Source organism: Archangium sp. (assembly GCF_036277355.1).
Taxonomy (GTDB): domain Bacteria; phylum Myxococcota; class Myxococcia; order Myxococcales; family Myxococcaceae; genus Archangium.
Map to the genome: position 1 here is coordinate 55,158 of NZ_DASUNC010000131.1, position 57,671 is coordinate 112,828.

General features: G+C 68.8%; 45 protein-coding genes (2 of these 45 cut by a window edge). 24 read left to right on the forward strand and 21 right to left on the reverse strand.

The window, feature by feature from the left end:
• Positions 1-1,034, reverse strand: the 5' portion of a protein-coding gene (locus tag VFZ09_RS32055) for a hypothetical protein (protein WP_329731521.1). The gene continues 259 nt to the left of window position 1, outside the view; only the first 1,034 of its 1,293 coding nucleotides appear in the window; the start codon lies at positions 1,032-1,034; its stop codon lies beyond the left edge, outside the window.
• Positions 1,035-1,253: 219 nt separating this feature from the next.
• On the opposite strand from VFZ09_RS32055, the gene VFZ09_RS32060 reads away from it, so the two are divergent.
• Positions 1,254-4,571, forward strand: a complete 3,318-nt coding sequence (locus VFZ09_RS32060) for an amidohydrolase family protein (protein WP_329731522.1) — start codon at positions 1,254-1,256, stop codon at positions 4,569-4,571.
• A 199-nt stretch (positions 4,572-4,770) separates the two neighbouring features.
• On the opposite strand, the gene VFZ09_RS32065 is transcribed toward VFZ09_RS32060, so the two are convergent.
• Complete coding sequence (locus tag VFZ09_RS32065; RefSeq protein ID WP_329731523.1) at positions 4,771-6,090, reverse strand: hypothetical protein; 1,320 nt, start codon at positions 6,088-6,090, stop codon at positions 4,771-4,773.
• Positions 6,091-6,281: 191 nt separating this feature from the next.
• Here VFZ09_RS32065 and VFZ09_RS32070 point away from each other — a divergent pair, with 191 nt between their 5' ends.
• On the forward strand, positions 6,282-6,422 hold the full coding sequence (locus VFZ09_RS32070; protein WP_329731524.1) for a hypothetical protein: 141 nt from the start codon (positions 6,282-6,284) through the stop codon (positions 6,420-6,422).
• Positions 6,423-6,512: 90 nt separating this feature from the next.
• Here VFZ09_RS32070 and VFZ09_RS32075 read toward each other — a convergent pair whose 3' ends face one another.
• The gene (locus VFZ09_RS32075; RefSeq protein ID WP_329731525.1) at positions 6,513-7,649 is read right to left on the reverse strand and encodes an SGNH/GDSL hydrolase family protein; all 1,137 of its coding nucleotides are present in this window, start codon (positions 7,647-7,649) and stop codon (positions 6,513-6,515) included.
• A 205-nt stretch (positions 7,650-7,854) separates the two neighbouring features.
• Between VFZ09_RS32075 and VFZ09_RS32080 the strand changes: the two genes are divergently transcribed.
• The 4 genes from VFZ09_RS32080 (at position 7,855) to VFZ09_RS32095 (ending at position 11,165) form a co-directional block, all read left to right on the forward strand.
• Positions 7,855-8,307 carry a universal stress protein gene (locus tag VFZ09_RS32080; RefSeq protein WP_329731526.1) on the forward strand — a complete coding sequence of 151 codons (453 nt, stop codon included), beginning with the start codon at positions 7,855-7,857 and terminating at the stop codon, positions 8,305-8,307.
• A 45-nt stretch (positions 8,308-8,352) separates the two neighbouring features.
• The gene (locus tag VFZ09_RS32085; RefSeq protein ID WP_329731527.1) at positions 8,353-9,138 is read left to right on the forward strand and encodes a hypothetical protein; all 786 of its coding nucleotides are present in this window, start codon (positions 8,353-8,355) and stop codon (positions 9,136-9,138) included.
• 78 nt (positions 9,139-9,216) lie between these two features.
• Positions 9,217-10,671, forward strand: coding sequence for a M20/M25/M40 family metallo-hydrolase (locus VFZ09_RS32090; protein ID WP_329731528.1), 1,455 nt, complete (start codon positions 9,217-9,219; stop codon positions 10,669-10,671).
• A 119-nt stretch (positions 10,672-10,790) separates the two neighbouring features.
• Positions 10,791-11,165 carry a hypothetical protein gene (locus VFZ09_RS32095; RefSeq protein ID WP_329731529.1) on the forward strand — a complete coding sequence of 125 codons (375 nt, stop codon included), beginning with the start codon at positions 10,791-10,793 and terminating at the stop codon, positions 11,163-11,165.
• Positions 11,166-11,170: 5 nt separating this feature from the next.
• Here VFZ09_RS32095 and VFZ09_RS32100 read toward each other — a convergent pair whose 3' ends face one another.
• Positions 11,171-12,622, reverse strand: a complete 1,452-nt coding sequence (locus VFZ09_RS32100; protein WP_329731530.1) for an amidase — start codon at positions 12,620-12,622, stop codon at positions 11,171-11,173.
• Between the two features lie 267 nt (positions 12,623-12,889).
• Between VFZ09_RS32100 and VFZ09_RS32105 the strand changes: the two genes are divergently transcribed.
• From VFZ09_RS32105 to VFZ09_RS32115, 3 genes are all read left to right on the forward strand, one after another.
• Positions 12,890-13,678, forward strand: coding sequence for a WecB/TagA/CpsF family glycosyltransferase (locus VFZ09_RS32105; protein ID WP_329731531.1), 789 nt, complete (start codon positions 12,890-12,892; stop codon positions 13,676-13,678).
• Between the two features lie 70 nt (positions 13,679-13,748).
• Positions 13,749-14,870: an acyltransferase gene (locus VFZ09_RS32110; RefSeq protein ID WP_329731532.1), complete on the forward strand. Its 1,122-nt coding sequence runs from the start codon at positions 13,749-13,751 to the stop codon at positions 14,868-14,870.
• 22 nt (positions 14,871-14,892) lie between these two features.
• Positions 14,893-16,173: a carbamoyl-phosphate synthase gene (locus VFZ09_RS32115; RefSeq protein ID WP_329731533.1), complete on the forward strand. Its 1,281-nt coding sequence runs from the start codon at positions 14,893-14,895 to the stop codon at positions 16,171-16,173.
• Between the two features lie 9 nt (positions 16,174-16,182).
• Here VFZ09_RS32115 and VFZ09_RS32120 read toward each other — a convergent pair whose 3' ends face one another.
• The gene (locus VFZ09_RS32120; RefSeq protein WP_329731534.1) at positions 16,183-16,911 is read right to left on the reverse strand and encodes a hypothetical protein; all 729 of its coding nucleotides are present in this window, start codon (positions 16,909-16,911) and stop codon (positions 16,183-16,185) included.
• Positions 16,908-18,131, reverse strand: coding sequence for an AAA family ATPase (locus VFZ09_RS32125; protein WP_329731535.1), 1,224 nt, complete (start codon positions 18,129-18,131; stop codon positions 16,908-16,910). The genes VFZ09_RS32120 and VFZ09_RS32125 overlap by 4 nt, the downstream gene beginning before the upstream one ends.
• Positions 18,132-18,251: 120 nt before the next feature.
• Here VFZ09_RS32125 and VFZ09_RS32130 point away from each other — a divergent pair, with 120 nt between their 5' ends.
• The 4 genes from VFZ09_RS32130 (at position 18,252) to VFZ09_RS32145 (ending at position 22,308) form a co-directional block, all read left to right on the forward strand.
• A complete protein-coding gene (locus VFZ09_RS32130; protein WP_329731536.1) occupies positions 18,252-19,823 on the forward strand; it encodes a hypothetical protein in 1,572 nt (523 codons plus the stop codon).
• A 69-nt stretch (positions 19,824-19,892) separates the two neighbouring features.
• A complete protein-coding gene (locus tag VFZ09_RS32135; RefSeq protein ID WP_329731537.1) occupies positions 19,893-20,759 on the forward strand; it encodes a fatty acid desaturase in 867 nt (288 codons plus the stop codon).
• A 31-nt stretch (positions 20,760-20,790) separates the two neighbouring features.
• A complete protein-coding gene (locus VFZ09_RS32140) occupies positions 20,791-22,008 on the forward strand; it encodes a hypothetical protein (protein WP_329731538.1) in 1,218 nt (405 codons plus the stop codon).
• Between the two features lie 150 nt (positions 22,009-22,158).
• Entirely contained in the window at positions 22,159-22,308 is a 150-nt protein-coding gene (locus tag VFZ09_RS32145; RefSeq protein WP_329731539.1) for a hypothetical protein, read from the forward strand.
• A 15-nt stretch (positions 22,309-22,323) separates the two neighbouring features.
• Here VFZ09_RS32145 and VFZ09_RS32150 read toward each other — a convergent pair whose 3' ends face one another.
• A complete protein-coding gene (locus VFZ09_RS32150) occupies positions 22,324-23,373 on the reverse strand; it encodes a hypothetical protein (RefSeq protein WP_329731540.1) in 1,050 nt (349 codons plus the stop codon).
• Positions 23,374-23,558: 185 nt separating this feature from the next.
• Between VFZ09_RS32150 and VFZ09_RS32155 the strand changes: the two genes are divergently transcribed.
• Together VFZ09_RS32155 and VFZ09_RS32160 are read left to right on the forward strand one after the other, a co-directional pair.
• On the forward strand, positions 23,559-28,886 hold the full coding sequence (locus VFZ09_RS32155) for a trifunctional serine/threonine-protein kinase/ATP-binding protein/sensor histidine kinase (RefSeq protein ID WP_329731541.1): 5,328 nt from the start codon (positions 23,559-23,561) through the stop codon (positions 28,884-28,886).
• A 108-nt stretch (positions 28,887-28,994) separates the two neighbouring features.
• Entirely contained in the window at positions 28,995-29,849 is an 855-nt protein-coding gene (locus VFZ09_RS32160) for a fatty acid desaturase (protein WP_329731542.1), read from the forward strand.
• Between the two features lie 4 nt (positions 29,850-29,853).
• On the opposite strand, the gene VFZ09_RS32165 is transcribed toward VFZ09_RS32160, so the two are convergent.
• The 11 genes from VFZ09_RS32165 to VFZ09_RS32215 form a co-directional block, all read right to left on the reverse strand.
• The gene (locus VFZ09_RS32165) at positions 29,854-32,622 is read right to left on the reverse strand and encodes a glycoside hydrolase family 44 protein (protein ID WP_329731575.1); all 2,769 of its coding nucleotides are present in this window, start codon (positions 32,620-32,622) and stop codon (positions 29,854-29,856) included.
• A complete protein-coding gene (gene epsD / locus VFZ09_RS32170; protein ID WP_329731543.1) occupies positions 32,622-34,223 on the reverse strand; it encodes an exopolysaccharide biosynthesis glycosyltransferase EpsD in 1,602 nt (533 codons plus the stop codon). The genes VFZ09_RS32165 and epsD overlap by 1 nt, the downstream gene beginning before the upstream one ends.
• Positions 34,220-34,882, reverse strand: a complete 663-nt coding sequence (locus tag VFZ09_RS32175; RefSeq protein WP_329731544.1) for a hypothetical protein — start codon at positions 34,880-34,882, stop codon at positions 34,220-34,222. The genes epsD and VFZ09_RS32175 overlap by 4 nt, the downstream gene beginning before the upstream one ends.
• A gap of 107 nt (positions 34,883-34,989) precedes the next feature.
• Positions 34,990-36,522 (reverse strand): exopolysaccharide repeat unit polymerase, encoded by a 1,533-nt coding sequence (gene wzy, locus VFZ09_RS32180; protein ID WP_329731545.1) that lies wholly within the window; start codon positions 36,520-36,522, stop codon positions 34,990-34,992.
• A gap of 32 nt (positions 36,523-36,554) precedes the next feature.
• On the reverse strand, positions 36,555-37,745 hold the full coding sequence (gene epsU, locus VFZ09_RS32185; RefSeq protein ID WP_329731546.1) for an exopolysaccharide biosynthesis GT2 family glycosyltransferase EpsU: 1,191 nt from the start codon (positions 37,743-37,745) through the stop codon (positions 36,555-36,557).
• Between the two features lie 24 nt (positions 37,746-37,769).
• Positions 37,770-39,281 (reverse strand): chain-length determining protein, encoded by a 1,512-nt coding sequence (locus VFZ09_RS32190; protein WP_329731547.1) that lies wholly within the window; start codon positions 39,279-39,281, stop codon positions 37,770-37,772.
• Between the two features lie 7 nt (positions 39,282-39,288).
• Positions 39,289-39,687, reverse strand: a complete 399-nt coding sequence (locus VFZ09_RS32195; RefSeq protein WP_329731548.1) for a response regulator — start codon at positions 39,685-39,687, stop codon at positions 39,289-39,291.
• 21 nt (positions 39,688-39,708) lie between these two features.
• The gene (locus VFZ09_RS32200) at positions 39,709-39,882 is read right to left on the reverse strand and encodes a hypothetical protein (RefSeq protein WP_329731549.1); all 174 of its coding nucleotides are present in this window, start codon (positions 39,880-39,882) and stop codon (positions 39,709-39,711) included.
• 12 nt (positions 39,883-39,894) lie between these two features.
• Positions 39,895-41,115 carry a hypothetical protein gene (locus VFZ09_RS32205; protein WP_329731550.1) on the reverse strand — a complete coding sequence of 407 codons (1,221 nt, stop codon included), beginning with the start codon at positions 41,113-41,115 and terminating at the stop codon, positions 39,895-39,897.
• 4 nt (positions 41,116-41,119) lie between these two features.
• Positions 41,120-41,755 (reverse strand): exopolysaccharide export protein EpsY, encoded by a 636-nt coding sequence (epsY, locus tag VFZ09_RS32210; RefSeq protein WP_329731551.1) that lies wholly within the window; start codon positions 41,753-41,755, stop codon positions 41,120-41,122.
• Positions 41,752-43,395 carry an oligosaccharide flippase family protein gene (locus VFZ09_RS32215; protein ID WP_329731552.1) on the reverse strand — a complete coding sequence of 548 codons (1,644 nt, stop codon included), beginning with the start codon at positions 43,393-43,395 and terminating at the stop codon, positions 41,752-41,754. The genes epsY and VFZ09_RS32215 overlap by 4 nt, the downstream gene beginning before the upstream one ends.
• 126 nt (positions 43,396-43,521) lie before the next feature.
• On the opposite strand from VFZ09_RS32215, the gene mgtE reads away from it, so the two are divergent.
• From mgtE to VFZ09_RS32230, 3 genes are read left to right on the forward strand one after another with little or no spacing between them, the layout of a single operon-like run.
• Positions 43,522-44,844, forward strand: a complete 1,323-nt coding sequence (gene mgtE / locus VFZ09_RS32220) for a magnesium transporter (protein ID WP_329731553.1) — start codon at positions 43,522-43,524, stop codon at positions 44,842-44,844.
• 15 nt (positions 44,845-44,859) lie between these two features.
• Positions 44,860-45,579 (forward strand): TIGR02269 family lipoprotein, encoded by a 720-nt coding sequence (locus tag VFZ09_RS32225; protein ID WP_329731554.1) that lies wholly within the window; start codon positions 44,860-44,862, stop codon positions 45,577-45,579.
• Positions 45,580-45,586: 7 nt separating this feature from the next.
• Positions 45,587-46,306 carry a double-CXXCG motif protein gene (locus VFZ09_RS32230; RefSeq protein ID WP_329731555.1) on the forward strand — a complete coding sequence of 240 codons (720 nt, stop codon included), beginning with the start codon at positions 45,587-45,589 and terminating at the stop codon, positions 46,304-46,306.
• Between the two features lie 40 nt (positions 46,307-46,346).
• On the opposite strand, the gene epsZ is transcribed toward VFZ09_RS32230, so the two are convergent.
• The gene (gene epsZ / locus VFZ09_RS32235; protein ID WP_329731556.1) at positions 46,347-47,939 is read right to left on the reverse strand and encodes an exopolysaccharide biosynthesis polyisoprenyl-phosphate hexose-1-phosphate transferase EpsZ; all 1,593 of its coding nucleotides are present in this window, start codon (positions 47,937-47,939) and stop codon (positions 46,347-46,349) included.
• 295 nt (positions 47,940-48,234) lie between these two features.
• Between epsZ and VFZ09_RS32240 the strand changes: the two genes are divergently transcribed.
• From VFZ09_RS32240 to VFZ09_RS32255, 4 genes are all read left to right on the forward strand, one after another.
• Positions 48,235-49,011 carry a beta-phosphoglucomutase family hydrolase gene (locus VFZ09_RS32240; protein ID WP_329731557.1) on the forward strand — a complete coding sequence of 259 codons (777 nt, stop codon included), beginning with the start codon at positions 48,235-48,237 and terminating at the stop codon, positions 49,009-49,011.
• 3 nt (positions 49,012-49,014) lie between these two features.
• Positions 49,015-49,827, forward strand: a complete 813-nt coding sequence (gene otsB / locus VFZ09_RS32245; protein WP_329731576.1) for a trehalose-phosphatase — start codon at positions 49,015-49,017, stop codon at positions 49,825-49,827.
• A complete protein-coding gene (locus VFZ09_RS32250) occupies positions 49,824-52,277 on the forward strand; it encodes a glycoside hydrolase family 65 protein (RefSeq protein ID WP_329731558.1) in 2,454 nt (817 codons plus the stop codon). The genes otsB and VFZ09_RS32250 overlap by 4 nt, the downstream gene beginning before the upstream one ends.
• Before the next feature lie 256 nt (positions 52,278-52,533).
• The gene (locus VFZ09_RS32255) at positions 52,534-53,112 is read left to right on the forward strand and encodes a restriction endonuclease (protein WP_329731559.1); all 579 of its coding nucleotides are present in this window, start codon (positions 52,534-52,536) and stop codon (positions 53,110-53,112) included.
• A 28-nt stretch (positions 53,113-53,140) separates the two neighbouring features.
• On the opposite strand, the gene VFZ09_RS32260 is transcribed toward VFZ09_RS32255, so the two are convergent.
• A complete protein-coding gene (locus VFZ09_RS32260; RefSeq protein WP_329731560.1) occupies positions 53,141-53,713 on the reverse strand; it encodes a flavin reductase family protein in 573 nt (190 codons plus the stop codon).
• A gap of 13 nt (positions 53,714-53,726) precedes the next feature.
• Positions 53,727-54,971 (reverse strand): cytochrome P450, encoded by a 1,245-nt coding sequence (locus tag VFZ09_RS32265; RefSeq protein ID WP_329731561.1) that lies wholly within the window; start codon positions 54,969-54,971, stop codon positions 53,727-53,729.
• 345 nt (positions 54,972-55,316) lie between these two features.
• Between VFZ09_RS32265 and VFZ09_RS32270 the strand changes: the two genes are divergently transcribed.
• Together VFZ09_RS32270 and VFZ09_RS32275 are read left to right on the forward strand one after the other, a co-directional pair.
• Positions 55,317-55,841 (forward strand): GNAT family N-acetyltransferase, encoded by a 525-nt coding sequence (locus tag VFZ09_RS32270; RefSeq protein WP_329731577.1) that lies wholly within the window; start codon positions 55,317-55,319, stop codon positions 55,839-55,841.
• Positions 55,842-55,927: 86 nt separating this feature from the next.
• Positions 55,928-57,671 carry the 5' portion of a glycoside hydrolase family 15 protein gene (locus tag VFZ09_RS32275; RefSeq protein WP_329731562.1) on the forward strand. 119 nt of this gene lie beyond the right edge of the window, so only the first 1,744 of its 1,863 coding nucleotides appear in the window; it begins with the start codon at positions 55,928-55,930; its stop codon lies off the right edge, out of view.

The following is a 57,671-nucleotide window of genomic DNA, read 5'->3' on the forward strand; positions in this document are numbered from 1 at the left end:
CCGCGCAAGCCAGGATGCGCTTCGAAGAACGTCTCTCGATAGTTCGTTGATGCGACGGTCGTGTCCGTACGGCCAGCGTCCCCCGGAGCATCACCACTTCCGGCCATCATCGCGACCGCCGTGGATGCCAGGGTGATGACGAGGTTGCCCTCTACGACGGCCACCTCGCTGATCTGGCCTGCCCTCGCCAGCCGGATGCCCACCTGGGAGGCCCCGAGTGCCGCCACCTCCGGGAAGTGAGGCAGCATCGACAGCCGCGAGGCCAGCCACGCGGCCCCTCCGGTCATGCCATGGCTCACCGCCACCGTGACCGAGAGGATCAGGACGCGCGCGATTCCCGGTCCCACCGCGCGTCCGAAGCGCTGGCTCGCATCCTCCAACTCCTCGACGGTGGTGGCCCGGTCGGTGGCTCGTTTCAGCTCCCTGCTCGCTTTCATCACGTCCAGGAAGGTTTCCACTCCCAGGTACACCAGCATCATCGCCGACACGAGCGCCGCCGCCTTGGTGAAGACCGGCTCGGGATTCGCCGCCAGGGCCACCCAGGTCACCAGCCCCGTGGCGATGACCGTGTAGAAGAGGTGGGGGGCCAGGGTGTCCTCCACCGCCCTGGCGATGCTCTGGCGCATGGGCTCCAGCGACAGCCCCAGGGCGACTCCCAGCTTGTCCCACTCACCCAGGCTCTTCACATCATGGAGCCGCGACAGGCACTGTTCCCCGCGCTGGCCCGCCTTGCACACGCCTCCGAAGCTCTTGCGCAGCAGGTGCTCCGAACGCTCGTCCGCGTTGTTACCTGGATAGGAGGCGCGCACCAGCCTTCCTGGCTGGGAGGGAAGGAGGGTCAGAGGGGTCTCCAGCACCAGCCGCGTCAGCGCCTCCTCGAAATCAATCTCGTCCACTCGCATGGACGCATTGACGGTGCGCGGCTTGTACTCCAGTGGAGCCCCCTCACCCGTCTCGAGGCGTACCACGCGCGGCGTGGCGCACGCGATGCACAGCGCCAGCAACAGGTGAGTCACGGCCAGACGTGGTGTCACAGGACCCCCTCCAGAGCGCGGAGGTTTCCAGCCTACGGGAGAACATCATCGCGGAGACGATGATGTGTGCTCCGGGCCAAGGGGAACGCGGATTCCCCGCACCGGCCCACCCGCACCGGGCGTGGAAACGTGCCCGCCCGCCCGCTTCCACGAACTCCACACGCGTCCTCGCCGGGGTAGGCTGCGCGCCCCATCACGCCAGACCGACGAGGAACCGCGGTGAACCGATTGAGCCTCCGTTGTCTCGCGCTCCTGCTGACGAGCGCGTTGCCCCTCTCCGCCCGCGCGCAGGCGCCGGCCCCCACGCCCGCCCTGGCCGCGCAGCCCGCGAAGGACGCGGCCAGGCCCGAGGAGAAGAAGCCCGAGGAGAAGTGGGACGTGAACGCGCCCGGCTTCCCCGCCACCCAGGTGGAGCTCGACGTCACCGAGGGCACGTGGATGAGCCTGGACGTCAGCCCCAAGGGCGACGAGCTCGTCTTCGATCTCCTGGGCGATCTCTACACGCTGCCCATCGGCGGCGGCGAGGCGAAGGTGCTCACCAGCGGCGTCGCCTGGGACATGCAGCCGCGCTACAGCCCGGATGGGAAGTCCATCGCCTTCACGAGCGACCGTGGCGGCGGGGACAACATCTGGGTGGTGAAGCGCGACGGCTCGGAGCCCACGGCGGTGACGCAGGAGAAGTTCCGCCTGCTCAACAGCCCCGCGTGGTCTCCGGACGGGCAGTACCTCATCGCGCGCAAGCACTTCACCTCGCGGCGCTCGCTGGGCGCGGGGGAAATCTGGATGTACCACCGCTCGGGCGGTGACGGCGTGCAGCTCACCGAGCGTCCGAATGATCAGAAGGACGTGGGCGAGCCGGTGTTCTCTCCGGACGGCCGGTATGTCTATTACAGCCAGGACATCACGCCCGGGAAGGTGTTCGAGTACAACAAGGACCCGAACGGCGAAATCTACGTCATCCAGCGGCTGGACCTGGACACGCGGGAGACGGAGCGCTTCATCACGGGCCCGGGCGGCTCCATCCGTCCCACGCCGTCGCCGGACGGCAAGTCGCTGGCCTTCGTCCGCCGGGTGCGCGGGAAGACGACGCTCTACGTGGCGGACCTGGTGACCGGTGCCGAGCGGCCCCTCTTCGACGGGCTCGAGCGGGACATGCAGGAGACGTGGGCCATCCACGGCGTGTACCCGGTGATGGCGTGGACGCCGGACAACAAGTCGGTGGTGTTCTGGGCGGGCGGCAAGCTGCATCGGATTGACGTGGCGACGAAGAAGGTGACGCCGATTCCCTTCCGCGTGCGCGGCACCCGGGCGATCCACGAGGCGTTGCGCTTCCCGCAGTCGGTGGCGCCCGAGAAGTTCAACGTGAAGATGCTGCGCTGGGTGCAGGTGTCTCCGAAGGGGGACAAGGTGGTGTACCAGGCGCTGGGGCACCTGTACGTGCGCGAGCTGCCGAACGGCACGCCGAAGCGGCTGACGAAGCAGACGGAGCACACGGAGATGTACCCGTCGTTCTCGCGGGACGGGAAGAGCATCGTCTACACGACGTGGGACGACGAGAAGCTGGGCACGGTGCGGGTGGTGCCGGTGACGGGCGGCGAGGGCAGGGTGGTGAGCACGAAGCCGGGGCACTACGTGGAGCCGGCGCTGTCTCCGGACGGGCGCTTCCTCGTGTACCGGGCGGTGGGGGGAGGCCATCTGCGCTCGGCGCTGTACGGCCGGGAGCAGGGGCTGTTCGTGATGCCGGCGGCGGGAGGCACGGCGAAGCGGCTGGTGAAGGACGGAGTGCAGCCGCACTTCGGGGCGGGCTCGGAGCGGGTGTTCTTCCTGACGGTGGAGCAGCGGGAGAAGGACGACGAGCGGGCGCTGAAGAGCATCCGGCTGGACGGGACGGAGCCGCGCACGCACCTGACGAGCGACGAGGCGACGGAGTACCGGGTGTCGCCGGACGAGCAGTGGCTGGCGTTCCGGGAGAACTTCAACGCGTTCATCATGCCGCTGCCGCGCGGGGCGAAGGGCGCGGTGGCGAGCCCCGAGGGCAAGGCGTTGCCGGTGGCGAAGGTGTCGCGGGATGCGGGCGAGTGGCTGCACTGGTCGGGGGATGGGAAGCGGCTGCACTGGGCGCTGGGGCCGGAGCTGTACACGCGCGAGCTGAAGGACAGCTTCCGCTTCCAGGAGGGAGCGCCGGAGAAGCTGCCGGAGACGCCGGAGACGGGGTTGGACATCGGCTTCCAGGTGAAGACGGACGTGCCGGAGGGGACGGTGGCGCTGGTGGGCGGCCGCGTCATCACGATGAAGGGTGACGAGGTGCTGGAGGACGGCGTGGTGGTGGTGAAGGGCAGCCGCATCGTGGCGGTGGGCCCGAGGGGCCGGGTGGCGGTGCCGGCGGGGGCGAAGGTGGTGGACGTGCGTGGGAAGACGGTGATGCCGGGCCTCGTGGACGTGCACTGGCACGGGGTGATGTCGGACGAGGGCATGCTGCCGGAGCAGAACTGGAAGCTGCTGTCCTCGCTGGCGTTCGGCGTGACGACGGTGCACGACCCGTCGAACGACGCGGGCGCCATCTTCGCGACGAGCGAGCGGGTGAAGTCCGGCGCCATGGTGGGGCCGCGGGTGTTCTCGACGGGCAACATCCTGTACGGCGCGGCGGGTGTGTCCCGGGTGCCCATCGAGACGGTGGAGGACGCGCGCTCGCACCTGAAGCGGCTGAAGGCGGTGGGGGCGTTCAGCGTGAAGAGCTACAACCAGCCGCGGAGGGATCAGCGGCAGAAGGTGCTCCAGGCGGCGCGCGAGCTGGAGATGATGGTGGTGCCGGAGGGCGGCTCGCTCTTCCAGCACAACATGACGATGGTGGTGGATGGGCACACGGGCATCGAGCACTCGATTCCGGTGGAGAAGGCGTACGCGGACGTGCAGCAGCTGTGGAGCCGGAGCGGGACGGGCTACACGCCGACGCTGATCGTCGCGTACGGAGGCGTGTGGGGTGAGAACTACTGGTACCAGAAGACGAACGTCTGGGACGACAAGCGGCTGCTGGCGTTCGTGCCGAGGCGGGTGGTGGACGAACGGAGCCGCCGGCCGGTGATGGCGCCGGAGGACGAGTTCAACCACTTCCAGATCGCCCGGGTGACGAAGGAGCTGAACGACAAGGGCGTGAGCGTGCAGCTGGGAGCGCACGGGCAGCGCGAGGGCCTGGGGGCGCACTGGGAGCTGTGGATGTTCGGGCAGGGCGGGATGAAGCCGATGCAGGCGCTGAGGGCGGCGACGCTGTCGGGAGCGCACTACCTGGGGCTGGACGGGGACATCGGCTCGCTGGAGGAGGGGAAGCTGGCGGACCTGCTGGTGCTGGAGAAGAACCCGCTGGAGGACCTGCGCCACAGCACGAGCATCCAGTACACGATGGTGGGCGGACGCCTGTACGACTCGCTGACGTTGAACGAGGTGGGGGGGAGCGCGCGGAAGCGCGAGCCGCTCTTCTTCGAGCGGGAGGGCCAGGAGGCGTGGGGCCCGGCGACGACGGTGAGCACGCACGAGGACTGAGGAAGCCCACCGCGAGAACCACCGCGGCACAGAAGCACGAAGGAGAGGGGGGACCGCGTCAATCTCCCCTCGCCCTCCGGGAGAGGGACGGGGTGAGGGTGCCACGCATCCCAGGTTGCCCCCGTGCCACGCCCCCTCTCCCTCTGGGAGAGGGTTGGGGTGAGGGTCATCGATCAATGTGACCCCACCCCGCCCCCATTCACCGCTCCCCAGGAACCACGGCCGTCCCCTCCACGGAAGGCGCGTGGGAGATCCGGATGGGAGGCACATCCACGAGCGCCCCGTTCTTCTTCACGCGGGAGCCGAGGATGACCTGGAAGGGAGGCTCGTCGATGACGGGAGCGGCGCCGTAGACGACGAAGTGCGTGTCCCCGTTGAACACGACGTCGGACTGTCCCTCGCGGACGAACTCCCCGGCCGAGAGCGGGAATCCGCCCGGAGAAGCGAGGGAACCATCGGCGCGCACGAAGTTGCCGCGAACGGAGATGTGGTTCGGGCTCGATTGAGTCCACGAGGCGAGGACGCGCGAGCCATCGTAGGAGAGGGCGGCAAGGAAGTCGGTGTCCGCGCTGGTGGCGATGGGGAACCCATCGGAATCGGGCACGGAGCCATTTGCCTTCACGAGCGTGCCGAAGATGTCCGGGTTGTCGCGGCGCGTGTCGGTCCAGGCGACGACGAAGCCCTGCTTCGTGGCGACGACATCCGGCCGGGTCTGCTCACCGGGAGCGTCGGAGAGCAGGAGGCCCTCCGGGTCGAGCACGGTGCCATCGGTCTTCACGCGGGCGGCGATGATCTTCTGGGAGCCGGCGCGCGCGGCGCTCCAGGCGACGAGGAAGCGGTCATGTCCCCAGGCGGCGGAGATGCCGAAGGGGGCGATGGACGGTGCGGGAGACGCGATGAGGATTTCCCGAGTCCCGAGGCCATGGTCATCGGTCTCGAGGAGGACGCCGCGGATGGTGCGGGGGTCGGCGAAGTCGGGCCAGGCGACGAGACACTTGCGCCAGCCGCAGGCGATGGCCGGAGCGGGAGCGGGGCTGCCGAAGATATCGGCGAGGGGCAGGACGGGAGGCTCCACGGTGCCGTCGCGATTCACCCGGACGAGGTACAGGGTGCGCTGGCCCTGCCAGACGACGAGGAATTGCCTGCCGTCGTAGGCGACGGCGGGGTTGCCGGTCTCGACGGTGGGCTCGAGGTCGAGGCGGATGGCCTCGGGGTCGAGCAGCTCGCCGTGCGGGGAGACGCGAGCGGCGAAGAGCTGGCCAGGCCGGCCGGAGTCACGCCAGACGGTGAGGAATTGCCGTCCATCCGTGGCGAGCACCGGGGTGGAGGCGAAGGTGGGCGTGGACCAGGTGGGAAAGACGCGCTGCCCGCCATGGGAGTCGCGCAGGGCGGAGACGGAGCCCTCCTCGCGCGAGTCCTCTCCTCGCGGCTCGGGCGCGACGCCGCACGCGGCGAGCACGAGCGCTCCCAACACGAACCACTTCCAGCCCCGGCGTGGGGCCTGCATCTCGGACGACATGGGAAACCCCCCTCGAGAGAACGACGGGGGCAAGGTTCGTCTCGGGCGCGAGGGGAACAACATCCCCGAGGTGAGGCGCGAGCGCCGGTTGGAAGACGGTGCCAGGGACGCGGGGTGCTCGCCTGCCTGGAGGGGGCGCCAGCACCCGGTGGGCGTGGACACCCCGTCAGACGATGGCGGCTGCGGGGCGCATGCACAAGCTCGCGGGGCCCGTGGGGACGCGGGAGGGAGAGGCGGTGCTGTTGCCGAGGGCGGAGGGAGCGGCGGACGTGGGCCGCGGACCGGTCCCCGTGCCTCCCAACTCCGCCCTGCTGCTCCGGTTCGTCCGCTGACCCCAGGAGCCCGATTTCCCCTCTCCCGCCGGGAGAGGGACGGGGTGAGGGTATCCGGCCCCGGGTTCCCACTCGGGCCGTGTCCCTGTCTCAGAACCCGAGGCTCTCGATGAAGGGAGCGATCTCCTCGGCCATCTTGGCGTGGGACTCGTTGGTGGGGTGCCAGTCCTCGCCGTAGGGGTCGCCGACGATGGGGGTATAGGCGAAGTAGAAGACGTTGGGGTCTCCGAGGGACTCGACCATCTGGGAGACGTAGGCCTTCATCTTGGTCCAGTGCTGTCGGCCGGCGGGGTAGTTGTCGTTCATCATGGGGCCCACGGAGCAGATGATCTTCGCGTCCGGGTAGTACTCGCGCAGCTGCTGGACGAAGGAGGCGTAGGCGGCCTTGAACTCCTCGGCGGGCGGGGCGGTCGGGAGCTTGTCCTCGCCGAGCACGTTGAAGTCGTTGTTGCCCAGGTTGATGACGATGACGTCGGGGACGTAGTACGCCGGGTTCCAGAGGGGCTTCTCCTCGTCCGGGTACATGCGCGTGTAGAGGTAGGGGAAGGCCCTGCCCACGGTGGAGCCATCGAGGTTGCGGTAGACGCCGGTGCCGGAGATGCAGGTGGTGACGGTCTCGGCCTTGAACCGGCGGCCGAGGATGGAGCCGTAGGCCTGGGAGATGTCCTCGTTCTTCGAGTGGTAGCCGGTGTTGGGCTCGGTATAGGTGGGGGCGTAGATGTCCACCTCGTTGCCGTAGCCGCAGGTGATGGAGTCGCCGATGAACTCGAACTTCTTCTCGGGCCAGGGGGGCGGATCCAACAGGACGCCCTGGAGGCTGACGCCGAGGAAGGTCACCTTGCCGGCATAGGGCTCGGTGCGCTTGACGATTTCGACGAGGTGCTCGCCGCGGGGGAGGTTGCGGGCGCCGCGCAGCAGGTTGCGACCGGGCTTGAGCTGGACCTTGGCCGCTGTTTTCCCGTCGACGATGACGTTGACCCAGTTGGTGTGCTCGTCGCCGCCGGTGCCATGGTCCTGGAAGGCCACGTCCACGCCGGTGCAGTTGCACCGGAAGCGGACGGTGACACCCGAATGGGCATACGTGGGGCCATTCTCGGTGGACCAGTCCATGCGGCCGATGTGCTGCAACTGCTTGTCATCGGGGGCGAAGTCGAACCAGGGGTCGAAGGGCTCGCAGCCGGCCATGAAGAGGACGGGCAGCAGCCAGGACAGGTGGAATCGGCTCATGTGTAGCTCCTCCGGGGCGGCGAGTATGGCCCGGTGCGAGCACGGCGTCACTCGCGCGCGCCTGACCCTCCAGCGGGCAGGTGCAGGAATTGCGTGGGGGTGGAGCGGACGCAGCATTTGCGCTGTGCGTACGGGGCCTTCCGAGGGAGCGGGGGTGGGAACGGCCATTGCACCAGGGAGGGGAGACCCGACCTGGAGTGGAACCATGAACAAGATTCAGCGAATCCTCGTGCCGGTGGACTTCTCGGAGACGTCGAAGCGTGCGCTCGAGTACGCGCACCAGTTCATCAGCCGATTCGACGCGAAGCTGGACGTGCTGCACGTGTGGAGGCCGTCGGAGTACGCGGGGGACGAGATGGTGGTGCTGACGCGCAGCGAGCCGGAGCTGACGCTGTCCACGTACCTGCGCAACCACGCGGACCAGCAGTTGACGGCGTTCCTGAAGGACGTGCCGCACTCGAAGCAGATGTTGGAGGCGGGCGAGCCGGCGCACGTCATCACCCGGGTGGCGGAGGAGGGCGGGTATGACCTCATCATCATGGGCACGCACGGGCGCACGGGCCTGTCGCACCTGATGATGGGGAGCGTGGCGGAGAAGGTGGTGCGGCTGGCGCCCTGCCCGGTGCTGACGTACCGGGTGCCGGCGGAGAAGAAGTAGGCCGGTTTGGAGGATGGTGCCCGCCTGGGGTAGCAAGGACCGGGCATGGATGAAGAAAGCATCGTCCTGGCGGTGGTGTTCCTGCTCGGGCTGGGCCTTTTGGCGGCCGGAGTGGGGAACCTGTGGTGGAGCAGGGCCCGGCTCGCGAGGCTGCGAGGCACGCCGAGGAGCCGGGTGATGGAGGCGCGGCCGGGCACCACGGTGAAGGTGGTGGGCCGGCTGGGCGCGAGGAAGCCGGTGCGTGCGCCGCTCGCGGACGTGGACTGTGCGTACTACCAGTTGCGCGTGGACGAGCGGGATGGCGAGAACTCGAGCACGCTCTTCCACGAGACGGAATACGCGGAGGGCTGGGAGTTGGAGGACGAGTTCGGCCGCATCGGGCTCGAGCCTGGCGGGGCGTCGCTGGTGGGGATGAAGGTGCGCGAGTACACGCCCGGGAGTCTCTTCAACGGCTACGAGGTGCCGTCGCACGTGCTGTCACGCTACGTGTACACGGAGACGGGGCGTGGGGACGTGGGGGCGGGCACGCGCCTGCGCGAGGAGCGGTTGGAGGTGGGGGCGAGCGTGGTGGTGATGGGGCAGGTGGCGTTGGGAGAGCGGGGGCCGGTGCTGGTGGGCGGGGAGCGGCTGGAGGTGTTCCAGGGCACGGAGCGGGAGGTGCTGGGGCAGAAGGACTTCCAGCTCATCGCGTGGCTGATGGTGGTGGGAGGGGTGCTGCTGTGCCTGGCGGGGGGCGCGGCGATGTTCGAGGAGCCGGAACCCGTACCGGTGGTGAAGGACGAGCCGCTGAGACCCGTCGCCCCGGTGCGAGCCGGGGAGAGGCGCGAGTAGCGCGGGAATACCGAGGCGCTTGCGAGGAAGCGCTGGCGGAACGAGAGTGCAGGCCCCCTCTCCTCCCGGAGTCACGACGTGCCCTCGTTCCTCCCGCTGTCCGCCGCGTTGTTGTCCCTGCTCACCGCCGCGCCGAAGACGCCGGCCCCGGCTCCCGCGGCCGTGACGGGCCCCTCGCCGCAGGTGGCGGAGCGGCTCATTGGCGCGGCGCTCACCGAGGGCCACGCGTACGCGCGGCTGGCGGAGCTGACGGATGGGATTGGACCGCGGCTGTCGGGGACGGAGGGGGAGAAGGCGGCGGTGCAGTGGGCGAAGCGGAGCTTCGAGGCGGACGGGGTGAAGGTGTGGCTGGAGCCGGTGAAGGTGCCGCGCTGGGTGCGAGGGGAGGAGAGCGGGCGGGTACTGGGGACGGAGCGTTACCGGGAGCACCCGTTGGCGCTGATGGCGCTGGGCGGGAGCGTGGGGACGGCGCCGGAGGGGGTGACGGCCGAGGTTGTCGAGGTGCGCTCGCTGGAGGAGGTGGCGGCGCTGGGGGAGAAGGTGAAGGGGAAGGTGGTGCTGTTCAACCACTCGATGGCGGTGGCGGCGGACTACGGGAAGGCGGCGGCGCTGCGGACGCGGGGAGCGTCGGTGGCGGGGAAGGCGGGGGCGGTGGGGATGCTGGTGCGCTCGCTGGCGACGGCGACGCTGCGCTCGCCGCACACGGGGGCGATGCGTTACGACGAGGACGGGCCGAGGATTCCGGCGGCGGCGGTGTCGGTGGAGGACGCGGAGCTGCTGCACCGGCTGCTGGCGAGCGGGCCGGTGAAGGTGGAGCTGAAGCTGGGGTGCCAGACGCTGCCGGACGTGGACTCCTTCAACGTGGTGGCGGAGGTGCCGGGGCGGGAGAAGCCGAAGGAGGTGGTGCTGTTGGGGGCGCACCTGGACTCGTGGGACGTGGGGACGGGGGCGCACGATGACGGCGCGGGGGTGGTGATGGTGATGGAGGCGGCGAGGCTGATTGGGAAGCTGAAGCCGGCGCCGAGGAGGACGGTGCGGGTGGTGCTGTTCGCGAACGAGGAGAACGGGCTGAAGGGAGGGAGGGCGTACGCGGAGGCGCATGCGGGGGAGCTGGCCAACCACGTGGCGGCGATGGAGATGGACGCGGGGGGCTTCAAGCCGGTGGGGGTGGCGCTGCGAGCGGGCCCGGGAGGAGCGGAGCTGGTGAGCCCGTGGCTGAAGCCGCTGGAGGCGCTGGGGGCGGCGAACATGCTGCAGGGGGATGCGGGGGGAGCGGACATCTCACCGTTGATGCCGGCGCGGGTGCCGTTCGTGGGGGTGAGGGTGGACAGCAGCCGGTACTTCGACGTGCACCACTCGGAGGCGGACACGCTGGACAAGGTGGATCCGAAGGAACTGGCGCAGGCGACGGCGGCGGTGGCGTGGGTGAGCTACGTGCTGGCGGAGGTGCCGGGGGTGCTGCCGCGTCCGGAGGCCCCGCCGGCCGAGGCGCCGAAGCCGGCTGTGGCCCCCGTGAGCCCCAAGTCCAACTGAGCCCAATCTCCCCTCGCCCTCCGGGAGAGGAGCCCCCCGTCGTTCAAAGGGGGGGCAAGCCCCCCGGGGTGAGGGTATCGAGCCCCGAGGGTTCGCATCCAAGTCGCCGAGAGAAGACCATGAGCAACGAAGCGGACCCGGAGGATCGCCGGACGCCGAGAGAGAGCCGGCTGAAGCAGGAGCACCGCGACTCCATCCTGAGCGCACTGAAACAGGTGCACGAGCGTGTGCACGAGGCGCAACCCGAGGGCTCGAGCCCCAAGTTGTCACAGGGCTGGGTGGACCGGAGAAGACTGCTGCTGGTGGACCTGGCGTTGCACCTGTGTGAGGAGGCGGTGAAGGGGGAGACGGTGGGGACGAGGGAGTTGGCGGAGAAGGTGCACTCGGTGCTGTACGTGGCGAAGGACCTGGCGCCGGGGCACGCATTGGAGAAGGCAGCGGAGCTGGTGCTCGAGGCGCTCGGGGAAGGGGACCCGGACGCGCACGTGGATTGAAGAGCTCAGAACCCCGGAGGCTTGCGAAACGCTCCGGTGACATGGGCGAGGGACTCGGAGAGGGCGAGCAACTCCTCATCGAGCCACCTTCGCCCCACCACCTGGATGCCCAGCGGAAGCGGTGAGTCCACCAACTGCGTGAGCGGCAGGACGACCACGGGGTGGCCGGTGAGGTTGAACACGGAAGTGAACCCGGCGGTACCCGCCATATAGGGGACACGCTGGTCATCGACTTCAATCCACTCGCCGCTGGGCCTGTGGGTGAACGCTTGCCCGACGGAGACGGGACACAGCCACGCATCCCAATCGGACAGGAAGGATTCGACCTGTCCGGTGAATCGGTCGCGGATGGCGAGGGCCTCGATGTACTCGGGCATTTCAATCTGCATTCCGCGGATGACGCCGCGGTTGAGGGTGGCCTCGCCGCGCATGGCGTTGAAGCGGACGCTGATGGCGAAGCGGAACAGGAAGGGCATCTCGGAGCCGATCTCCGCGCCGAGCACGCGGCCCCAGACTTCCCACAGCTCGTCGTAGTTGATGTCCTTGGGAGCGGCGCGCTCCACGCGGCAGCCGAGCCCCTCCAGGGTGCGCGCGAGCTTCTCCATCGCGGTGCGCGTCTCCCGGGTGACGGGCAATCCACCGAAATCATCCGTCCAGGCGATGCGGTAATGCCGGGGCTCGCGCGGGGGCACGTCGCGCACGGGCAGGGGAGGCACATCGAAGTCCTCATCATCCGGCCCGGCGAGCAGCTTGAGCCCGAGCCTCAAGTCCTCCACACAGCGAGCGAGCGGCCCGGCGGCGCCCTCATACCGCACCCCGCGAGGCCGGCCAGGCAAGGGCGGAATGTGCCCGGAGATGGGGACGCGGTGCTCGGTGGGCTTGAAGCCGAACACGCCGCAGTAGTGCGAGGGCACACGGATGGAGCCACCGAGGTCACTGCCCACCTCGAAGGGAGACATGCCGGCGGCCACGGCTGCCGCGCCACCGCCGGTACTGCCCCCGGGAGTGCGAGACTCGTCCCACGGATTGCTGGCGCGGCCGAACAGGTGCCCACTGGTCTGCAAATCCAACGTGAGGGTGGGCAGGTTCGACTTGCCCAGGAGGATGCCGCCGGCGGCCTTGAGGCGGGCCACCACGGTGGCGTCATGAGAGGGGATGTGGTGGCGCAGCCGCTTGTAGCTGCTGGTGGTGCGCACCCCGGCGGTCATGAACGAGTCCTTGATGGTGATGGGGACGCCATGGAGGGGGCCCCAGGACTCGCCGCGGGCGGTGGCCTCATCGGCCTGGAGGGCGCGCGCGCGGGCGCGCTCCTCGTCGAGCGTGATGAGGGCGTTGAGCCGGGCGTTGTGCCGGGCCACCTGGGCGAGGTGGACCTCCAGCAGTTCCCGGGCCGACACCTCGCGAGCGCGCACCAGGGCCGCGAGGCGGTGGGCCGGAAGGAAGTTGAGCTCCTGCATAAGGCGCCGTCCTCCGCGCACTGTGCGCTGCGTCGTGGACTTCAAAAGCTAGACACGGGCCACGGCGGCACCGTCATCCACTGCCCGGAAGTGTGGCCCGGCCGTTCACCACATGGCGGAGGGCGGAGGGGCCCCCGTTGGCCGAGGACACTCGGGGCAGGCGGGCGAGGTCACCCGGCACCCGGCGCGGGTCCGAACCGCACCCCCCGTCAAGCCGTTCCGGTACCCGGCCGGGTCCACTATCCTCGCGGCCCCTCAGGAGGACGCATGGCGAGCCAGGAGCCCACGAAGTCCGAGCGCGCGCGCAACTTCATGGCGCTGATGAACCGACTGCGCATCATCGACGACGAGGCGGCCGAGCAGGCGTTGCTCGACGAGCTCTCCCGCCCCTCGCGCCCCTTCATCCTCTCCTTCCTCAACGCGCACGCGGTGAACCTGGGGTGGAATCAGCCAGGGATGTTGGAAGGGCTGTTGCGCTCGGACCTGGTGTTGCGCGACGGCATCGGGGTGAAGCTGGGCCTCAAGGCCTTCCAGCGGCCATTTGGGCTCAACATGAATGGCACGGACTTCATCCCCAAGGTGGCGCGCCGGTACGCGGGCCGGAAGGTGGCGCTCTTCGGAACGCGCTCGCCGTGGCTGGACAACGCGCGGCGCACGCTCGAGGAGTGGGGGCTGAACGTGGTGGCGAGCCAGGAGGGCTTTGATCCACCGGAGACGTACCTGCGGCTGGCGGCGGAGACGAAGCCGGACCTCATCATCATGGCGATGGGGATGCCCAAGCAGGAGGAGGTGTCGGTGAAGCTGCGCGAGGCGCTCACGCACCCGGTGCTCATCGTGAATGGGGGCGCCATCCTGGACTACATCGGCGGCAAGGTGCCGAGGGCGCCGGTGGTGATGCGCAAGGTGGGGATGGAGTGGCTGTTCCGTCTGGCGGTGGAGCCGAGGCGGCTCTTCAGCCGGTACGTGTTGGGCATCCCCATCTACTTCGCGCACGTGGCGGAGGTGCGGCGCTCGGGCGAGACGGGAGAGCCGCCGGGCGGGCAGGCGGTGGGCTAGCGGCAGGGCCCGGGTGCGTCCCGGGCTCCTCTTGTCGCGGGCGGGGAATTCTGCGTTGCTGAAGGCGCGCATGGAATCCGCCCAGACCGCCCATCAAGCCTTTCTTCGCACCAAGACCTTCGGAGCCCTGGACGGGCTGCGAGCCCTCGCCATCTTCGCGGTGGTGCTCTACCACGTGCTGGAGGCCCGCGAGGGACTGGTGGGCCGCTTCTACCTGAGCGTCTCGCTCTTCTTCGCCATCAGCGGCTTCCTCATCACGACGCTGCTGTTGCGCGAGCGGGCGCAGACGGGGACCATCTCGCTCAAGGGCTTCTACGCGCGGCGCTCGCTGCGCATCTTCCCGCTCTACTACGCGGTGACGGCGCTCTACATCGTGCTCGTCTCGGTGTTCGAGACGGACCAGGAGGTGCGCGGGGCCTTCTTCGACAACGTGAAGTACTACCTCACGTACACGTCGAACTGGTTCATCAAGCTGGAAGAGGGGCGCATCATCTTCTACTTCGCGTGGTCCATGGCCACCGAGGAGCAGTTCTACCTGCTGTGGCCCTTCGTGGTGCGCTACTTCAAGAGCACGTGGGGCCCGGTGGTGTTCATGTCGGGGATGCTGGCGGTGGGCATCTTCATGGGCTGGGCGACGAAGACGGGCTTCCTGGACACGCGGCACCTGTGGGTGCGCATTCTCGCGAGCATCTCCATCTCGGTGTGCATGGGCTGCCTGTCGGCGTACCTGGTGCACTTCCCCAAGCCGTTCGAGCTGACGTGGAAGGTGCTGGGGCAGGTGTGGAGCGTGCCGGTCATCGTGGTGGCGGTGTTCTTCGCCATCTACAACCACGACACGCCGCTGTGGCTGTCCTCGCTGCTGCTGACGATGATGGTCATCGCGATGTGCATCCGGCCCCAGCACGTGCTGGCGCCGCTGATCGACCACAAGTGGCTGCGCTACGTGGGCTCCATCACGTACGGCATCTACCTGATGCACATGATTTCGCTGAACATCGTGCGGCGGGTGGTGCCGCACAACCTGGCGCTGTACTACGTGCTGACGCTGGCGCTGAGCATCTTCTTCGCGACGCTGAGCTACCGCTACTTCGAGAAGCCGTTCCTGAAGCTGAAGGACCGGTTCGACTGGCGCGGGAAGAAGCCGGCGGCGGAGGCGCAGCCGGTGGTGAGCACGACGATCAATCCGGGCTGAGAGCCCCGAGGAATCCGACATCATGACGACGCAGTCCCGTTCCCCCATCCTGCTGACGATGGCCGACTACTACGGCACGCTGGCCGCGGTGCGCAGCCTGGGCCGTCTGGGAATCCCGGTCACCGTGGCCGAGTCCAAGCTGCTGGCGCCGGCGCGCTGGAGCCGCTACGTGACGAGGCGGGTGGAGTGCCCGGAGGTGGGGGACTCGGACGCCTTCCTGGAGTGGCTGATGCGCTTCGGGGAGGCGGAGCCGGGGCACGTGCTCTACCCGACGAGCGATGACATGGCGTGGCTGTTCGCGCTGCACCGCGAGGAGCTGGGCCAGCACTTCCGGATGTACCAGCCGGGGGTGGACGTCATCTACGGGCTGCTGAACAAGCAGCGGCTCCACGACTTGTGCAAGGACGTGGGGCTGGACGTGCCGGACACGTGGTTCCCGGAGGGCGAGGGGGACCTGGAGAAGGTGGCGGCCGAGGCGCGCTTCCCGGTGTTGCTCAAGCCGCAGACGCAGATTCTCTTCGAGAGCCACGTGAAGGGCTCGCAGGTGGAGCGCGCGAGCGAGCTGTTGCCGCGCTACCGGGAGTTCCTGGAGCGCAACCGGTACGGGCGGAAGCTGCTGGACTACGACGCGAAGGCGAACCGGCCGATGGTGCAGGCCTTCTACACGGAGGCGGCGCAGAACATCTTCAGCCTGAGCGGCTTCGTGGACCGGACGGGCGAGCTGTTCGTGGCGCGAGGGGCGCTGAAGGTGCTGCAGCGGCCGCGCAAGCTGGGAATCGGGCTGTGCTTCGAGGAAGTGCCGGTGGAGCCGGAGCTCGCGGAGAAGGTGCGGGCGCTGTGCAAGAAGCTGGGGTACCACGGCACGTTCGAGGTGGAGTTCATCCGGGCGGGAGGGAAGCAGCTCCTCATCGACTTCAACCCGCGCTTCTACAGCCAGATGGGGTTCGACATCGCCCGGGGGAGCCCGCTGCCGCTGTTCGTGTACGAGGCGGCGTGTGGGCACGAGGAGACGCTGGGCGAGGTGGCGCGGGAGGCGTTGGGATGGAAGGGTGGGGGCCAGTACATCTACTGCCACCGGGGCATCTTCGAGCTGTTGCTGAGGGCGCAGGGGTTGTCGGGGAGGCTGAAGCCGGACGAGGTGAAGCACTGGCGCGAGTGGTACGCGCGCAACCGGGAGCGGGCGGTGGACGCGGTCATCGACACGGGGGACTGGGTGCCGTGGATGGTGGACGTGGCCATGCACCTGCGCTCGTACGCGCGGCACCCGAAGGGCTTCATCCGGACGATGGTGCTGGACCGGTAGGGAGGCGCTTCACAGTTCCAGCTTCTTGAGACCGTTTTCCACCAGGGCCACCTTCAGGGTTTCGGTGGCCTGATTCCATCCGGACCAGTCGTAGCGTCCGAGATCTTCGACGGGCATTCTTTCGGCGAGGCTCGCTTGCATCTTCGCGTTGAAGCTGCCCCCGAAGGTGCGGAGCAGGCGCTGGAGCTCGGCCTTGGCGTCCTTCTTCAGCGCGTCCTCGTCCGGCACGGGCACGGTACAGTGCTCGCGGTCGTAGGCGAGCTCAATGGCCCGCTTGCTCGTCAGCCATGCCTGGATCTCCGGCGCGGGTTGAAGCAGCGGCACATGGGTACCGAGGCTCGTGTTGACCACATGTACGGCCTTGATGGCGGAGGATGCGGCTTCATCCGCATCATGTGTGGCCACGAGCAGGTCGACAGGGACTGGCCCGCGCAGTGGTTTCAGTGCCGCCGAGACGAGTGGCGCAAGCGCATTCGAGTCGGCGAGGAGCTCGGTCATCGCTGGCTGACGCGGGAGCCGTGGTGCTGGGGGTTGCAGGACGTGTATCCCATCATTGTCCTTGAGCCCTCGATGCCAGGACTGACCGGGATGGCGCAGCGGGTATAGGGCACGCCTCACGAGGATCTCCATGGCGCCCTGTTGATCATGGGGAACGCGGGCGAAGGGCGGCAGCGTGCGAGGCTTGCCGCGCTCGTCCTTGCCTTCGCCGAGCACGATGACGCGTAGAGGCTTTTTCATGCCCCTGTCCCTGGCACACCGCCGAGAGCCCCCGAGTACCAGAGGTCACCCGCGTTCGCCTGAAACTTGTCGACAAGTGTGCGCAGGTTTTCGCTTTCGGGAATGGCATGAATGAGCGTGCTCGTCTCGTTGCTGTACTCTACGACGCGGAGTTCCGAGGGTTCCACCCAGCGGACGAAGTCAACTGATTGGGTCGCGACGACAACCCGCAGCGGATGGCCGGTGAACTCTCCAGCTGCGAGGGAACGCAGGAATTCGACTCGCTTACCCATCAGATGAGGATGGAGAGCCGCTTCTGGTTCATCGATGAGGAGCGTGCCGTGCGGAGGCGTCGTTGCTCCAGCCCAGAGCAGGAACAGCGTTGTCAGGACACCATCCGCTTCCATCTGAGCCGGAATCAGTTGCTTCGAGCGTTGGGTCGAAAAGACCAGGTGCTGGATCTTGCCTTTGGCACCGATGTCGAAGCGGATGCGCTGGATGTGCGGGAAGAGTTCGCTCAGCCTCTGCGAGATGGCCTCGAAGCGCTCACTTTCCCGATTCTGGAGGGTGGCCAACGCTGCCACGAACCCCGAACCGTCTGGCCATACCTCGTTGTCAGAGGTGGGATGGAGCATCGCCGTGCTGTTCGGCCGAAAGTAGCGGGCGGTTCCGAAGGATTCCAGGTATTGGACAAGGCCCTCAGTTTCCTCGCGAAACGGAGGAAGCCTTCCGACCTGGGAAAGCATCCACGTGATGGAAAATTGGCGTGGCTGCGACAGGCTGATTGGCCGATCGTCGATCCTGAGCGCCTGAATTCCCATGTCACTGCTGAGCGAACGTCCATTCTGATCTCTCAGTTGTTCATTCAGGATCTGCGGTTCGGCCTTTTGCTCTGCACCCGGTTGCGCAACGATGTTGCTGCGTACTTGCTCCCAATCAATGCCGAGCGTCATTTCGTAATCGGGTTGAGTGGAACCAGGCTGGACGAATCCACGCAGGATGAGGCGCTTCGCTGCATCTCCCCCGTTGATGATCTGGGGCCAGTGGGAGCCCGTCAGTGAGTAGCCCGCGTATTTCACCTCCTGCATGGGATGGTTCCGCAGCATCGCGAACAGCTCGATGCCACGCATGACGGTCGTCTTGCCGGAAGCGTTGGACCCGAGGAGCACCGTCAGGGGGCTGAGCGACACACCCGTCTTCTGGATGGGGCCGAGGTTCTCGATTTCGATTCGTTCCAGCATTTCCGCCGAACATGCCCAGCGGGCCAGAATCGGTCAACGCCCGGGAATCGACGAACGTTGAGCGTCCCGTCCATAGGGCCGGACTTGAGGGCTCGGGCCGACTCGGGCATGTGAGCACGCATGGGACTGGGTGATGCGTTTCGCTCGTGGCGGCTCTCGCGTGAGGTGCGCCGGCTGCTGGTCGCCGGGGAACGGAAGAACGCGCTCGCGCTCGTTTCCAGCGTGGGTGGGCAACTCCGGGCCAGCGCCCTGGTCGGTCTCGCCCAGGACTGCGACGAGGACGAGCCGGAGCTCGCGTGCGAACTGCTCCAGCAGGCGCTGGTGCGCTCTCCCCAGGATGATGGCATCACCTGGCTGCTGGCCCGGTACGAGGCCCGGGCGGGCCGGGTGCGCTCGTCCGTCGAGCGGCTGCGCGCACTCCGGCTCCGTCACCCCCGCCGCGTCGATGTGCTGGCCGAGCTGGCCAACCACCTCATCGCGCTGGAGCGCGCCTCCGAGGCGGAGCAAATGCTGACGGGCTGGGAGCAGTCGCTGGAGCCCCGGCTCCTGTGCCTGCTCGGCAAGGCCCGCTTCGCCCAGGCGCGTCTGGAGGAGGCGCTTCCCCCGCTGGAGCGGGCGATGGCGCTGTACGAGGAGATGATCCGCAGCGACCCGTACGGTCAAGCCGTGCGCGATGACGCGTACGTGGAACTGGAGGCGCTCCACTCGGAGGTGCTGGCCTCCTTGCATGGCCACGAGGCGTTGGTCGTGGACGCGGCGCGCCGGCGCAAGCTGGACGCGCACGCGGGCGTGAACTTCCTGCTGCTCGCGGCACACCAGATGGTGGGAGCGCCGTGCCGTGCCCCCAGCCTCACGCTGCTCCCCATGGAGCGGATGCGGGCGCTGGCGGACGAGCGGCTGCGCGAGGACGCCTCGGATGTCGTGGGTCTCGTCCAGCGGGGCGGGGTGGCTCTCCGGGAGGGCCGGTTCAGCGACGCGCTGAAGCACTTCGAGCGGGCGCACGAGCTGTCTCCGAGTGACTTCGCGCCACTCCTCGGCAAGGGCATGGCGCTCGAGCTCTCCCAGCAGGATGTTCTCGGAGGCTTGAAGCACCTGCCCGACGTGGGCTCGCTGGAGGGCCTCGAGCGCGTATTCCCGGACTGGCCGGCGCTGACCGAGCGGGAGCGCCGCGTCGTGCATGCCTCGGCGCTCCCCTTGCGCCAGTTCCTCCCGAACCTGGCCGCGAGGGGCTTCCGCCTTCGGATCCTCCCCCTGGACGTGCGCGTCTCGGACGTGCCCGAGCTCGCCCCTCTCCGCGAGGAGCGGGCGGGGGAGGGTGACCATCGGACCTTCGAGGCGCTCCACGGCGTGACTCACGGGAATCTGGCGATGGCGAAGGTGGAGGGGCTGTTGAGCCTGTCGCCCGGGGCGAACGGGTGGGTGCTTGCCCACGAGTTCGCGCACCTCGTCCTCATCGCGGGGCCCGGCACGCTCCGCTTCCGTGTGCAGCGGTTGCTCCGGCGGGCCGAGCGCACGGGTTACGTGGGGTCCGAGTACCAGAAGCAGAACGAGGACGAGTTCTTCGCCTGTGCGTACACGGAGTACCTCGCGCGGCGCTATGGACTCGAGGTGGAGCAGCAGCTGGATGACCGGGGGGTCTCCGCCGACGTCTTCGCGCTCTTCGAGGAGCTGGAGCACCCGGTCCAGGGGTAGCCATCCCAGGCCGCCGGTTCGTTCTGTATACTGGAGAACCCTCCTGCCTGGCCCCCCTTCTCATAGCGCATGACCCTGTTCCGACACCCTGAAGACCGTATCCCCGTCCTGTTGTTCCTGTGTGTGTTCGCGCTCGACCTGACCGTGTACTTCACGGCGAGCAGCTGGTGGCTGCCCGTGCTGTGGCTCGCGGTGATGGCCATTCCGAAGGGGTGGATCAGCGCGTGGAACCACCACCACCAGCACCTGAGCATGTTCCGCCACGCCCTGCCCAACCGGCTGCTGGAGATCGTCTTCGGCTTCCAGACGGGCATCATCTCCCACGGGTGGTTCCTGCACCACGTGGTCGGCCACCACCTGAACTACCTCGACCAGGAGAAGGACGAGTCGCGTTGGAAGCGCGATGACGGCTCCACCATGGGCGAGCTGGAGTACTCCCTCAAGACGGCGCTGACGGCCTATCCGCGGGCCTGGCAGGTGGGGCGGCGCTACCCCAAGGCGCTGCGCGTCTTCCTGGCCATGGGCGTGGTGCAGGTGGCGCTGCTGGGCGTGCTCTTCTGGCACGACTGGTACAACGCGCTGTTCGTCTTCCTGCTGCCCATGTGCCTGTCTCTCTACCTCACCGTCTGGGCCACGTACTTCCACCACGTGGGGCTCGAGACTCGGGAGCACGCGGAGGCCTCGTACAACATCCTCCACCGGGGCTACAACCTGATGACGGGCAACCTCGGCTACCACGCCGCGCACCATGCGAAGCAGGGGCTGCACTGGTCGAAGCTGCCGCAGCTGCACGCGCAGATGGCCAAGGACATCCCCGCCACGCTCTACCGCCAGCCGGGCATTCCCTTCGTGTGGAGCGGCTCGGAGGAGAAGCTGGAGCTGAGTGACGAGCAGGTGGCGGCGGCGCTCACCCGGGTCCGGCCCGCGGGCTCCTGAGCCCGGACACCTGACGTGAAGTGACACACATGTGACGACGGTCTTCTTTCCCGACTGCGAGGCGACCTCGCCCAATGGCCGGTTCACCCTGGAAGCCCGCTCGCATCGCGCCCTCGAGGAGCGCGTGTACCAGGACGACTTCGTCTACCGGCTGTTCGACGGGGACCGGGTCGTCTGGGAGCGGCGGCAGGGTCCTGGCGAGCACGGGCCGCACCAGGTGTTGGTCTCGGATGACGGCTGGTCGATCCTCCGGACCCACGGCTACACGCCCCAGGTGATCGCCGTGTCCCCGGAAGGGCACGACACGATTCACGTGCTCCTCCGAAGAGCCCGTTCGGCGCAGGAGCCAGCGCAGGGGCCCGGGCAGGCGCGGCGGTGCGAGTGGGTGATCGACCCTCCCTACGTCTTCATGGGAGGTCTTTTCTGGGCGGGGGAATCGTGGCCGTACTTCTTCCAGGTGGATGGCACGGCCTGGTTCGTCTGGAGGACGAGCTGGGGCCCGCGGCTGGTGCTCGATCTCACCCAGGGGCTCCTGGTGCCGGAGGACAGTCCGGCCCGGGCCGCCATCACCCGCGCGATGGACGAGGCGGAGAAACGGGGCGCGTACCACCTGCTGTGGAAGCTGGCGGCCCGGCTGTACGAGGTCCAGCAATTCCTCGCGAGCCGCGAGCGCCCTTCCATCGGGGACAAGCCCTCGCCCCTCCAGGTCCAGCTCAGGCACGTGCGGCCCGCCTTGAAACTGGTGGGGCTGCATCGGTGTGAGGAGGCCCTGCCGGTGCTCCGGTTCTGGGAGCGGCTCGACCATGCGGGCTCCTCCCAAAGCAGTACGGCGATGGGCCGGGGTTGGGACGTGGAAGAACAGGCCTTCCGGCCCCTCCTCCACCACGCCCTGCGGTTGCTCGGGGAGGAGCCCCTGGGGTACGCGGCCTACCACTTCCGCCCGGGGCGCGGACACGCCCGGTTTCCGGTGCCCGAACATGTGGCCCACCGGCGCGAGCGAGCCGCGGAGCTGGACCCGGGCATGTCCGCCGAGCAGGTGCTCCAGCGGGTGGGCTCGCCGGACCACGTCCGGCAGCACTCGCATCCGGCCGGCAAGTTCTATCGCTGGACAGAGCAGTGGGACTACGACTTCCGGGTTGCCGGGCAATGGGTGACGCTGCGGCTCACCTGGGAAGAACACGAATCCCGGGGCCGCCTCTCCCATATCCAGGAAGCGCCAGCCTCCTGGCTCCAGGCCGACGAACGCTAGAGGGGGAATCCAGACCGATGACAAGCACTGCGGGCAGGCGTGGCCGTGACGCGACGTTCGAGGCCATCCGCTCCGCTCCAGAGTGGCGGTCCTATGTCCAGCTGATTCGAGCTCCCCGACGAGCGCACCGTGTGCCTGGGCGAGGACGTCATGCTCCTGAGGGGCTGGGGCTTCGCCGCGCGCACGCCCGAGGTGCTGGCCAGGCTCGAGCGGGCCGCACGGGAATCCGGCCGGTCGTTCCCGTCCATCCGGCAGCGGGGCCGGATGAACGCGTGGGACGCCATCTGGGTGGCGGAGTGAGCCCGGAGCGCCAGGTCAGCCGCGCACGGTCTCCGGCCGCTCGCCCGGCTCCGTTTCCCGGGGGCCCCAGGCCTTGGTGAGGTAGACGCGGGCCTCCTTCACCAGGTCCGCCTTGTGCCGCATGTAGTTGAGCGAGTTGTAGTCGTCCATGTGCTCCGACGGGAGGACGCCGAGCGAGGGCGGGTGGTGGCCCAGGGAGAAGCGCATCGGGTTGCCCTCCTCGCGCGGGAGGATGGACTCGAGCTCCACCGTGGCGAGGTCCAGATAGGGATGGGTGGCCTCGTCCCAGGCGACGTTGCAGTTGAAGATCTCCGGGCTGTCGTCCGGCTGGGGCGTGTGGAGTTGAATCTGCAGCACGTACTGGACGGGGCCGCGCGAGAGCCGCTCGACGAGCTCCTGGCGGAGGTAGTCGGGAGGGCGGCTCTCACCGGGCACCACCGCCTCCTTCCAGCGGTTGCGCAGCTCGTCCTTCGACATGAGGCCCGACTCGGGGCAGCGGTCCGCGGGCACCAGGCGGTACTTGGCGTAGCGCAGCACGCCGTCCTTGCCGACGAAGCGCGTGGCCGTCTGTGAGTGGTAGTAGAGCTGCGCGAACGAGGCGGGGTCCTTGCGGATGCCGTCCTCGGCGGCGAGCAGGCCGCGCGGGTACTTGTCGTAGTAATGCCAGTACGCGAGCTCGTTGACGCGGTGGCGCCGCTGCTGGGAGAACTCGGCGAAGTTCCGCGCCGTCCAGAACAGCGAGATGGTGCCGGTGTTCAGCTCGATATCCAGGGGGCTGTCATCATCACTGTCCGCGAACTTCAGCGACGCGGAGCGCACCTGGATGATGGTGTCGTCCTCGTAGGAGGCCGAGGCGTGCCGGAGCCGGCATTTGAACTCGCGGCCGGGCTCGAAGAAGTCATGCGCGGGGAAGGCGGGCGTCTTCGTGATGCGGATGCGCCCCTTCGCGGTGATGCCACTGTTGTGGGACATCCGCTCGCGCTTCAGGGAGAACACCAGGCACAGCGCCCAGGCCCATGCGTACGAGAACAGCCAGAGCTGCGCCTTCTTGAAAACCTTGGTCATGTCAATGAGTTCTTTGCCTTGGAGACCGGCTGGCGGGGAACTGTAGGGACGAGGACAATTCCACGCAAGCCGGGCGCTCGGGCAGGCACGAGGGCCAGCCATGGGATCGGGTCGTTGCTTCGTGTTCCGACTCGATTTCAGATGCCCGGCGGGCAGCGCTGAAACGGCGGAATATGAGGAGCCAGGTGATTTCGGGATACGGCCTGCGGGAGAAGCTCTTCGAGAGCCGGCACTCCCTCATCTACCGGGCCGTGCGCGAGGCGGACGGGCGCCTGGTGGTGCTCAAGCTGGTGCACGCGGAGTATCCGACGAGCGAGCAGCTCGCGCGCTCGAGGTACGAGTTCCGGATGACGCGCCAGGCGCGCGGCGAGGGCGTCATCGAGGCGCTCGCGCTGGAGGAGTTCCGGAATGGCGTGGCGCTCGTGCTCGAGGATTTCGCGGGCCGGCCCCTGTCGGAGCTGCTCGGCGCCGGGCCGCTGGAGCTGCGGCGCTTCCTGGACATGGCGGCGCGCCTGGCGGAGGCACTCGGGGGGGTGCATCAGCGGCGCATCATCCACAAGGACCTCAACCCCTCGAACATCCTCTACAACCCGGACACGGACACGCTGAAGCTGATTGATTTCGGCATCTCCACCGAGCTGTCGCGCGAGGTGCCGACGCAGGTGGGGCCGCGGGTGCTGGAGGGGACGCTGCCGTACATCTCGCCCGAGCAGACGGGGCGGATGAACCGGGCCATCGACTACCGGACGGACCTGTATTCGCTGGGCGTCACGCTGTACCAGCTGGTGACGGGGCGGCTGCCCTTCACGGCGGCGGACCCGATGGGGCTGGTGCACGCGCACATCGCCCAGGTGCCGGTGCCTCCGCACGAGCTCGTCCCCGCGGTGCCGGTGGTGGTGTCCAACATCATCCTGCGGCTGTTGGCCAAGCGCGCCGAGGAGCGCTACCAGAGCGCCTTCACGCTCCGGGCGGACCTGGCGCGGTGCCTGGAGCGCCTGGACGGGCGGGGAGACATCACCGAGTTCCCCATCGGGTGCAACGATGTGCCGGACGTGTTGCGGCTGCCGCAGCGGCTGCACGGCCGCGAGCGCGAGACCCAACTGCTGCTCGAGGCCTTCGAGCGCGTCGCGAGCGGGGGCAAGGAGCTGCTGCTGGTGGCGGGCTACTCGGGCATCGGCAAGAGCGCGCTGGTGCACGAGCTGCACAGGCCCATCGTCGAGCGGCGGGGCTATTTCATCTCGGGCAAGTTCGACCAGTTCAACCGCGACATCCCCTACGCCTCGCTCATCCAGGCGGTGCAGGAGCTGGTGCGGCAGTTGCTCACCGAGCCCGCGGAGGAGCTGGCCTGGTGGAAGGAGCGGCTGCTGGAGGCGGTGGGGGCCAATGGGCAGCTCATCATCGACGTCATCCACGAGGTGGCGCTCGTCATTGGCGAGCAGCCGCCGGTGCCGGAGCTGTCGCCGACGGAGGCGCAGAACCGTTTCAACCTGACGTTCGAGCGCTTCTTCCGGGTGTTCGCGGACGCGGCGCACCCGCTGGCCATCTTCCTGGATGACCTGCAGTGGGCGGACCTGCCGTCGCTGAGGCTGCTGGAGCGGCTGATGACGGACGCGGAGACGCGGCACCTGCTGCTCATGGGCGCCTATCGCGACAACGAGGTGGACGCGGGACATCCGCTGCTCGTCACCGTGGAGGCGATGCGCGAGCAGGGCGCGAGGGTGGGGGGGATCTCCCTGTCGCCGCTCGGGAGGGAGGACGTCATCGGGTACCTCGTGGACACGCTGCAGTGCGGGCGGGACGAGGTGGTGGCGCTGGCGGAGCTGTGTCTGAAGAAGACGGGGGGCAATCCGTTCTTCCTGGGGCAGTTCCTGCTGTCGCTGCACGAGCGGGGCGAGCTGCGTTACGACACGCGCCCAAGCCGCTGGCAGTGGGACGACGCGCGCATCTCCCGCATGGAGATGACGGACAACGTGGTGGACCTGATGGCGGGGCGCATCCGCGGTCTGGCCGAGCCGGTGCAGCACACGCTCCGGGTGGCGGCGTGCATCGGCAACGTGTTCGATCTCCAGACGCTCGCGGTGGGCCTGGGTGTGCCGGCCGCCGAGGCCGCCACGGCGCTCTGGCCCGCGCTGAAGGAGGGGCTCGTCCTTCCACTGGATGGCGCGTACCGGTTCGCGGAGGAAGCCCAGGGCGTCACCTACCGCTTCCTGCATGACCGGGTGCAGCAGGCGGCCTATTCGCTCATTCCTCCGGAGCTGCGGGGCGCGCTGCACTTGCAGGTGGGCCGGCTGCTGCTGCGCGGGGCGAGCGAGGCGGAGCGCGAGGAGCGGCTCTTCTCGCTGGTGGGCCACCTCAACGCGGGCTCCCCGCTCATCGAGGCACGGGAGGAGCGGGACGCGCTCGCGGAGTTGAACCTCGCGGCCGCGCGCAAGGCGAAGGCGTCCACCGCGTACGCGGCGGCGATGAGCTATCTCCAGAAGGGCATCGCGCTGTTGGGGGAGGACGGCTTCCAGCGGCGGCACGCATTGGCCATCGAGCTCCACCTGCAGGCGGCGGAGGTGAGCTATCTCAACAAGGAGTTCAACCGCATCGACCTCTACGCGCGGGAGGTCCTGGCGCACGACGAGGACGTGCTGTTGCGGGTGAAGGTGGCGGAGATCCGCATCCAGGCGTTCAACGCGCAGAACAAGCTGGGAGACGCGGTGCACACCGCGCTGGGGATTCTCGAGGTGCTCGGCGTCCGTTTCCCGGACACGCCCACCGAGGCGGATCTCCTGAAGGCGGTGGGCGAGCTGGACGCGGCGTTGGCGGGCAGGCCCATCGGTGCGTTGCTGGAGCTGCCGGCGCTGACGGATCCGGTGAAGGTGGCGGTGCTGCGCATCCTGGCGACGACGATTCCGACGTCGTACCTGTATGACCCGAGGCTCTTCCCGCTGCTGGCGGTGAGGCAGGTGGCGTACTCGGTGGCGCACGGCAACGCGGGCCCGTCGGCGAGTGGCTATGCCTCCTGGGCCATCATCCTGTGTGGAGCGCTGGGGCGCATCGACGACGGGTACGAGTTCGGCAAGCTCGCCTCGCGGGTGCTCGCGCGCTACGACGCCCGGAACTACGAGGCCCGGACCGAGTACATCGTCTCCTGCTACATCGCGCACCACAAGGAGCACGTGCGCCGCAGCGTGCAGGCCTTCAAGGACATCTACCGCACGGGGCTGGAGACGGGAGACCTGGACTTCGCGAGCTACTCGCTGGTGTCCCAGGCCACGCAGCTCTACCTGGGGGGCGTGGAGCTGGCGCAGGTGGAGCAGGTGACGGCGAGCAGCATTCCGGCGCTCGTCCAGCTGCGGCACGAGCCCGCGCTGAACTACACGCGGGCGGTGCGCCAGGTGGTCCACAACCTGATGGGCCGCGTGGAGGAGCCCACCCGGCTGGTGGGCGAGGCGTATGACGAGGAGACGATGCTCGCCTTCCACCAGGAGGCGCGGGACTCGTATGGCCTGGGCAGTGCGTACCTGTGGAAGCTTCAGCTGAGCTTCCTGTTCGGCCGCCGCGCCGAGGCGCTGAAGCACGCGGATGCATTGAGGACGCAGCTCAACGGGCTGGTGGGGCAGTTCCAGGTGCCCACCGCGCTGCTGTTCGGCTCGCTGGCGGTGTTGGCGAACCTCCCGGACGCCTCGTTGGAGATGCGGGGGCCCCTGTTGGCGCGGGTGGAGGGGAACCTGGAGCGGCTGAAGATGTTCGCGGCGCACGCGCCGATGAACCACGCGCACAAGTACGCCCTGGTGCGGGCGGAGCGGGCGCGCGTGCTGGGCGAGCCGGAGAAGGCGCGGGAGCTGTACTACCAGGCGATGGCCCTGGCCCACGAGAACGAGTACCGGAACGAGGAGGCGCTCGCGGCGGAGCTCTTCTCCGAGTTCGCCTCCAGCCGGGGGGAGCTCGAGCTGGCGGGCCTGTTCCTGGAGAAGGCGCACCACCTGTACGGGCTGTGGGGCGCGAAGGCGAAGGTGCAGGAGCTGGAGCGGCGGCACCCGGAGCTCGCCGCGGTGGTGATGGCGAGGCACCACGCGCGGCGGATGGACACGCGGCAGACGGACACGGTGAAGGAGCTGGAGAGCGTGGGCTCGGCGCTCGACCTGTTGTCGGTGCTGAAGGCGTCGCAGGCGCTCTCGGGCGAGGTGCACCTGGAGGGGCTGCTGAAGAAGTTGATGGGCATCGTGCTGGAGAACGCGGGAGCGCGCCGGGGCCTGTTGATGGTGGAGGGCGAGTCCGCGCTGGGCGTGGTGGCGGGCCCTGGTGGAATCGAGCTGGTGCACGAGCCGGTGGAGCAACGGGAGGACGTGTCACAGGCGATCGTCCGGTACGTGCACAGGACGCATCAGGCGGTGGTGCTGGGAGACGCGGCGAAGAGCGGGGCGTTCATCTCGGACGCATACGTGGCGAGGCACCGGCCGAAGTCGGTGCTGTGCCAGCCCATCCTCCACCAGAAGAAGCTGGTGGGAATCCTGTACCTGGAGAACGAGCTGGTCTCCAACGCCTTCTCCCCGCAGCTGCGGCAGGTGTTGGAGCTGTTGTCGGCGCAGGCGGCCATCTCCATCGAGAACGCGAAGCTGTACGAGACGCTGGACAGCCGGGTGAAGGCGCGGACGCGGGAGCTCTCCGACGCGCTGGAGCGGCTGAAGGAGACGCAGCGGCAGCTGGTGGTGCAGGAGAAGCTGGCGTCGCTGGGGATGCTGACCTCGGGCATCGCGCACGAGCTGAAGAATCCGCTCAACTTCGTGAACAACTTCGCGGACCTGTCGGTGAAGCTGGGCGAGGAGCTGGTGCAGGAGTTCACCGGGCAGAAGGAGCGGCTGACGCCGTCCAGCTACGAGTACCTGAGGGAGCTGGTGCAGGACCTGCGGCAGAACGCGGTGAAGATCCACGAGCACGGCAGGAGGGCGGACGGAATCGTGAAGGCCATGCTGCAGCACTCCTCGAGGCCGGGGACGGGGCAGCGGCAGCCGGTGGACGTGAATGGACTGGTGCGGCAGTACACGGTGTTGGCGCTGCAGGGGCGGGGAGAGGGCGCGGCCAGTGGGGTGAAGCTGGAGACGCACTACGACGAGTCGCTGGGGGAGGCGGAGTGGGTGGCGGATGAGATTGGCCGGGTGATCATCAACCTGCTGGAGAACGCGCTGCACGCGGTGCAGGCGCGCAAGGCCCGGGAGGGGGAGGGCTACACGCCAGTCATCTCCGTCACGACGCGGGCGGTGGGAGACCGCATGGAGCTGCGGGTGAGGGACAACGGGACGGGAATCCCCGTGGCGCTGAGGGAGCGCATCTTCAGCCCGTTCTTCACGACGAAGGCACCGGGGAAGGGGACGGGGCTGGGGCTGTCGCTGAGCCACAACATCATCGTGCAGGCCAACGGGGGCACGCTGACATTCGAGTCAGAGGAAGGCCGGTTCACCGAGTTCGTGGTGACGCTGCCCCGGAAGGCTCCGCCGCCGGCCTCCGCGCCCCAGCGGACGGCCTGAGGAGCCTCCGTCCGCCTCCCTAGCGGTTTCTCCCTATGTGGGAATCCAGCCGGGCGCTGTGTATCCTGCGCGGCCCATCTCGGTGATTTCCACCTGTGTGAAAGACGAATGACCCTGTTCCGGCACCCCGAGGATCGAATCCCCGTCCTGCTGTTCGCGTGCGTGTTCGCGCTCGACCTGACGGTGTATTTCATGGCGAGCAGTTGGTGGCTGCCCATTCTGTGGTTTGGCATTGGGATCATCCCCAAGGGGTGGATCAGCGCGTGGAACCACCACCACCAGCACCTGAACATGTTCCGCCACGCGCCGCTCAACCGGCTGCTGGAGATCGTCTTCGGCTTCCAGACGGGGGTGACGTCCCATACGTGGTTCCTCCACCATGTGGTGGGCCACCACGTGAACTACCTGGACCAGGGGAAGGACGAGTCACGCTGGAAGCGCGGCGACGGCAGCACCATGGGGGAAGTGGAGTACTCGCTCACCACGGCGCTGACGGCCTATCCGCGGGCCTACGAGGTGGGGCGCCGCTATCCCAAGGCGCTGCGCATCTTCCTGGTGATGGGCGGGGTGCAGCTCGCGCTGCTCGGCGTGCTCTTCTGGCACAACGGGTACAACGCGCTGTTCGTCTTCCTGCTGCCCATGGCGACGTCGCTGTACGTGACGTCCTGGGCCACGTACTTCCACCACGTGGGGCTCGAGACGCGGGAGCACGCCGAGGCATCGTACAACATCCTCCACCGGGGCTACAACCTGATGACGGGCAACCTCGGCTACCACGCCGCGCACCACGCGAAGCAGGCGCTGCACTGGTCGAAACTGCCGCAGCTGCACGCGCAGATGGCCAAGGACATCCCCGCCGCGCACTACCGTCAGCCGGGCATTCCCTTCGTGTGGAGTGGCTCGGAGGAGAAGCTGGAGCTGACGGACGAGCAGGTGGAGGCGCTGGCTCGTCCGACGCCGTGAGCGCCTACTGGGCGACGGTGAGGTCCAGCACGGTGATGGACCAGGGCGGCAGGAGCACCTGCAGGCTGCTGCCCGCCTGGAAGAAGGACTTGCGCTCGGCGAAGCCCGAGGGCTCTCCGGCGTAGCCCAGCACCCGCGCGTTGGAGACGTTGCCGCAGCCCTTGAGCTCCACCTGGGTGCTGCGGGCGGCGTCCGGCTCCAGGTTGAGGGCGATGGCCACCACGCGCTTGCCGTCACCGCTGCGCGAGGCGAACAGCGACATGCCCTGCGAGTCCGCGCCCTTCTCGAACCTGGAGGGCACGTAGTTGTCCTGGAAGCGCCCGCCCTTGCCGTCGAAGTTGCGGAAGGCGCGGAACGCCCAGAAGGCCGGGCTGCGGTTGGGCGGGTAGGTGAAGAGGAAGGCCGAGGTGAGGTTGTACTCGGCGAAGCGGCCCAGGGCCTCGGCCTGCGCGAGGCCTCCGCTCATGTGCCCCGTGGCGCCGAAGTTGTACTCGCCGATGGAGACGCCGCGGCCCGGGTAGTTCTCCGCCACCCAGCGCTTCATGCGCGGAATGAGCTCGACGGAGTCGTCGATCCACGACTCGTCCTTGTACTTCGGGTCCCACAGCGCGCGCGTGGAGCGGATGCGCCGCGCGGACGTGTCCGGGTCCGTGGCCCCGCGCTCCTCGAAGCCGATGCCGTCGCCCTGCGGGTAGAAGTGCAGGTCCAACACGTCGAGGACGCGCGTCCCCGTCTGCTTCTCGTGCTCGGCGAGCTTCTTGAGGTACCAGGCGATGAGCGGCGTGTTGCCGTGGGCCTTGCGGTCCTTCTTGTTGCCGCCCGGAGCCATGTCCGCGGCCGAGTTGAAGTAGTTCGTCCACCCCCACTCGGCGGGGCCGGCGATGAGGCCCTCGGGGTCCGCCTGGCGCACGGCGGTGCCGTAGGCGATGGTGCGCTCGAGCAGCTCGTCGTAGGTGACGGGCTCCGGGTGCACGTCCCGATGCGTGGTGTTCCAGAGCATCGGCTCGTTGTCGAGGATGTACATCTGCACGCCGCGCCCGCGCGTCTTGTCCTTCTCGCGGATGGAGCGCACCCACTCGTGGATGAAGGCGGGAGGCGCCTCGACACTCGTCTGGGCGGGGGGCAGCGGCGTGAGGCCCTCACCCGAGAGGGCGATGCCGTTGCCGGCCTCCGTCACGTCCGGATCCATCTTCTGCTGCGCGCCGAAGAGGGACTTGGGGAAGGAGACGGAGGAGGAGTCCTTGGCCACCCAGCCGAGCATGGGCACGGTGAGGGCGGACTGGAGGCCGCGCTGCTGGTTGGCCTGGAGGAAGCTGTCGTAGGTGTACTGGGGGCTGGTGCCGAGGACGATGTTGCGGAAGAAGTAGTCGTTGGCCGTGTTCCAGACGTTGCCCAGCTTCCAGTTGTAACGGGAGGTGGGGTTGCCGCCCCAGCGGCGCGCGGTGGCGCCGAGCTCCCACTGGTGGTTGTCCTTGAGCTCGCGCAGGTTGTTGAAGGCGATGCCGTAGATGAGCGGGCTGATGGGGTGGCCGGGCTGGGTGCAGTCCACCACCACCTTGGACGTCTTCGCGTCGCCGAGCGCCACGCGGCCACCGCCCACGGCGGAAGCGTCCGGAGGGCCGGGCTGTCCACCGGCGGTGACGGGGATGGTGCCCACGTTGGCGCTGGTGACGAGCCGGGCCAAGCCCACCTGGTTCAGCTCCACCCACTCCGCGTCCACCTTCTTGTGCGCGCGCAGGACGATCTGCGTGAAGGCGTGCTTGTCCGGGTTGAGCTGCTCCATGGGGACGAACACCTGCGTCCAGTCGCCCTCGCGCGCGGTGACGTACGTGTCCGACAGCTTCACGCGGGGAAAGAGGACCTCGCCCTCGGTGTCCAGCCGCAGCTCGAGGAAGTCCCCGAAGCCCGAGGGCGCGCGGTAGCGCAGCGCCACGCCGCCGTACTCGCCGCCCAGGCCCTTCTTGTGGAGGATCCACCCGCCCAGGTTGGCCATGCGCAGCCTCGCCGGGGTGGGGCCCTTCAGCTCGCGCTCGGACCAGCCGCGGTCCTCCCAGCCCGGCTGCAGGCCGTTGTCATAGGCCAGCTCCACGGGCTCCACGACGGCCCGCGCCGCCTCGCCCGGCTGCTGCGACTGCTGTTGCACGAAGGCGGTGCCATCCGCGGGCGTCATGCCACCGGGCGCGGTGAGGCCCACCTGGTCCATCTCCACCCAGTCGTTGCCCACCTTCTTGTAGGCGCGGATGACGATGCGGCTGAAGGGCACCTTGTCCGGGTTGAGCTTCTCGAAGGGGATGAAGAGCTGCACCCACTCGCCCTCGCGGCGCGCCACGTGGCTGTTGTCCACGCGCACGCGGGGGAAGAGCGTCTCGCCCTCCGAGTCCAGCCGCACCTCGAGGAAGTCGCCGAAGCTGGAGGGCGCCTTGTAGCGCAGCGCCAGGCCGCCGAAGTCACCCTGGATGCCCTTCTTCTGCAGCATGAAGCCACCCAGGTTGGCCATGCGCATCTTCGCGCTGCCCTGGTGCTTTGGATCGCGCTCGGACCAGCCCTCGTCCTTCCAACCCGCTTGCAGTCCACCGGCCCACGCGGGCTCGGTGAGCGGGGGGATGTTGTAGACGCCCGAGGGCGAGGACGGCGCGCCCTGCGAGGTGGCCGCCTCGGAGGTGTTCTGCTTGCAGGACTCCAACAGGGGCACGCACAGGGACACGCCGGCCAGCAGGGCCGCGCGGGCCCTCCTGCCATGCCTGAAACCCACGTTCCAGCCGGACCGCCGCATCACTCGCCGTCCACGTCCTTGCGGGGGATGATGCGGGCGGGGATGCCCACGGCCACGCTGTCCGGGGGCACGTCCTGGAGCACCACCGCGTTGGCGCCGATGCGCGAGCGGGCGCCCACGGTGATGGGGCCGAGGATGCGCGCGCCGGCTCCCACCCACACGTCATCCTCGATGACGGGGTAGCCGTCGTCCTTGGCGGTGCCCACGGTGTTGTTGCCGTAGAAGCGCACGCGGTTGCCCACCTTCGCGTCGCCGCCCACCACGGTGCCCAGGCTGTGGACGAAGTACACGCCGCTGCCCAGCTCCACGTCCTTGCCAATCTCCACGCCGAGCACCGCCGTCTGCGCCACGCGCAGCGCATGGTTGCCGAGCGGAATGCCCAATCCGAGCGCGGCCTCGCGCAGCCGCTGCAGCGCCAGCACCCGGTAGCCGTCCGAGGTGAGCACCATGGCGGCCACGGCCTTCAGGCCGGGCTGGCCGTACTCGGACTTCGCCACCTGCAGCGCATCCTCCTTGAGCGCCCGGGCCAGCTTGAGCACCTGGCCGGGCCGGCCGGCGGTGAGCGCATAGCGCGCCACGTGCTTCGCGGCCTTCGGGAGCGAGCCCGCCTCGGTGCGAGCGCCGCGCAGGTACTCCATGGCGTACGTCACCGAGGTGCCCATGAAGGCGGCCTTCTTCAGGCCGGCCTTGTCCGCCAGCTTCGCCGCGGCCATCACCGCCTGCGTCACCGGACGGGTGGCCTCGGGCGCCACCACCGCGGCGGCCAGCAGCGGCCGGGCCAGCGGATTCATCTCGAAGAGGTAGCGCCACGGATCCACCTGCGGCACGTCCGCGTGCTTCGCCGCCACGCGCGAGTCGAAGATGCCGTAGCGGTGCGCGCGCTTCAGCCACTTCTCGAAGCTGGTGTGATCCGAGCCGTGCAGCACGTACGCCTCGGTGCAGAACTCGAAGCGGCAGCCGGCCTTCTCCAGGCGCACGCCCAGTTCAATATCCTCGGACTGGCCCAGGCTCTTGTCGAAACCCCCGGCGGCCACGTAGTCCTCGCGGCGGAACGACACGTTGCCGGTGAAGAGCTGCCAGCCGTGGGCGCGCCGCTTGGGGCCGCTCATGCTCGCGGCGATGCGGTTGTTGAGCCACGCGTACCACCGCTCGAAGAGCGGCATGTCGGAGATGGCCGGATCCGGACGGATGCTGCCGATGACGACGTTGCGCGAGCCCTTCGGGTGACGCGCCAGGTGCCTGGCGAGGAAGTCCTCGGCCACCTGCATGTCGTCGTCGGTGATGAGCACCACCTCGCCGCGCGCCGCGAGCACGCCGCGGTGACGGGCCGCCGCCGCACCGGCGTTGGCTTGCGTCTCCACGCGCAGGCTGAAGGGCAGCGTCAGCTTCTCCAGGTGGGGCGCCACGGGCTCGCGCGAGCCGTCATCCACCACCACCACCTCGAAGTCCGAGGCGGGCAGCGTCTGCCGGGCGAACTGGCCCAACAGGCGCTGGATGAGGTCCACGCGGTTGTAGGTGGCAACGACGACACTCAGCCGCGGGCGCGAGGCCACGGGCCGAGGTGGAACGGCGGCGCCAGAGGCGCCGTGGGCTGCGCTCATTTCTTCGGAGCTCCGGACGTGGGCTGGAGGGTAACGCTTCCGAGGAAGCGCTCCTTCCCAATCAGGTCCAGCGTACGGCGAGCGGAGGTGTAATCCGAAGTGCCGAGGGAGACGCACAGCAGCGCCCGCTCGGCCGCCAGGGCGACTTCCAGGCCCACGGGGTTGGCGACCACGGAGTCCAGCAGCACCACCACCCGGTCTCCCTGCTCCACGTAGGCCATCATCTCGGCCACCACGTGCTGGGCGGCGCCGATCTCCAGGCCCTCGGCGTCCAGGAAGTGCACCGGCGTGCTGCTCTGCTTGTTGGCCACCTCGAGGATGGCCTGCACCACCTGCATTCCGGAGCCGCCCTCGTGCGAGGGCACCACCACCAGCGACGACCACCGGCCGCGCTGGTTGAGCATCGCCCACAGGTGCAGCAGGGTGCTGGACGGGACGCTGCTGGTGCTCTTCTGCTGCTGAGGCGCTGGCTGCTGCTGCTCGACGACCTCGGCCGTCCCTTCCCCGGTGAGGGCAGGGGCGGACGGAGACGCAGGGGCGGGCTGCTGGCGGTTGCCTCGAATCACCGACAGCGGCTGCACCACGCGCCGCTGATCCGGTGGGTTCGGACCACCGCCCCGGGAGCCACCCTTGGTCTTCTTGTCGTGAGGCTCGAACATGGGCAAGGCCATGTTACCGCGTTGCCGGGCGTTTGGCATCTCGGAAGCGACGGGGCTCTGGCCCTGACTGTCGTATTTCCGTGGCCTCTTCGGTTTGCGGTGCGGTATCATACCAGATTTCCTACGGGGCTGGCCGTTTTCTCAGGCGCCGAGACTTCGTTTCGCAGGCGTTGGGCGGTCGGCCACGCATTCGTCACCGTGGCGAGCTTCCCCGCACACGTCGCGGCCATTGCCACCAGGATGGTGCCCAGCCAGCTGATGGTGCCCATGTCTCCGAAACACTGGTTGGTATAGGCCACAATCACCGACATCGCCACCAATCCTCCCGCGCGGGCTTCCGGCTCGTGCGCCCGGTGGTAGGCGCGGACGGTGAGGAACATGGCGATGGACACCCAGCTCCACAAGCCCGAGAAACCGATGATTCCTCCGAAAGCGAGCATTCCCAGGACGGAGTTGTGGGGGTGGTACAGGTAGTCGGCGAAGGCGTGGGAGATGTCGGGCAGTTTGATCTTCTCGAGGAAGGGATGCCCCCAGCCGGTGCCCAGGATGGGGTGCTGCTCCCAGGTGTAGACGACGTCGAGGTTCTCGATGTCGCGGTAGTCCATCTGCCCCTTCTGGAGGTTCTCGCCCTCCACCAGCGACTTGAAGACACCGACGATGCCGAAGATGCCGGTGGGGTTGGACCAGCCCACGGCGAGGTAGAAGGGGAAGAGCGGGGCGACGAAGAGGCCGGCGCGGGTGGCGTAGCGCTTCACCTGGTGCCAGGGGCTGACGGCGTACGCGGCGATGAGCGAGAACGTGAGGCTCACGTACGCCAGGCGCCGGTCGTTGTAGTGCATGCCCATGAAGATGACGGCGCACACCCAGACCATGCGCCAGAAGTGCTTGCGGAGGGGCTGCTCCATCCACGAGGCGATGACGCACATGAGGCCGGTGACGTAGAGCACCGTGTCCGAGTGCGTGGTGGCGTACTCGTGGTACAGGCCGCGGGGCCGGGCGATGGTGAGGATGAAGAAGGCGCCCATGAATGCCTTCACGCAGCAGCCCACGATGACGATGCGGCCCACGGTGCGGAAGTCCTCGGGTCCGCGCAGCGCGACGTTGAAGAGCGCCACCAGCAGGGGCAGCGACATCATCTGGTGCCACTGCCACTTGGCCACCACCGAGTTGCCGCCGTTGATGTAGATGCCCCACAGCTGCAGCCAGAGGATGGTGGCCGGCACGGCGAGCAGCCCGAGGACGAGCGGCCTGGGCAGGGGTGGCGTGGGCGGACCGTCGATGGTGATGCCCATGGCGCGCCGGTAGGCGTTGAGCCCGAGCAGCCCGACGGTGGCCACGTCGATGAGGGGCAGGGACATGCCCGGCTTGGTGAAGAGCAGCAGGCCGGGGAAGTAGAGGGGGGACTGCCAGTGGCCCTCGTAGGGCACCTCGGTGACGAGGTCCACCGTGACGGCCATGGCGAAGATGGCGAGCGCCAGCGTGCGGATCTTCTGCTGGCACACCCACCACCCGCCGATGACGGCCGCCACCGGCAGCATGGCGACGGCCGGAGCCAGGACGAGCAGCCCCAATGTCGCCAGCGCCAGGACGGCCAGCGACGCGTAGAAGACGAGGGGACGGGAGAGGAAGTCCTGGATCATCGTCCGGAGCGGGCCGAGCTCCCGCTATCAGCTCAGGGCTTGGGGGCCTCGCGGGTGGTGCGCACCCACTCGCCCTTCTTCTCCTCGGGGCGGCTGAGCATCAGCCACACCTTCCAGGCCACGTAGAAGGGCGCCCAGGCCAGCGCCGACAGGCCCGACAGGCCCATGCCGGACACCCACCAGCCGCGCATCACGTAGAGCACCAGCGACAGCACGCTCGCCGCCGCCACGTACGCGGACAGCGTCACGTGCCCCTGCCACAGCGACAGGGCCCCGGAGGCCACCGTCACCGCGCCCGCGCCCAGCACCACCCAGCTCAGCGGCGGCACCAGCAAGTCCATGGCCAGGTCCACCAGCACCTTGTCGCCCTTGCGCAGGCCCTCGGCGAGCAGCGGCAGGCCGAACTTGCGCGTCATGGCCATGCGCCCGCCGTCCCAGCGGCGGCGCTGCGAGCGCGCGGCCTTCTCGCTCGTCACCATCTCGCCCAGGGCCTCGGCCTCCCAGGCGTAGTGCACGCGCTGGCCCGCCTTGCCCAGGCGGATGCCGTACTCCAGGTCCTCCACGATGGAGAAGGCCTCGTGGGGCACCTGGCGGATGATGGCGTGGGTGAAGCACATGCCGTTGCCGCGCAGGCCGCACGAGACGCCCAGCCGCTCCCGGCCCAGCGAGCGCACCTTGTGGAAGAGCGCCATGGCCACCGCCATCAGCCGGGTGCGCCAGGAGGCGTGCGGGTTGAGCACGCCGTAGTGCGCCTGCACCGCCTGCGCGCCCGCCTCCAGCCGCAGCGCGAAGGCGTGCAGCAGGTTGGGCGTCACCTCGGTGTCCGCGTCCACCACCACCACCGCGTCGGCGAAGCCATCCGCGAGGCTCCGCTCGAAGGCGAGCTGCAGGGCGTAGCCCTTGCCGCGCAATTCCTGGTTGTGGCGCACCAGCACCGTGGCGCCGGCCTCGCGCGCCCGGTCCGCCGTGGCGTCCGAGCAGTTGTCCGCCACCACGACGATGCGCCGCAGCTCCACCGGATAGTCCACCCGCGACAGGTTGGACACCGTGCGGGCGATGCCCGCCTCCTCGTTGTGCGCGGGGATGATGATGTCGAACTTGAGCCGCGGCGCCACCTGGGGTGGTGCCTTCTTCTCCCCCGACAGGAGCGTGAGGAGCAGCAGGTACCCCGCGGCGAGCAGCACCGGCAGGGCCAGGAGGACGAGCAGCAAGTCGAGAATCATGGGGTGGACTTCACAGGGGGTGCTTTAGCGGGAGGAGGACTGCGTCTCGAACGAGGGGGCTTCCAGCTCCGCGAGGACGGGCAGGCCCAGTCCACGCCGGACCTGCCAGGCCTGCAGCAGCTGGCCACTGAGCACGTCCCGGGCGAGCGCCGCGAAGATGCCCAGCAGGAGGCCCGCGAAGATGCCGCCGATGGCGATCACCTTCGCGTTGGGCTTCACCGGCGTGCGGGGGAACTCGGCCGGGGTGAGCACGGTGTAGCGGTACTTGAAGGAGGCCTGGGAGATGTCGCGCTCCAGCTTCGCCCCGTCGATGCGCTTGCGCAGCTGCTGCATGATGATGGTGCGCGCACGCACCTCGTCCAGCGACACCGCCGCCTTCGGGTTCTCCGACACCGCCGGGAGGATGCCCATCAGCACGCGCTCCAGGCCGTAGGGGTCCGGCACCGGCTCGTCGGGGAAGGGCACCGCGCCGCCACCGAAGCGCGCGTACTCCTTCGTCAGCTCCTCCTCCTCGGCCTGCAGCACCGCCGTGTTCGGCGAGCCCTTGGCCCTCAAACCGTTGATGCGCTGTTGGATCTCCACGATGTTGGGGTGGTTCTCCCCGTACAGCTTGCGTTGGGCCACCAGCTCGGCGTTGAGCCCTTCCAGGCGCCGGTTGTGCTGCTCCTCGGAGTCCGAGATGGCCCGGCGCTTGGCGCGGATGAGGAAGCGCAGCTCCGCCAGGTGCTGGTCCGTGTTGAAGCCACCCACGCGCGGGTCACCCACCGCGCGGCGGCGTTCAATCATGATGGCCGAGAAGACCTTCTCGAACTCGAGGAAGGCCTTCTTGTAGTTCTCCGTGGCCAGCTTCTCGTGCTCCTCGAGGATGGCGAGCGCGTCGGTGATGCTGGCGTTGTCCTCGCGCTGGCGGGCCTCGAGGAAGCTCAGCTGGGCGGCGTCCACCAGCTCGTAGGCGAGCTGTGGATCCGGCCAGGTGATGCCGAGGGTGACCTTGCCATCATCGGTGTTCACCACGAGGGCCTTCTCCAGCATGCCCACCATGGCGTCCAGCTTGATGTCCTCGCTGGGGCGGCCGGACAGCAGGTTCATCACCGTGTCCTTGAAGCGCAGCAGCGGGGCGCGCGTGGCGTCCCAGCGGTCCAGCAGGTTCACCCGCTTGATGAGGGCCACCAGGTTCTCGCGCCGCATCACCGCCTTGGAGGCGGCGAGCGTCACCGAGTCCACCTCGCCCGCCGGGTGCAGGGGGTTGGGCGGATCCGGATCCAACGCCGGGATGCGGTCCGGGTTGACCAGCGCGGCGATGGTGGAGGCGCGCTTGGGCAGCAGCGAGGCCTGGGCGTAGTAGCTGCGCGGCAGGAACTTGGCGAGCGCCAGCCCCAGCGCCGCCACCACCACGAAGGTGGCCAGGGCCAGCAGCTTGTGGCGCAGCACCGCGTTCTTCACGAAGCCCGCGTAGTCGCGCAGCGCCTCCCAGTCGAAGATCTGGGCCTGCGCGCGCTCCACCTCGGGCAGCTCGTCACGAGGAGCCTGGGACATGACCGCTCTACGCCTCCTTCCGCGGGCGCGCCGCCATCACGCGCTCCACCTGCTGGCGCAGCTCCTCGGGGGTGAAGGGCTTGATGAGGTAACCGCTCGCGCCCGCCTCCTCCGCCTGCGCCCGGTCCATCGTCTGCGTGCGCGCTGAAATCATCAGCACCGGCACGTCCTGCAGGCCCGGCGTGGCGCGGATGTGCTCACACACCTCGTAGCCGGAGATGTCCGGCAACGTCAGGTCCAGGCACACCAGGTCCGGCGTCTGCTCGGCCAGGAGCTCCTTGGCCGCCTGTCCGCTGAAGGCCTCGAGGACGCGCGTGTAGCCGAGGCTCTGCAGCATGTCGCTGAGCATCCTGCGGAACATGGGCGAGTCCTCCACGACGAGGACGGTTGTTCCTTGCTGCTGCATAGAATCTCTCAGGCCTTTTTCTCAGTCTTCCATTTGCGTCCAAACCGATAGGACGAGGAAGGCGTAGAGGAAGTTGTACGCCACGAACAGAGCCACCGCCCGTTTTACGCCACGCACCGCGTTGCGCTCGCGCGCCGCCAGGCTCGGCAGGATGAGGACGGCGTATAGCACCGACATCAGGATGAACTTCTTCATGGCCTGGTGCGCCTAAAGCCTACCACGATCATAGCGGACCACCAATCCAACACTGGTGTACCACTGGACGGCTGGCTGGCTGCCGATGACCACGTGCTTCGTCCAGGTGTACACGCCCTTGCCCTGGGCGAAGAAGTAGCGCGAGAACGGCAGGGGCCACAGCGCCTCCACCTCGGCGCGCGCCTCGGCATCGTCCCGGTGGACCCCCGTGGTGAAGGGGTGGGCATAGCGGAGCTTCGCCAGCACCTTCGCCTCGCGCCGGCCCTTCCATTCCAGCTCCAGGCCCGCGTCGGCCCGGGGGATGAGCTTGGTACTCAGGGGATCCATGTAGGGCAGGTAACGCGCGCGCACCTTGGCCTTCACCGGCCAATGGTTGCCAAGGGGGATGGGGGTGTTGAGGGTAGCCTCCAGGGTGGGCATCGCCAGGTGGGTCGGCAACTCGTCTGGTCGCCGGGGGTAGACCCGACCCACCGCGATGCCGGACTCCAGGCTCAGGTCCACCAGGGGGGTGAACTGGTGCTGGATGCCGGGGGCGAACTGGAGGACGGAGTCGCGGTTGCCGGTGGAGAACTCCACGTCCCGGCCGTACAGCGACAGGGTGAAGTAGTCGCGCCGCGTGGCGCCATAGAAGGACTGGAGGCGCAGCTCGGGGTAGCGCTGCTGCGGGTAGGCCGCGCTGCCGCGCCGCAGGGGGCGCACGGGACCCTCCAGCAGACCGTTGACGACCCAACCGAGTGTACCGGCCACCGACAGGCGCTTGATGCCGAGCGACGTCCAGAAACCCGCCGCCGTCTCCGTGTAGACGTATGCACTGTCCGTGCGGCTCGTCGCGCCCACGGGGGTCGCCGGCAGGCCGATCTTACCGACGCCCGCGTAGTCCTCGAAGGGGAAGGCGCCGAAGGTGGTGGTGTGGACGGCGATGAGCGAGAAGTCGCGGCGCAGCTTGTAGTCCGCGCGCGTGTAGACGGACTGGAGGATCTCCAGCGACGGCTTGATGAAGGACTGGCGGATGAGGAACTGCGGCTCGTAGATGAGCTTGACGTCGAGGCGGTTGGTGTAGAGGTAGCCCTCGAAGCGCGGCACGAGCATCAGGTCCGTCACCACGGGGGAGGCGGACGTCTCGGTGAGCAGCTTCGTGCGGGCCACGGACTCGACGCGGGCCGAGGCCTTGTATTTGACGGCCGGGGCGGAGGCCACCAGCAGCCAGCCGAGGGCCAGTGCGGGCAGCGCCATGCGGCTACTCCACCACCAACACGTCGCCCGTCTTCAGGCGGAAGGTGGGCGCGGAGCCCTCGCTGCGGGTGAGGGCCTCGTAGGTGAAGCGGATGCGCACCGGCGTGGCATAGCCGGGCTCCTTGCGCAGCACGTAGATGGCGTCGTCGCGCGCGTAGTCGGTGAAACCGCCGGCCTCGGAGAGCGCCTGCAGGGGGCCGGAGCCGGACTCGAGCAGCTTCTTGCCCGGGTTGCGCACCTCGCCGAGCACGGAAATCTTGATGGGCTGGGCCTCGTCCACGATGACGGTGACGACGGGGTTGGCCACCAGGTCCTTGAGCTTCGCCTCCATGGCGCGGGCGAGCGCGGCGGGCGTCATGCCGGCGGCGTCCACGTCGTTGAGCAGCGGCAGGCTGATGCGGCCATCGTCGCGCACGCGCAGGCGCGAGGAGATGTCACGCTGGTTCCACACGTTGACGTTGAGGACGTCGCCCTTGCGGATGAGGTAGCTGTCGTCCTGCTGCTGGGTCGTGGGCTCGCGGTAGTCGTCCACCCAGACGAAGCGGCCCGGCTTGTAGCAGGCGGGCAGCAGCAGGAGCGTGGCCAGCAGGGACCAGCGGCGGAGGGCGTGGGAGGAGGGCAGGCTCATGGAGGGCTTCATGCGGCGCGGACCTCGTCGGAGGAAGGCGGACCGGAGGGAGGCGTGCCGGCGGCGGGCGGGGACTTGCGGCGGTTGCGCACCATGCGCACCACTCCGAGCACCTCGTCCTTGCGCACCGCGCCGGTGAGGAGGATGAGGGACACGTAGAGCAGGCCGTCCACGACGAGCCGGGCGAGGCCGCGGACGAGGTCGCGCGCGTCCAGCCCCAGCTGGCCCATCAGCAGGTGGGCGGCGGTGACGGCGGCGCACACCCCCACCGTCTTGCCCAGCACGGCGAGGCTCCGCGTGTCCCAGGCCTTCGGGCCGATGGCGTATACGAGGACGATGGTGACGACGACTTCGTAGAGGGCCAGGGAGGTGGCCGCGGCGCTCGCGCCCCCCGTGACGCCCCGCCACTGCATGAAGGGGCCGATGAGCACCAGGTTGAGCACCAGCTTGAGGCCCACGGCCAGCACGGTGGTGCGCGTCACCGTCCACGGACGGTTGGCCGCCATCAGCCAGCTGCCGCACACCGTGGCCACGTAGGTGAAGACGAAGATGGGGGCCAGCAGCCGCAGCACCGGCGCCGCCGGCAGGTAGGCCTCGCCAATGAGCAGCCGCACCCACGTCTCGGCACCCAGCGCCAGCGCGAGCGTCACCGGCACGGACAGCGAGACGATGCCCTCGAGCCCCCGGCGGAGGATGCGGACGAACTCCTCCTCGGAGCTCGCCGCCGCGCGGGACATCATCGGCAGCAGCACCCAGCCGAGGATGGGCGAGAGCAGCATCGTCATGCCCGCGATGCCCCAGACGGCGCCGTAGTAGCCGACCTCGGTGGTGTTCGCGAGGGTGCCCAGCACGAAGACGTCCAGCGGCCCGTTGCTGGCGAGCGCCGCGTCGTTGAGGAAGAAGGGCAGGGCGGCCAGCAGCGCCGCGGCGGTGGCGCGCAGGTCCACGTTCAGCCGCAGCCCGGCATGCTGGCGCGTGAGGCGGAAGAGGAAGACGGCCTTGAAGAGCTCCGCGCCGATGAAGGGCGCGGCCAGCCAGGGCAGGGGCGCGCGGAGCAGCAGCATCGCGGCCAGCCCGAAGCCCCAGATGCACTTCATCAGGACGTGGGCCACGGACAGGCCGTCCACCTTCTCGTGCGCATGCAGCAGCGCGGCGAGGATGGCGTTGAGGCGGAAGAAGAACTGGTAGACGCCGAGCAGCAGCGCCAGGGTGCGCACCTCGGGAGGCGCGCCGCGCATGTGCATCACCACGGCCAGGGCGCCCAGCAGCACCACCGCGAGGACCCCCTGCAACAGCAGGGTGCCGCCGAAGAACTCGTTGGCGTGCTGCTTGCGGACGGCCACCTCCTTGCGGATGTAGACGTCCAGGCCCAGCGCGCTGAGGATGAAGAAGGCGGCGGCGGTGCCAGTGGCCCAGTTGTACTGGCCGAAGCTCTCCGGCCCCATGAGCCGGGGCACCAGCACCTGCAGGCCAAATCCGATGACGTACGTCACCAGCAGCGACCCACCCAGCTTCAGGGCGTTGCGCAGGGGCGTGTGGGTGTCCACCGGCGCGGGCACGGCCCGCGGGGTGGCCGCCTCGCTCGTCTGGGGCGTTTCGATGACGGGTACCTCGACAGGAATGGCCGAGCGCAGTGAACGACACAGGTACACCCCCGTCAAATACACGGATACATGTCTGTAGAGCGGGCGGCCGGGCTTCTCACCCCCTGAGAAGGCCCTGTGGGGTGGCCGACAGGGTGACTGCCTGGCCGCCCGGCTTGCTGGTAGGAGGGCTCCATGGAGACGTTCGAGCCCGAGCCGATCTTCCCGCATGAGCTCCGTGATGCCTGGCCCGCGCTCTCGCGGGACGAGCGCGTGGAGAGCTTCAAGCTGGTGCCCCACGCCACGGCGGACGACTTCTTCCTGTCGCTGTCCGCGCCGGAGCAGGCCGAGCTCATCCTGGCCATGGCCCCGGGCGAGCGGCGCACGTGGATGCGGCTGCTGGCCCCGGATGACGCGGTGGACGTGGTGCAGTCGGTCTCCGCCGAGCACCGGGACGCCCTGCTGCGGGAGCTGGACGAGGCCACGCGCCGCGAGGTGCAGGTGCTCCAGGCCTACGAGGAGGACGTGGCCGGTGGGTTGATGAACCCGCGCTTCGTGCGGGTGCGGCCGGAGATGACCATCGACGAGGCGATCGGCTACCTGCGCCGGCAGACGCGCGAGAAGGTGGAGACCGTCTACTACGCCTACGTGCTGGACGCGCGGCAGCACCTGCTCGGCGTGGTGTCGCTGCGCCAGCTCTTCCAGGCCGCCCCGGACAAGCGCGTGGAGGAGGTGATGCGGCGCGACGTGCTCACCGTCACCGAGAACACGGACCAGGAGGCCCTGGGCCGGCTCTTCGCCGAACAGGGCCTGATGGCCATTCCGGTGGTGGATGCCGAGCGGCGGATGAAGGGCATCGTCACGGTGGACGACATCGTGCAGGTGGTGCAGGAGGAGGCCACCGAGGACATCCAGAAGGTGGGCGGCATGGAGGCGCTGGACGCGCCCTACTTCGAGGTGGGCCTCCTCGACATGCTGAAGAAGCGCGCGGGCTGGCTGCTGGTGCTCTTCGTGGGCGAGATGCTCACGGCCACCGCCATGGGCCACTTCGAGGAGGAGATCGCCCGGGCGGTGGTGCTGGCGCTGTTCGTGCCGCTCATCATCAGCTCGGGAGGCAACTCGGGGAGTCAGGCCACCACGCTCATCATCCGCTCGCTGGCGCTCTCCGAGGTGCGGTTGCGCGACTGGTGGCGGGTGATGCGGCGCGAGGTGCTGGCGGGGCTGGCGCTGGGGACCATCCTGGGCGTGGTGGGCATCGCGCGCATCCTCATCTGGCAGGCGCTCTTCCACACCTACGGCGAGCACGCCTTGCTGGTGGCGATGACGGTGGGTGCGTCGCTGGTGGGCGTGGTGACATGGGGCACGCTCTCCGGCTCCATGCTGCCCTTCGCGCTGCGGCGGCTGGGATTCGATCCGGCGAGCGCCTCGGCGCCCTTCGTGGCCACGCTGGTGGATGTGTCCGGGCTCGTCATCTACTTCACCGTGGCCGCCATCCTCCTGCGCGGCACGCTGCTGTAGCCGGCGAGGGGCTTCATGAACGAGAAGAGACCGTGGGGGTTGCTGCTCAGTGTGTTGCTGGCCGGGTGCGCGGCCTCGGAGCCGGCGCTGCGCGAGCAGGAGGCGGAGCGGGAAGCGGCCGGGACGTGCCTGACCGTCCTCTGTGACGAGGAGGTGTGCGGCTTCTTCCGCTGCGAGGACGTGGCCGACGCCATGGCCGTGAGCGAGGGAGCGGAGGCCGCGCCCGGCGGCGTGGTGCAGGTGTTCGACCTGCAGGGGCTGGGTGTGTACCCGCCCGGCTACAGCGGTTCACCCATGCGGTACTGGGGCCGGCCGCTGCCGCTGCAACGGGAGCAGGGGGCCGTCTTCATCATCCCCTGGAGGAACCACCACCTCCGCAACCTGCTGCCGAGTCAGAAGCAGCTCATCGAGGAGGCCAACAGGAAGCTGAACCGGCCTCACGAGAAGCACCACATCTTCCCGCAGGAGTTCAAGAAGTGGTTCGAACGCAGGGGTATCAACATCCATCAATGGACGATGTGGATCGAGACAGAGCAGCACCAGCGCATCCACTGTGGTGAGCGTGGTGGTCCCTGGAACGCGGCGTGGCGGCAATTCAAGGCGGCGAATGAAGAAACCGCGACGAAGGAAGAAATCTGGAAGCATGCCTGGGAGCTGTGTGTGCGCTTCGGCCTGATGGCTCCCCTGCAGCCGTATTATGGCAAGACGCAGTTGCCTCCCCCCATCCCATTCTGAGGAGAAGATGAAGTACTACCGGCTGGACTCTGTTTCGTACGAGAGCGTGCGCTACACGGGGGAATACAGGGCTGAGCGGAGATGGGGCCTGCCCGGGCTGCATTGCCCCACATGCGGTGGGGACTGCGTTGGCTTGGAGTTCTACCCAAGCGTCGACCTCTCGGGATTGCCAGCGGCGAAGCAGCTCGAAGACGCCTGGCAGGAAACGGACGTCGAGAAGTTCGAACGCTTGAGGCAACTGGTGAAGCCGCTGGCTCCGGCCTGGGCGCGTCTGGCTCCTGGAGCCAGCTTCGGTCCACTCACCGGCTCGGCGCATGGCCGCTTCGCGCAGCTCTACACGCTGGACGGCGACACGGTGCTCATCCGCCGCGAGGCGTTGGATGAGCTCCATGCGGAGGGTCTGCGGGAATTGAAGGGGGTCCGCACCGGCCTTCGCTTCAGGCAGAGGAACGCGCCGGAGTTACTGGAACTGGAGGTGGAGATGCATGGCCTCTTCCACCCGGACTGCCTGCCACCCGGCAAGGTCGACCCCTGCGGCACGTGTGGCTGCTATCGCTTCCCCCTGCCCAAGCAGCCCCTGCTCGACGGGGCCTCGCTGCCGGAGCACCTGGACGCATTCCGGCTGCGCAACTTCACCAACGTCATCGTCATCACCGAGCGCTTCGCCGACACCCTGAACCGGTTGGGCTTCGAGGAGTTCTCCTTGCGCGAGCTCCCCGTGCGCTGAGTCCCCTGCCTCGGGACCTGGCGTCTTGCCTCCGCCCTGACTAGCTCGCGCCGCTGCCGGTCAGCACCACCGGCACCGTCTTGAGGATCAGGTTGATGTCGTTCTTGAGGCTCCAGTGGTCGATGTACTGCATGTCCAGGTACATCCACTCCTCGAACGAAATCTGGTTGCGGCCGGAGACCTGCCAGATGCACGTCAGGCCCGGGCGCACCGACAACCGCCGCCGCTGCCACGCCGCGTACTTCTCCACCTCGCTCGGAATCGGCGGACGCGGACCCACCACGCTCATCTCGCCGCGCAGCACGTTGATGAGCTGCGGCAGCTCGTCGATGGAGTACTTGCGGATGAACCGGCCAATCCGCGTGATGCGCGGATCGTTCTTCATCTTGAAGACCGGACCCGTCTGCTCGTTCATCGCCTCCAGCTTCGCCTTCAGCTCCTCGGCGTTCACCACCATGGAGCGGAACTTGAGCATGTGGAACGTCTTGCCGTGCAGCCCCACGCGCTTCTGCTTGAAGAAGATGGGCCCGCGGCTGGTGAACTTCACCCCCAGCGCCACGCCAATGAGCAGCGGCGAGAGCACCGCCAGCGCCGCCGCCGAGCTGACGATGTCGAACAGCCGCTTGAGCGCCATCTGGTGCGGCCGGAACACATGCGTCATGAAGTGCAGGTAGCCGTCGGAAATCGCATGGTCATCCACCGGCCGCGCCCGGTCGAAGCGCATGTGGTACGCCGGCAGCGCGAAGGGCAGGCCGAACTTCTCGCACAGCTTCACCGCCGCCTGCATCTCCGCCGAGTGCTTCAGCATGTTGCCGGCGATGTAGACCTCGTCCACCGGCACCGTGCACAGGATGTGCTCCAGGTCCTTCACCGTCCCCAACAGCGGCGCCGGCGGCGCCGTCGAGGCCGTCTCGTTGCTGAAGCTCAGGAAGCCGATGACCTTGCGCCGGTGCTTGTCGTTCAGGTCCTCGCCCGTGAGCCGGCCCATGGCTCCCACGCCCAGGATGAGCACCTCGTCCAGCGGCTGCTCCTGCCCCGACAGGTTGCGGAACAGCTTCAGGCGCAACAGCGCCACCGACGGCCACAACAGCGGCGGGAACAGGCTCAGCGCGACGATCCACGACTCGGTCCCCATCACCAGACGCGTGACGAAGAGCACCACCGTCACCACCATCACCTGGATGGAGATGAGCGCCAGGTCATCCAGCCGCTCGCGGTCCGCGAAGCGCACGTCATAGAGGCACAGCGCCGTGCCCACCACCAGCCACGCCACCACGCCCACCCCGAGCAGCACCCACACATCCGTGCGCTCCAGGTGCAGGTCGTGCCCCATCATCGTCGTGGAGATGAGCAGCGCGGCCACCACCAGCACCACGTCCACCGCCAGGTTCAGCTTGGCGGCGAACCCCGGCGCGAAGCGCGAGGGCAGCGACTCGGCGCGCTTGGGGCTCACCACGGACAGCTTCTCCGTCGTCTCCAGCGCCAGGCCCGGCGGCGGCGTCTCGGCGGGGCCCAGCCCCGGCGGCGGCGTCTCGGCGGGAGCCAACCCATTGGGTGGGGTCTCCGCACCCGCGCGCGCGCTCGTCGATGGCGGCTCGCTCGTGGTCACGTCAACTTGAGATGCGGGTCGCATGGAAGCCTTCCCTGATTCAACGCCAACAGAACCGCATGATAGGGGCCCGCGACGTCCGCAAAAAGCCAGGGATCGCGAACTGTTAAGACGGCACACCCCCTTCGTTGCGCGTTGCGCAGCGTAGAAGGCTGTCCCGAAATCCGTCAACCCTCCCTGGATTTTTACATTTTGATTGTTGCTCCAAGTGGACACGGATTCGCCCCGCAGTCCCATCACACACGCGCCGCTCTTGTAGGGGCATGGGATGTGCAGGTCATGAAAAGGACGTGTTGGGTCCTCCACGGGAGTCACCGCCATGCCCACCTCCGAGCCGCCCGTTTCCGCCGCCGTGGTGCTGTCGCGCCGTGAGCTGGACGCGGCCCTGTTCGATCTGGATGGCGTGGTGACGCGCACGGCGCAGGTGCATGCCGAGGCGTGGACGCGCCTGTTCGACGCGTACCTGGCGTCACACGCGCGGCCTGGGCCCTTCCAGCCCTTCACCCCGGAGGACTACCAGCGTTACGTGGACGGCAGGCCGCGACTGGACGGCATCCGCTGCTTCCTCGGGAGCCGGGGCCTCACGCTGCCCGAGGGCTCGCCGGAGGACGGCCCCGAGACGGAGACGGTGCGGGGGCTGGGCAAGCGCAAGAATGGCTACTTCCTCGAGGCGCTGGCGCAGCGGGGCGTGGAGGTGTTCGAGGGCGCGGTGGGGCTGCTGGAGCGGCTGCGGGCGGCGGGCTTCCGCACGGCGGTGGTGTCCGCGAGCCGCAACTGCGAGGCGGTGGTGCGGGCGGCCGGGCTCGCGCACCTCTTCGACGCCCGGGTGGACGGGGTGGAGGCGGGCAGGCTCGGGTTGCCGGGCAAGCCAGCCCCGGACACGTTCCTGGAAGCGGCACGGAGGTTGGGCGTGCCCCCGGCGCGCGCCGTGGTACTGGAGGACGCGCAGGCCGGTGTGCAGGCGGGCAGGCGAGGCCGCTTCGGTCTCGTCCTCGGCGTGCGCCGGGCGGGGCCGGAGGGCGCGCTGGTGCGGGCCGGCGCCGACGTGGAGGTGGCGCACCTGGCCACCGTGAAGGTGGAGGAAGGAGAGCCCTGAGTGATGCGGCCGATACGGGAAGTGCCCTCGGCGCTGGCGCGGTGGGACGAGGTATCGCGGCGGCTGGAGGGCCGGCGGGTGGCCCTCTTCCTCGACTATGACGGCACGCTCTCGCCCATCGTGCCCAACCCGGAGGACGCGCGGCTGTCGGAGGACATGGTGTCCACGCTGGTGGCGCTGGCCCGGCACTACCCGGTGGCCATCGTGAGCGGGCGGGACCTGACGGTGCTCGAGGACTTCGTGGGGCTGACGGGCGTGTACTACGCGGGCAGCCACGGCTTCGACATCCAGGGGCCGGGCGGGCAGACCTTCCAGTTGGAGGAGGGCCGGGCGCTGCTGCCGGAGCTGGACGCGGCGGAGCGGGAGCTGGCGTCGGGCCTGGCGGCCATTCCGGGCGCGAAGCTGGAGCGCAAGCGCTTCAGCGTGGCCGTGCACTGGCGGCACGTGGAGGAGGCCCGGTACGCGGAGGTGGAGGGGCTGGTGGACGCGGTGCTCGCGCGCCACCCGCGGCTGCGCAAGGGCGGCGGGAAGAAGGTGTTCGAGGTGCAGCCGGACATCGACTGGCACAAGGGCCGGGCGGTGCAGTGGCTGCTGCGCGCCCTGGTCCTGGAGAGCCGGGACGTGCTGCCGGTGTACGCGGGCGATGACCTCACGGACGAGGACGCCTTCCAGATGCTGGCGGGGAGGGGACTCGGGCTGGTGGTGCGGGGCGAGGTGGAGCGGCCCACGGCGGCGGACTACGCGCTGGAGGACGTGGAGGAGGTGCGCCAGTTCCTCGAGCGGCTCATCACCCGGGCCGGAGGGGCGGTGCGATGAATGGGGAGCACTGGCTGTTCACCTACGAGGGCTTCGAGCCGGGCAAGGAGGGCTTGCGCGAGGCGCTGTGCACGCTGGGCAATGGCTACTTCGCCACGCGCGGGGCGGCGCCGGAGGCCGAGGCGGACGAGACACACTACCCGGGGACGTACCTGGCGGGCGGGTACAACCGGCTGAAGACGGACCTGGCCGGGCGGGTGGTGGAGAACGAGGACCTGGTGAACATGCCCAACTGGTTGCCGCTCACCTTCCGGCTGGAGGGCGGTGACTGGTTCAACGCGCAGGCGGTGCGGCTGCTGGAGTACCGGCAGGTGCTGGACCTGGCGCGCGGGCTGCTGCTGCGCACGTTGCGCTTCGAGGACAAGCGGGGACGGCGCACGCGGGTGGAGCAGCGGCGCTTCGTGCACATGCGCGACAAGCACCTGGCGGGGCAGGAGCTGGTGCTGGTGCCGGAGAACTGGAGCGGCCGGGTGCACGTGCGCTCGGCGCTGGACGGGCGCGTGGTGAATGGCGGCGTGCCGCGCTACCGGCAGCTCAACTGCAAGCACCTGCGGACGCTGGTGACGGAGGAGCTGGACGCGGAGACGCTGCTGCTCGAGGTGGAGACGGTGCAGTCGCGCGTGGAGGTGGCCGAGGCGGCGCGGACGCGGCTGTACGTGGAGGGGCAGCCGGCGAAGGTGCAGCGGGGGCTCGCCGTGGAGGAGGGCTACCTCGCGCACGAGCTCACGGTGGAGCTGCGCGAGGGCCAGCGGCTGGCGGTGGAGAAGGTGGTGGCGTTGTACTCGTCGAGGGACCTGGCGGTGTCGGAGGCGGCGATGGCGGCCCGGCACGCGGTGGAGCAGGCGCCCGCGCGCTTCGACGAGCTGGTGACCACGCACGTGCGGGAGTGGTCGCACCTGTGGCGCCGCAGCGACCTGGACCTGGAGGTGGCCGAGCCGGACCATCTCCACACCTCCTTGCGGCTTCACATCTTCCACCTGCTGCAGACGGTGTCCCCGCACACCATCGACCAGGACGTGGGGGTGCCGGCGCGCGGCTGGCACGGCGAGGCGTACCGGGGCCACATCTTCTGGGACGAGCTGTTCATCTTCCCGTTCCTCAACCTGCGGCTGCCGGCGCTGACGCGGTCGCTGCTGCGCTATCGCCACCGGAGGTTGCGGCGGGCGCGCGAGGCCGCACGCGAGGCCGGTTTCCGCGGGGCGATGTTCCCCTGGCAGAGTGGCAGCGACGGGCGCGAGGAGAGCCAGCGGGTGCATCTCAATCCCCGCTCGGGGCGGTGGGTGCAGGACGTGACGTGGCTGCAGCGGCACATCAACGCGGCCATCGCCTACAACGTCTGGCAGTACTACCAGGCCACCGCGGACACCGAGTTCCTCTACTTCTACGGGGCGGAGATGTTGCTGGAGCTCGCGCGCTTCTGGGCGAGCATGGCCCGGTGGAACCCCGAGCTGCGGCGCTACGAAATCCTCGGCGTGATGGGGCCGGACGAGTACCACACGGGCTACCCGGACCGGCCGGAGCCGGGGCTCGACAACAATTCCTACACGAACCTCATGGCGGTGTGGGTGCTGTGCAAGGGATTGGAGGTGCTCCCGCTGCTGCCCGGCGAGCGCCGGGATGAGCTGCTCGAGACGCTGGAGCTGGGACAGGAGGAGCTGGCGCACTGGGAGGACGTGAGCCGGAAGATGCGGCTGGTGTTCCACGAGGACGGCGTGCTGAGCCAGTTCGAGGGCTACGAGCAGCTCGAGGAGTTCGACTGGGAGTCCTACCGGGCGCGCTATGGCGACATCCAGCGGCTGGACCGGATTCTCGAGGCCGAGGGGGACTCGCCCAACCGCTACAAGCTGTCGAAGCAGGCGGACGTGCTGATGTTGTTCTATCTGTTCTCGGCGGAGGAGCTGGAGCAGCTCTTCGAGCGGCTGGGGTACCCGTTCAAGCCCGAGATGATTCCGAGGACGGTGGACTACTACATGCAGCGGGCCTCGCATGGCTCGACGCTGAGCGGGGTGGTGCACTCGTGGGTGCTGGCGCGAAGCGACCGTCCCCGCTCGTGGAAGCTGTTCAGCGAGGCGTTGCGGAGCGACATCTCGGACGTGCAGGGCGGGACGACGCCGGAGGGCATCCACCTGGGCGCCATGGCCGGCACGGTGGACCTGATGCAGCGGGCGTATACGGGCATCGAGGTGCGCGGGGACGTGCTGCACTTCAACCCCAACCTGCCCGAGGGGCTGACGCGGCTGAAGTTCCTGCTGCGCTACCGCAAGCACATGGTGGAGGTGGAGATCACCCAGGACAAGCTGGTGCTCAACAGCCGGTGGCCCGCGCCCGCGCCGCTGGAGTTCGCGCTGCGGGGCCAGCGCCACCGGCTCCTGTCCTGCGAGACGCGGGAGTTCCCCATCGAGAGACCCCCGGTCTCCCTCGAGTCGGAGCTGCACGGCGCGGGCCCGTGAGCGCATCTCCTCACGCCGTCAATTTCCCCTCGCCCTCCGGGAGAGGGACGGGGTGAGGGGGCCACGTGCCCCGGGTTGAATCCGTGGAGGCTCCCTCTCCCTCTGGGAGAGGGCTGGGGTGAGGGTCTCGAGACCGAGCGGGTGCATTTGAGGATCCGCCGCAGTGCCATTCTGCTAGATGGCCCATACGCCATGAGCTTCGTCGAGGAATGGGGCCTACGACTACCTGGAGAAGGTCCCCACCCTGCCCGCGCTCTTGCGCGTCAAGGTCCGCAATGCCGCGGAGGCGATTCGGGAGCGCCGGCTCGCCGCGCTCAGTGCCGAGGACCGCGAGAAGGAGATTCGCGACGTGTGGAACGCCGTGCGGACCGAGGCGGACCACCACAGGAAGGGCAAGCTGTTGGAGGACTTGATGGTCCTCCTCTTCAAGACCGTGCACGGCTTCACGCACGTCGAGACCCGGCGCAAGAGCAGGGATGAGGAGATCGACATCTTCATCCGCAACGAGTCCTCCGAGGCGTTCTGGGTGGGCGAGCAGTCCCAGTACGTCATCGTCGAGTGCAAGAACTGGTCGAAGCCCGTGGGTCCCAGTGAGCTCGTCGTCTTTCGCGACAAGATCGTGAACCGGGGAGGCCGCTGCCGCCTCGGCTTCTTCGTCGCCGTGGGGGGCTTCACGGAGGGCTTCTTCACGCGCTCGGCGACCTTCCGCAAGGACGACGTGCTGGTCGTTCCCGTGGGCCCGAACGACCTCGAGGAGCTGGTGCTGTCCAAGGACCGCAACGAGGTGCTCAAGAAGCTCCATGCCCGAGCGGTCATGTCGGGCAACGGTCACTGAGGCGGTGAGGGGGGAGCGAAGGCTCTCCTCACTCCTTCCCGGTCCCGCGGGCCCGCACCCGCTCGCCCGTGGTGAAGAACAGGCCCCCGGCCACGTGGTGCACGGAGCGGTGCTCCTCCGCGCCCTCGAAGTCGAAGCTCCCGTTCTTCCACACCGAGTCCTCGACCCACGCCGCCACCACCTCGGCGATGAACAGGTCATACTTGCGCTGCACGTCCGGCTCCGGGAGCACGCGGCACTCCAGCCAGCCCACGCACCCCTCCACCAGCGGCGCCTTCACGCGCGAGGCCGGCGCGGCCTTCAACCCATACAGCGCCCACTTGTCCTCCTCGCGCCCCGTCACCGAGCCCACCGCGTACACCTGCTCCAGCTGCGCGCGCGTGGGGACGCACAGCGTGAATTCTCCCGACGCGTCCACCAGCTCGCGGGTGAGGGTGCTCTCGGCGATGACGACGGCCACCTTGGGCGGCTCGAAGTCGAGCGGCATGGCCCACGCCGCCGCCATCACGTTGGTGCGGCCGTGGGCGGCACTCGTGACGAGCGTGGTGGGGCCATGGTTCAGCAGCTTGTAGGCACGGCGCAGCTCGAGCGGGACTCTCATGCCCGGCGGTGTATCACCACCGCACCGGCAGCGACTCGAATCCGCGGAAGAGCAGCCCGCCACACTTGATGCGCGGCAGCTTCGTCACGTCCAGGCGCAGCTCCGGCATGCGGTGCAGCAGCTCCTCGAAGGCGATCTCCAGCTCGCGGCGCGCCAGGCCCGCCCCCAGGCAGTGGTGCGGCCCGAAGCCGAAGCTCATGGACTTCTGCTGGTGCGGATCCCTCGAGATGTCGAAGTACTCCGCGTCCTTGAAGGCCGCCGGATCGTGGTTGGCCGCCGCCAGCCCCAGGAACACGATGTCGCCCTTGCGGATGGTCCGGCCCCGCAGCTCGATGGTGTCCACGGCGATGCGGTGCACGAAGGGCACCGGCGGAGCGAAGCGCATCATCTCCTCGATGGCCGGCTTGAGCAGCGCGGGCTCCCTGCGCAGCAGCGCGAGCTGCTCCGGGTGCGTGAGCAGCTCGTACAGGCCGTTGCTGAGCTGATCCGTCGTGGTGAGGTGACCGGCCGCGAGCAGCAGGCTCGTGTTGGCCACGATCTCCTCCGTCGTCATCCCGCCGCCCTGCTCCTGCGAGCGCAGCATGTGGCTCACGAGGTCGTTCCCCGGCTCCCGGCGGCGCTCCTCCACGAGGTTCGTGAGGAACTGGTTGATTCTCGCCTGGCCCTCGTTGGCCTGGCGGGCCACTTCCAGGATGTTCTTCGCCGCCCCCGTGCTCGTCAGCTGCGTCACCGCCTCGCCCCACTGCTGCAGGCGCTCACGGTCCTCGGGGGTGATGCCGAGCAGCTCCGCGATGACGAGCGGCGGCATCTGGTAGAAGAGCTCGGGCACCAGGTCCGCCTCGCGGCGGCCGCGCAGCTTGTCCAGGTGCGTCACCAGCGTGCGGTGGATGAGCGGCCGCCAGCTGTCGAGCACCTGCGGCGCGAAGGCCGCCGCCGTCTGCCGCCGCGGCTTCAGGTGGGCCGCTCCGTCCTTGCAGGCCATCTGCCGCTTGAAGGTGTCCGTCACCTCGCGGATGGACTCGGGGCTCAGCCCCATCATCTGGAACTGGTGCTCCAGCACCTTGCCCCGGTCCGCGCTCAGCCTCGAGTCCCTCAGCCCGTTCATCACGTCTTCATGGCGCGTGAGGAACCACCCGTGCACCACGTCCGACCAGTGCACCGGATCGTTCTCTCTCAATTCCTTGTAGAAGGGGACCGGATTGAGCAGGTTCTCCGGATCGACAGGATTGAGTTGAAGCTTCCGGGCCGCGCTCGCCATGGGGTTCCCTCCTCACATCCACCAGCAGTTACAGCTCTGGCGGGGTGTGCCTGAATCGCACCGTTGTCCAGGCTTGATATGCAGATGCCAGGCCAGCACGTGATGCAACACATTGGCCGACACCGCGAGGGTCGAAAGCTTGGGATTCCGGCGTCCTTCGCTTGTAGGACCGGGTATGTCTCAAGGAGCAAATCCGCTCGAATCGCATCCGCGGGGCAGGGTAGCCGGGGACTCCTGGGTCACGTGGCACCCAATAGGTGGGGAATTACCGGGGGGATGTCACGGGGCGTGCGCGTGGGGGCCTCGGAGGCCGAGCAGATCGGGCCGTGGTACAGGTTCGCGCGCATGGACACGGAATTGTTGAAGCGGGTGGTCATCCGCGAGGCGCGGCCCGAGGACGACGCGGCCATCGGCGAGCTGCTGGTGGAGGCATTCGTGACCCAGTACGCCCGGAAACTACCCGAGGTGGTGTACACGGACGCGCGCAAGCAGAGCCTCCGGGACACGGCGGGCAAACGCGCGGTGGCGACGGTGCTGGTGGCGGAATTGGAGGGGCGTGTGGTGGGGACGGTGGCGCTGTGGCCGCCGGGAGCACCCGGCTCGGAGGCGTGGCTGCCGGGAGCGGCGGACCTGCGGCACCTGGCCACCGCGGTGGAGCTCCACGGGCAGGGCCTGTCCGTCCCGCTGATGGAGGCGGCCGAGCGGAAGGCGCGGGAGTGGGGCGTGCCCGCCATCTGCCTGCACGTGCGCCGGGGCGCGGCGGGCGTGGCGCGCCTGTACCAGCGCCGCGGCTTCACCCGCGAGCCCTCGGCGGACCTCGACACGCCCAGCGTGTACCTCGAGGCCTACGTGCTGAGATTCCAGGACTGAAGCGAGTGCCCGCTCCCCCTCCCGCCGGGGTGAGGACGAGGAGCCCGCGAGCGCGTGCCTAGATTCAGGGCGAACGGGGGACCCTCATGCGCGCGCCGCCCATCTCCGACTACGCCTTGCTGTCCGACTGCCACTCCGCCCTGCTCGTGAGCCGTGGCGGCTCGGTGGACTGGCTGTGCTACCCGCGCTTCGACTCGCCCGCCGTGTTCGGCCGGCTGCTGGGCGCCGAGGCCGGACACTGGGTGCTGCGGCCGGTGAAGGGCCGCTCGCACCGGCGCTACCTCGAGCGCACGCTCGTCCTGGAGACGCTGCACCACACGCCCACCGGCATCGCCGTGCAGGTGGAGGCCCTGGCCCTGGGACGGGGCAAGCGTGGGCACGACCTGGGGGAGGGCGCGCCCGGCATGGTGCTGCGCCGGGTGATGTGCGTGGAGGGCCAGGTGGAGTTCGAGACGGAGTTCTGCCCCCGGCCCGAGTACGGCCTGGTACACCCGCTGCTGCGCGAGGTGGAGGGCGGTGTGCTGGCCCAGGGTGGCGCGGACCGGCTGCGGCTCTCCTCGCCGGTGCGTCTGCGCTTCGGCGACTGCCGTGCCTTCGGGCGCTTCACCCTGCGGGCGGGCGAGTCCGTGTGCTTCGCCCTGGAGCACCGCGCGTGGTGGGCGCCGCCGCCGCGGGCCTGGAGTCAGCAGGAGCTCCAGGCGTGGCTGCAGGACACGGTGGAGGGGTGGCGCAGCTGGTCGGACATGCACCAGAACTACGAGGGCCCCTGGCGCGAGCTGGTCCACCACAGCGGCCGCGTGCTGCAGGCCCTCACCTTCCAGCCCACGGGCGCCATCGTCGCCGCGCCCACCACCTCGCTGCCCGAGTCCGTCGGCGGCGAGCGCAACTGGGACTACCGCTACACGTGGCTGCGCGACACGAGCCTCACCCTCGAGGCCCTCTGGGTGGCCGCCTGCCCGGACGAGGCCTGGCGCTTCTTCGACTTCCTCACCTCGGCCCTGACGCAGATGCGCCGGGGAGAGGACTTGCAGATCATGTTTGGCATTGGCGGCGAGCGGGACCTGAGCGAGCGCGTGCTGCCGCACCTGCCCGGATGGCGGGGCAGCTGGCCGGTGCGGGTGGGCAACGGCGCATGGACGCAGCGGCAGCTGGACGTCTATGGCGAGGTGCTCGCGGCGGCGCACCGGCTGGAGCCGCAGTTGGGGGGACTCGACGAGGCCGGACGGCGATTCCTGTGCACGCTGGCGGACACGGCGGCGGACCGCTGGGCCGAGCCGGATCAGGGCATCTGGGAGATGCGGGGCGCTCCGCGTCACCACCTCTACTCGAAGCTGATGTGCTGGGTGGCCATGGACCGGGCGCTCGCGTTGAAGGGCATGCTGGGCGCGGGTGCGGAGCGCGTGGGGCGCTGGGCGCGGGTGCGGCGCGACATCCGCGCGGCCATCCTGGAGCACGGGTGGAACCAGGACGTGCGGGCCTTCACCCAGTCCTTCGACTCGGACGTGCTGGATGCGTCGGTGTTGATGCTGCCCATCAGCGGCTTCCTGCCGGCGAATGAGCCGAGGATGCGGGCCACCCTGGAGACGATCGCCACGGACCTCACGGATGACCGGGGGCTCGTGTACCGCTACCGCGCGGAGGACGGGCTGGTGGGCGAGGAGGGGACCTTCTTCCTGTGCACCTTCTGGCTGGCACAGGCCCAGGCCCTGGCGGACGAGGTGGAGCGGGCCCGGGAGACGTTCACGCAGGCGGTGGAGCACGTGAACGACGTGGGGCTGCTGTCCGAGGAGGTGGAGCCCGAGAGCGGCGAGCTGCTGGGCAACTTCCCGC

Bases quoted from the DNA above. Each gene is read 5' to 3' on its own strand.
- VFZ09_RS32065 (WP_329731523.1), bottom strand. From the start codon at position 6,090: ATGTCGTCCGAGATGCAGGCCCCACGCCGGGGCTGGAAGTGGTTCGTG.
- VFZ09_RS32070 (WP_329731524.1), top strand. From the start codon at position 6,282: ATGCACAAGCTCGCGGGGCCCGTGGGGACGCGGGAGGGAGAGGCGGTG.
- VFZ09_RS32075 (WP_329731525.1), bottom strand. From the start codon at position 7,649: ATGAGCCGATTCCACCTGTCCTGGCTGCTGCCCGTCCTCTTCATGGCC.
- VFZ09_RS32080 (WP_329731526.1), top strand. From the start codon at position 7,855: ATGAACAAGATTCAGCGAATCCTCGTGCCGGTGGACTTCTCGGAGACG.
- VFZ09_RS32085 (WP_329731527.1), top strand. From the start codon at position 8,353: ATGGATGAAGAAAGCATCGTCCTGGCGGTGGTGTTCCTGCTCGGGCTG.
- VFZ09_RS32095 (WP_329731529.1), top strand. From the start codon at position 10,791: ATGAGCAACGAAGCGGACCCGGAGGATCGCCGGACGCCGAGAGAGAGC.
- VFZ09_RS32100 (WP_329731530.1), bottom strand. From the start codon at position 12,622: ATGCAGGAGCTCAACTTCCTTCCGGCCCACCGCCTCGCGGCCCTGGTG.
- VFZ09_RS32105 (WP_329731531.1), top strand. From the start codon at position 12,890: ATGGCGAGCCAGGAGCCCACGAAGTCCGAGCGCGCGCGCAACTTCATG.
- VFZ09_RS32110 (WP_329731532.1), top strand. From the start codon at position 13,749: ATGGAATCCGCCCAGACCGCCCATCAAGCCTTTCTTCGCACCAAGACC.
- VFZ09_RS32115 (WP_329731533.1), top strand. From the start codon at position 14,893: ATGACGACGCAGTCCCGTTCCCCCATCCTGCTGACGATGGCCGACTAC.
- VFZ09_RS32120 (WP_329731534.1), bottom strand. From the start codon at position 16,911: ATGAAAAAGCCTCTACGCGTCATCGTGCTCGGCGAAGGCAAGGACGAG.
- VFZ09_RS32125 (WP_329731535.1), bottom strand. From the start codon at position 18,131: ATGCTGGAACGAATCGAAATCGAGAACCTCGGCCCCATCCAGAAGACG.
- VFZ09_RS32130 (WP_329731536.1), top strand. From the start codon at position 18,252: ATGGGACTGGGTGATGCGTTTCGCTCGTGGCGGCTCTCGCGTGAGGTG.
- VFZ09_RS32135 (WP_329731537.1), top strand. From the start codon at position 19,893: ATGACCCTGTTCCGACACCCTGAAGACCGTATCCCCGTCCTGTTGTTC.
- VFZ09_RS32145 (WP_329731539.1), top strand. From the start codon at position 22,159: ATGCTCCTGAGGGGCTGGGGCTTCGCCGCGCGCACGCCCGAGGTGCTG.
- VFZ09_RS32150 (WP_329731540.1), bottom strand. From the start codon at position 23,373: ATGACCAAGGTTTTCAAGAAGGCGCAGCTCTGGCTGTTCTCGTACGCA.
- VFZ09_RS32160 (WP_329731542.1), top strand. From the start codon at position 28,995: ATGACCCTGTTCCGGCACCCCGAGGATCGAATCCCCGTCCTGCTGTTC.
- VFZ09_RS32165 (WP_329731575.1), bottom strand. From the start codon at position 32,622: ATGCGGCGGTCCGGCTGGAACGTGGGTTTCAGGCATGGCAGGAGGGCC.
- epsD (WP_329731543.1), bottom strand. From the start codon at position 34,223: ATGAGCGCAGCCCACGGCGCCTCTGGCGCCGCCGTTCCACCTCGGCCC.
- VFZ09_RS32175 (WP_329731544.1), bottom strand. From the start codon at position 34,882: ATGTTCGAGCCTCACGACAAGAAGACCAAGGGTGGCTCCCGGGGCGGT.
- wzy (WP_329731545.1), bottom strand. From the start codon at position 36,522: ATGATCCAGGACTTCCTCTCCCGTCCCCTCGTCTTCTACGCGTCGCTG.
- epsU (WP_329731546.1), bottom strand. From the start codon at position 37,745: ATGATTCTCGACTTGCTGCTCGTCCTCCTGGCCCTGCCGGTGCTGCTC.
- VFZ09_RS32190 (WP_329731547.1), bottom strand. From the start codon at position 39,281: ATGTCCCAGGCTCCTCGTGACGAGCTGCCCGAGGTGGAGCGCGCGCAG.
- VFZ09_RS32195 (WP_329731548.1), bottom strand. From the start codon at position 39,687: ATGCAGCAGCAAGGAACAACCGTCCTCGTCGTGGAGGACTCGCCCATG.
- VFZ09_RS32200 (WP_329731549.1), bottom strand. From the start codon at position 39,882: ATGAAGAAGTTCATCCTGATGTCGGTGCTATACGCCGTCCTCATCCTG.
- VFZ09_RS32205 (WP_329731550.1), bottom strand. From the start codon at position 41,115: ATGGCGCTGCCCGCACTGGCCCTCGGCTGGCTGCTGGTGGCCTCCGCC.
- epsY (WP_329731551.1), bottom strand. From the start codon at position 41,755: ATGAAGCCCTCCATGAGCCTGCCCTCCTCCCACGCCCTCCGCCGCTGG.
- mgtE (WP_329731553.1), top strand. From the start codon at position 43,522: ATGGAGACGTTCGAGCCCGAGCCGATCTTCCCGCATGAGCTCCGTGAT.
- VFZ09_RS32225 (WP_329731554.1), top strand. From the start codon at position 44,860: ATGAACGAGAAGAGACCGTGGGGGTTGCTGCTCAGTGTGTTGCTGGCC.
- VFZ09_RS32230 (WP_329731555.1), top strand. From the start codon at position 45,587: ATGAAGTACTACCGGCTGGACTCTGTTTCGTACGAGAGCGTGCGCTAC.
- epsZ (WP_329731556.1), bottom strand. From the start codon at position 47,939: ATGCGACCCGCATCTCAAGTTGACGTGACCACGAGCGAGCCGCCATCG.
- VFZ09_RS32240 (WP_329731557.1), top strand. From the start codon at position 48,235: ATGCCCACCTCCGAGCCGCCCGTTTCCGCCGCCGTGGTGCTGTCGCGC.
- otsB (WP_329731576.1), top strand. From the start codon at position 49,015: ATGCGGCCGATACGGGAAGTGCCCTCGGCGCTGGCGCGGTGGGACGAG.
- VFZ09_RS32250 (WP_329731558.1), top strand. From the start codon at position 49,824: ATGAATGGGGAGCACTGGCTGTTCACCTACGAGGGCTTCGAGCCGGGC.
- VFZ09_RS32260 (WP_329731560.1), bottom strand. From the start codon at position 53,713: ATGAGAGTCCCGCTCGAGCTGCGCCGTGCCTACAAGCTGCTGAACCAT.
- VFZ09_RS32265 (WP_329731561.1), bottom strand. From the start codon at position 54,971: ATGGCGAGCGCGGCCCGGAAGCTTCAACTCAATCCTGTCGATCCGGAG.
- VFZ09_RS32270 (WP_329731577.1), top strand. From the start codon at position 55,317: ATGGACACGGAATTGTTGAAGCGGGTGGTCATCCGCGAGGCGCGGCCC.